Annotated in this window: 52 protein-coding genes and 1 pseudogene (2 of these 53 running past the window's edge); 31 read left to right on the top strand and 22 right to left on the bottom strand. The window is 33.8% G+C overall.

All coding sequences use genetic code 11. The features are described from left to right. The 4 genes from citG to A9G13_RS10620 all read left to right on the top strand — a co-directional run. A protein-coding gene (citG, locus tag A9G13_RS10635; RefSeq protein WP_065557576.1) for a triphosphoribosyl-dephospho-CoA synthase CitG crosses the window boundary here: on the top strand, nt 1-308 show its 3' portion. 580 nt of this gene lie to the left of the window's left edge; the window shows 308 of its 888 coding nt (coding positions 581-888); its start codon lies off the left edge, out of view; it ends in the stop codon at nt 306-308. 365 nt (nt 309-673) lie between these two features. Next, complete coding sequence (locus tag A9G13_RS10630; protein ID WP_065557575.1) at nt 674-2,539, top strand: beta-glucoside-specific PTS transporter subunit IIABC; 1,866 nt, start codon at nt 674-676, stop codon at nt 2,537-2,539. Nucleotides 2,540-2,549: 10 nt separating this feature from the next. Beyond that, the gene (locus tag A9G13_RS10625; RefSeq protein ID WP_065557574.1) at nt 2,550-3,947 is read left to right on the top strand and encodes a glycoside hydrolase family 1 protein; all 1,398 of its coding nucleotides are present in this window, start codon (nt 2,550-2,552) and stop codon (nt 3,945-3,947) included. 86 nt (nt 3,948-4,033) lie between these two features. Continuing rightward, nucleotides 4,034-4,501, top strand: coding sequence for an AraC family transcriptional regulator (locus tag A9G13_RS10620; protein ID WP_081301243.1), 468 nt, complete (start codon nt 4,034-4,036; stop codon nt 4,499-4,501). A 62-nt stretch (nt 4,502-4,563) separates the two neighbouring features. Here A9G13_RS10620 and A9G13_RS10615 read toward each other — a convergent pair whose 3' ends face one another. Further along, nucleotides 4,564-5,256, bottom strand: a complete 693-nt coding sequence (locus tag A9G13_RS10615; protein ID WP_065557572.1) for a response regulator — start codon at nt 5,254-5,256, stop codon at nt 4,564-4,566. Nucleotides 5,257-5,271: 15 nt separating this feature from the next. Next, entirely contained in the window at nt 5,272-6,861 is a 1,590-nt protein-coding gene (locus A9G13_RS10610; protein WP_065557571.1) for an ATP-binding protein, read from the bottom strand. 278 nt (nt 6,862-7,139) lie between these two features. Here A9G13_RS10610 and A9G13_RS10605 point away from each other — a divergent pair. The 7 genes and pseudogenes from A9G13_RS10605 to citX all read left to right on the top strand — a co-directional run. Continuing rightward, a pseudogene (locus tag A9G13_RS10605) lies at nt 7,140-8,432 on the top strand (2-hydroxycarboxylate transporter family protein); the annotation flags it as partial. Nucleotides 8,433-8,527: 95 nt separating this feature from the next. Further along, nucleotides 8,528-9,373, top strand: a complete 846-nt coding sequence (locus A9G13_RS10600) for a fumarylacetoacetate hydrolase family protein (RefSeq protein ID WP_065557570.1) — start codon at nt 8,528-8,530, stop codon at nt 9,371-9,373. A 4-nt stretch (nt 9,374-9,377) separates the two neighbouring features. After that, nucleotides 9,378-10,412, top strand: coding sequence for a [citrate (pro-3S)-lyase] ligase (gene citC, locus A9G13_RS10595; protein ID WP_065557569.1), 1,035 nt, complete (start codon nt 9,378-9,380; stop codon nt 10,410-10,412). A gap of 22 nt (nt 10,413-10,434) precedes the next feature. Then, the gene (gene citD / locus A9G13_RS10590; protein WP_065557568.1) at nt 10,435-10,725 is read left to right on the top strand and encodes a citrate lyase acyl carrier protein; all 291 of its coding nucleotides are present in this window, start codon (nt 10,435-10,437) and stop codon (nt 10,723-10,725) included. Beyond that, nucleotides 10,722-11,609, top strand: coding sequence for a citrate (pro-3S)-lyase subunit beta (gene citE, locus A9G13_RS10585; protein WP_065557567.1), 888 nt, complete (start codon nt 10,722-10,724; stop codon nt 11,607-11,609). Before citD ends, citE begins: the two co-directional genes overlap by 4 nt. Nucleotides 11,610-11,621: 12 nt before the next feature. Then, nucleotides 11,622-13,151 carry a citrate lyase subunit alpha gene (gene citF / locus A9G13_RS10580; RefSeq protein WP_176701970.1) on the top strand — a complete coding sequence of 510 codons (1,530 nt, stop codon included), beginning with the start codon at nt 11,622-11,624 and terminating at the stop codon, nt 13,149-13,151. A 40-nt stretch (nt 13,152-13,191) separates the two neighbouring features. After that, nucleotides 13,192-13,761 (top strand): citrate lyase holo-[acyl-carrier protein] synthase, encoded by a 570-nt coding sequence (gene citX / locus A9G13_RS10575; RefSeq protein ID WP_081301241.1) that lies wholly within the window; start codon nt 13,192-13,194, stop codon nt 13,759-13,761. An 83-nt stretch (nt 13,762-13,844) separates the two neighbouring features. Here the strand turns inward: citX and metB are convergent, their stop codons facing one another. Then, nucleotides 13,845-15,011, bottom strand: a complete 1,167-nt coding sequence (metB, locus tag A9G13_RS10570) for a cystathionine gamma-synthase (RefSeq protein ID WP_065557566.1) — start codon at nt 15,009-15,011, stop codon at nt 13,845-13,847. 175 nt (nt 15,012-15,186) lie between these two features. Between metB and metJ the strand changes: the two genes are divergently transcribed. Next, nucleotides 15,187-15,504 carry a met regulon transcriptional regulator MetJ gene (gene metJ / locus A9G13_RS10565; protein WP_065557565.1) on the top strand — a complete coding sequence of 106 codons (318 nt, stop codon included), beginning with the start codon at nt 15,187-15,189 and terminating at the stop codon, nt 15,502-15,504. Between the two features lie 92 nt (nt 15,505-15,596). Here metJ and rpmE read toward each other — a convergent pair whose 3' ends face one another. From rpmE to A9G13_RS10540, 5 genes are all read right to left on the bottom strand, one after another. Continuing rightward, complete coding sequence (gene rpmE, locus A9G13_RS10560) at nt 15,597-15,812, bottom strand: 50S ribosomal protein L31 (RefSeq protein ID WP_065557564.1); 216 nt, start codon at nt 15,810-15,812, stop codon at nt 15,597-15,599. 144 nt (nt 15,813-15,956) lie between these two features. Continuing rightward, nucleotides 15,957-17,009, bottom strand: coding sequence for an outer membrane-stress sensor serine endopeptidase DegS (degS, locus tag A9G13_RS10555; protein ID WP_065557563.1), 1,053 nt, complete (start codon nt 17,007-17,009; stop codon nt 15,957-15,959). Between the two features lie 108 nt (nt 17,010-17,117). After that, entirely contained in the window at nt 17,118-18,494 is a 1,377-nt protein-coding gene (locus tag A9G13_RS10550) for a Do family serine endopeptidase (RefSeq protein ID WP_304363231.1), read from the bottom strand. Nucleotides 18,495-18,576: 82 nt separating this feature from the next. Next, the gene (locus A9G13_RS10545) at nt 18,577-18,981 is read right to left on the bottom strand and encodes a YhcB family protein (RefSeq protein ID WP_081301240.1); all 405 of its coding nucleotides are present in this window, start codon (nt 18,979-18,981) and stop codon (nt 18,577-18,579) included. 62 nt (nt 18,982-19,043) lie between these two features. Further along, nucleotides 19,044-19,505 carry a DUF721 domain-containing protein gene (locus A9G13_RS10540; protein ID WP_065557562.1) on the bottom strand — a complete coding sequence of 154 codons (462 nt, stop codon included), beginning with the start codon at nt 19,503-19,505 and terminating at the stop codon, nt 19,044-19,046. A 485-nt stretch (nt 19,506-19,990) separates the two neighbouring features. On the opposite strand from A9G13_RS10540, the gene A9G13_RS10535 reads away from it, so the two are divergent. Next, on the top strand, nt 19,991-20,752 hold the full coding sequence (locus A9G13_RS10535) for a GntR family transcriptional regulator (RefSeq protein WP_065557561.1): 762 nt from the start codon (nt 19,991-19,993) through the stop codon (nt 20,750-20,752). A gap of 69 nt (nt 20,753-20,821) precedes the next feature. After that, complete coding sequence (gene uxuA / locus A9G13_RS10530) at nt 20,822-22,000, top strand: mannonate dehydratase (RefSeq protein ID WP_065557560.1); 1,179 nt, start codon at nt 20,822-20,824, stop codon at nt 21,998-22,000. A gap of 101 nt (nt 22,001-22,101) precedes the next feature. Here the strand turns inward: uxuA and pth are convergent, their stop codons facing one another. After that, nucleotides 22,102-22,686 carry an aminoacyl-tRNA hydrolase gene (gene pth / locus A9G13_RS10525; RefSeq protein ID WP_065557559.1) on the bottom strand — a complete coding sequence of 195 codons (585 nt, stop codon included), beginning with the start codon at nt 22,684-22,686 and terminating at the stop codon, nt 22,102-22,104. An 83-nt stretch (nt 22,687-22,769) separates the two neighbouring features. Beyond that, complete coding sequence (locus A9G13_RS10520) at nt 22,770-23,717, bottom strand: ribose-phosphate pyrophosphokinase (RefSeq protein WP_141670917.1); 948 nt, start codon at nt 23,715-23,717, stop codon at nt 22,770-22,772. Between the two features lie 255 nt (nt 23,718-23,972). On the opposite strand from A9G13_RS10520, the gene trmB reads away from it, so the two are divergent. The 6 genes from trmB to relA all read left to right on the top strand — a co-directional run bounded on the left by trmB (nt 23,973) and on the right by relA (nt 31,863). Further along, entirely contained in the window at nt 23,973-24,674 is a 702-nt protein-coding gene (gene trmB / locus A9G13_RS10515; protein ID WP_442902809.1) for a tRNA (guanosine(46)-N7)-methyltransferase TrmB, read from the top strand. 154 nt (nt 24,675-24,828) lie between these two features. Further along, complete coding sequence (locus A9G13_RS10510) at nt 24,829-25,989, top strand: histidine-type phosphatase (protein ID WP_065557557.1); 1,161 nt, start codon at nt 24,829-24,831, stop codon at nt 25,987-25,989. A 414-nt stretch (nt 25,990-26,403) separates the two neighbouring features. Further along, nucleotides 26,404-27,420, top strand: a complete 1,017-nt coding sequence (gene galE, locus A9G13_RS10505; protein ID WP_065557556.1) for a UDP-glucose 4-epimerase GalE — start codon at nt 26,404-26,406, stop codon at nt 27,418-27,420. 343 nt (nt 27,421-27,763) lie between these two features. Continuing rightward, complete coding sequence (gene coaD, locus A9G13_RS10500; protein WP_065557555.1) at nt 27,764-28,252, top strand: pantetheine-phosphate adenylyltransferase; 489 nt, start codon at nt 27,764-27,766, stop codon at nt 28,250-28,252. A 14-nt stretch (nt 28,253-28,266) separates the two neighbouring features. After that, a complete protein-coding gene (gene rlmD / locus A9G13_RS10495; protein WP_065557554.1) occupies nt 28,267-29,601 on the top strand; it encodes a 23S rRNA (uracil(1939)-C(5))-methyltransferase RlmD in 1,335 nt (444 codons plus the stop codon). 6 nt (nt 29,602-29,607) lie between these two features. Further along, entirely contained in the window at nt 29,608-31,863 is a 2,256-nt protein-coding gene (gene relA, locus A9G13_RS10490) for a GTP diphosphokinase (protein ID WP_065557553.1), read from the top strand. A gap of 44 nt (nt 31,864-31,907) precedes the next feature. On the opposite strand, the gene folA is transcribed toward relA, so the two are convergent. Then, a complete protein-coding gene (folA, locus tag A9G13_RS10485) occupies nt 31,908-32,402 on the bottom strand; it encodes a type 3 dihydrofolate reductase (RefSeq protein ID WP_065557552.1) in 495 nt (164 codons plus the stop codon). Nucleotides 32,403-32,412: 10 nt separating this feature from the next. Continuing rightward, nucleotides 32,413-33,477 carry an MJ1255/VC2487 family glycosyltransferase gene (locus A9G13_RS10480; RefSeq protein WP_065557551.1) on the bottom strand — a complete coding sequence of 355 codons (1,065 nt, stop codon included), beginning with the start codon at nt 33,475-33,477 and terminating at the stop codon, nt 32,413-32,415. A gap of 324 nt (nt 33,478-33,801) precedes the next feature. Here A9G13_RS10480 and A9G13_RS10475 point away from each other — a divergent pair, with 324 nt between their 5' ends. The 3 genes from A9G13_RS10475 (at nt 33,802) to mutT (ending at nt 37,476) form a co-directional block, all read left to right on the top strand. Further along, nucleotides 33,802-34,155 carry a hypothetical protein gene (locus A9G13_RS10475; protein ID WP_065557550.1) on the top strand — a complete coding sequence of 118 codons (354 nt, stop codon included), beginning with the start codon at nt 33,802-33,804 and terminating at the stop codon, nt 34,153-34,155. Between the two features lie 72 nt (nt 34,156-34,227). After that, nucleotides 34,228-36,957, top strand: coding sequence for a preprotein translocase subunit SecA (gene secA, locus A9G13_RS10470; protein ID WP_065557549.1), 2,730 nt, complete (start codon nt 34,228-34,230; stop codon nt 36,955-36,957). Between the two features lie 114 nt (nt 36,958-37,071). After that, on the top strand, nt 37,072-37,476 hold the full coding sequence (gene mutT / locus A9G13_RS10465) for an 8-oxo-dGTP diphosphatase MutT (RefSeq protein WP_065557548.1): 405 nt from the start codon (nt 37,072-37,074) through the stop codon (nt 37,474-37,476). A gap of 41 nt (nt 37,477-37,517) precedes the next feature. Here the strand turns inward: mutT and A9G13_RS10460 are convergent, their stop codons facing one another. From A9G13_RS10460 to A9G13_RS10440, 5 genes are read right to left on the bottom strand one after another with little or no spacing between them, the layout of a single operon-like run. Then, nucleotides 37,518-37,907: an EamA family transporter gene (locus A9G13_RS10460; protein ID WP_065557547.1), complete on the bottom strand. Its 390-nt coding sequence runs from the start codon at nt 37,905-37,907 to the stop codon at nt 37,518-37,520. Then, on the bottom strand, nt 37,907-38,263 hold the full coding sequence (locus A9G13_RS10455; protein ID WP_065557546.1) for an EamA family transporter: 357 nt from the start codon (nt 38,261-38,263) through the stop codon (nt 37,907-37,909). The genes A9G13_RS10460 and A9G13_RS10455 overlap by 1 nt, the downstream gene beginning before the upstream one ends. Next, nucleotides 38,251-38,688 carry a zinc uptake transcriptional repressor Zur gene (gene zur / locus A9G13_RS10450; protein ID WP_141670916.1) on the bottom strand — a complete coding sequence of 146 codons (438 nt, stop codon included), beginning with the start codon at nt 38,686-38,688 and terminating at the stop codon, nt 38,251-38,253. The genes A9G13_RS10455 and zur overlap by 13 nt, the downstream gene beginning before the upstream one ends. A gap of 20 nt (nt 38,689-38,708) precedes the next feature. Beyond that, nucleotides 38,709-38,981, bottom strand: coding sequence for an RnfH family protein (locus A9G13_RS10445; protein WP_065557545.1), 273 nt, complete (start codon nt 38,979-38,981; stop codon nt 38,709-38,711). A gap of 1 nt (nt 38,982) precedes the next feature. Beyond that, nucleotides 38,983-39,444: a type II toxin-antitoxin system RatA family toxin gene (locus A9G13_RS10440; RefSeq protein ID WP_081301238.1), complete on the bottom strand. Its 462-nt coding sequence runs from the start codon at nt 39,442-39,444 to the stop codon at nt 38,983-38,985. Between the two features lie 33 nt (nt 39,445-39,477). Between A9G13_RS10440 and smpB the strand changes: the two genes are divergently transcribed. Then, nucleotides 39,478-39,963: an SsrA-binding protein SmpB gene (smpB, locus tag A9G13_RS10435; protein WP_065557544.1), complete on the top strand. Its 486-nt coding sequence runs from the start codon at nt 39,478-39,480 to the stop codon at nt 39,961-39,963. 88 nt (nt 39,964-40,051) lie between these two features. Here the strand turns inward: smpB and A9G13_RS10430 are convergent, their stop codons facing one another. From A9G13_RS10430 to A9G13_RS10415, 4 genes are all read right to left on the bottom strand, one after another. After that, a complete protein-coding gene (locus tag A9G13_RS10430; protein ID WP_065557543.1) occupies nt 40,052-41,551 on the bottom strand; it encodes a UxaA family hydrolase in 1,500 nt (499 codons plus the stop codon). A 13-nt stretch (nt 41,552-41,564) separates the two neighbouring features. Beyond that, complete coding sequence (locus A9G13_RS10425) at nt 41,565-43,028, bottom strand: tagaturonate reductase (RefSeq protein ID WP_065557542.1); 1,464 nt, start codon at nt 43,026-43,028, stop codon at nt 41,565-41,567. A gap of 50 nt (nt 43,029-43,078) precedes the next feature. Continuing rightward, nucleotides 43,079-44,491, bottom strand: coding sequence for a glucuronate isomerase (gene uxaC / locus A9G13_RS10420; protein WP_065557541.1), 1,413 nt, complete (start codon nt 44,489-44,491; stop codon nt 43,079-43,081). A 68-nt stretch (nt 44,492-44,559) separates the two neighbouring features. Then, entirely contained in the window at nt 44,560-45,825 is a 1,266-nt protein-coding gene (locus A9G13_RS10415; RefSeq protein WP_065557540.1) for an MFS transporter, read from the bottom strand. Between the two features lie 236 nt (nt 45,826-46,061). Here A9G13_RS10415 and exuR point away from each other — a divergent pair, with 236 nt between their 5' ends. Beyond that, on the top strand, nt 46,062-46,841 hold the full coding sequence (exuR, locus tag A9G13_RS10410; protein WP_065557539.1) for a transcriptional regulator ExuR: 780 nt from the start codon (nt 46,062-46,064) through the stop codon (nt 46,839-46,841). A gap of 142 nt (nt 46,842-46,983) precedes the next feature. Here exuR and lolA read toward each other — a convergent pair whose 3' ends face one another. Further along, nucleotides 46,984-47,577, bottom strand: a complete 594-nt coding sequence (lolA, locus tag A9G13_RS10405) for an outer membrane lipoprotein chaperone LolA (protein ID WP_065557538.1) — start codon at nt 47,575-47,577, stop codon at nt 46,984-46,986. Between the two features lie 183 nt (nt 47,578-47,760). Between lolA and A9G13_RS10400 the strand changes: the two genes are divergently transcribed. The 6 genes from A9G13_RS10400 to A9G13_RS10375 all read left to right on the top strand — a co-directional run. After that, nucleotides 47,761-49,101: a replication-associated recombination protein A gene (locus tag A9G13_RS10400; protein ID WP_065557537.1), complete on the top strand. Its 1,341-nt coding sequence runs from the start codon at nt 47,761-47,763 to the stop codon at nt 49,099-49,101. A gap of 278 nt (nt 49,102-49,379) precedes the next feature. Continuing rightward, complete coding sequence (gene nrdA, locus A9G13_RS10395; RefSeq protein ID WP_065557536.1) at nt 49,380-51,665, top strand: class 1a ribonucleoside-diphosphate reductase subunit alpha; 2,286 nt, start codon at nt 49,380-49,382, stop codon at nt 51,663-51,665. Nucleotides 51,666-51,806: 141 nt separating this feature from the next. Then, entirely contained in the window at nt 51,807-52,937 is a 1,131-nt protein-coding gene (gene nrdB, locus A9G13_RS10390; RefSeq protein ID WP_065557649.1) for a class Ia ribonucleoside-diphosphate reductase subunit beta, read from the top strand. Nucleotides 52,938-53,172: 235 nt separating this feature from the next. Next, on the top strand, nt 53,173-53,868 hold the full coding sequence (locus tag A9G13_RS10385; protein WP_065557535.1) for a hypothetical protein: 696 nt from the start codon (nt 53,173-53,175) through the stop codon (nt 53,866-53,868). Nucleotides 53,869-54,070: 202 nt separating this feature from the next. Further along, nucleotides 54,071-56,731, top strand: coding sequence for a bifunctional uridylyltransferase/uridylyl-removing protein GlnD (glnD, locus tag A9G13_RS10380; protein ID WP_065557534.1), 2,661 nt, complete (start codon nt 54,071-54,073; stop codon nt 56,729-56,731). A gap of 21 nt (nt 56,732-56,752) precedes the next feature. Beyond that, nucleotides 56,753-57,671: the 5' portion of an AEC family transporter gene (locus A9G13_RS10375; RefSeq protein WP_065557533.1), read on the top strand. The gene runs 5 nt beyond the window's last position; only the first 919 of its 924 coding nucleotides appear in the window; it begins with the start codon at nt 56,753-56,755; the stop codon falls past the right edge of the window.

Raw genomic sequence — 57,671 nt, 5'->3', positions numbered from 1 at the left:
GAACAATATCCTTACCTATTTTTAATAGAATGCAACAAGATGGCTATAATGAAGAAATAAGCCTATTACAAGCAATGTTATATTTACTTGCTTATAATCAAGATACTAATTTAGTCTCTAGAGGGGGGATTGACGGTTTAAATTTTGTGCAACAACAAGCTCAAAAACTAATTAGTCAAAATGGCATGATCCATCCTAATGGTTGTCAATGCTTATACGAACTGGATAAGCAATTAATAAACTTAAATTTAAGCCCTGGTGGTTCTGCTGATTTAATTGCCATTACTTGGTTTTTATCTCAATATTAATCATTAATATCCCAATTTAATACTCGAATTAATTCAGAATGTATCTCTAATTCTTAACTATCTAAATTAACTAAATAAAAATAAAGTATATTTTCCTACCACAATTATTAATTTATCATCTGACTTTTATGTACGTTTCAGTAACAAAATACCTAATTAAATTATTTAACAAAAAATTAAACCAAACTTGTCTACTTTTTTAAACTATGTTAGCTTGAAATCACTTGACAAAATAATAACGAATTAATGTCACTGGAAAAATAGATTAAATAGGCATGATGATGATTATTGTTAAATTAACAATATAGTTGTATATGTTTGAACTTTAAAAAAATAAATCACCTTATAAGTAATAGGAGATAATAATGGATTATCCAAACATTGCTCAACAAATTTTACTATTAGTTGGTGGTAAAGAAAATGTAGTCAGTTTAACGCATTGCTTTACTCGATTAAGATTTCAATTGAATGACATAAATAAGGCTAATCGTGAAAAGTTATTACAGACTGAAGGAGTGATTTCTGTCGTTGAAAGCAGTGGTCAATATCAAGTAGTTCTTGGCAATCAAGTAACTAAAATTTATGATGCCATTATACCACTTATTGGAGAATTAGCTCCCAGTGAACAATCAGCTCCTAAAGTTTCTATTGGTGTGAAAATTCTTAATGCTTTTGCAGCTATTTTCACTCCGATTATACCTGCAATAGCCGCTTCAGGGATGTTAAAAGGAATTTTAGCTATTGCGGTTATGATTGGTAATTACTATTATCAGATCGATATTAAAACTTTTAATACCTATACAATTCTACATGCAGCATCCGATGCCGTATTCTATTTTATGCCAATAATTTTAGGTTATACCGCCGCAAAAGTTTTTAAAGCACATGAGTTTATTTCAATGATAATTGGTGCAACGTTATGTTACCCTTCAATAGTTAATTTAATGACCAGTAAAAATGAAGTCACCTTTTTTGCCATAGAATTAACTAAGGCGAGTTATACATCTAGTGTCATACCAATCATTATAGCTGTATTAATATTAAGTTATGTGCAAAGATTTTTAGATAAAGTTATCCCTGATGTATTAAAAATCATCATGGTACCAACCTTCTCTTTATTGATTATGATACCTGCAACATTGTTGGTATTTGGACCAATTGGAATTTATATTGGCGAATTTATAAACTGGGTTTATTACTACATCATGAACATTAGCCCAATTCTATTAGGTGCGTTTATTGGTGGAGTATGGTGTATATTAGTTATATTTGGTGCTCATCGCGCTATTGTGCCAATTGGAATCAATGATGTAGCGCAAACTGGTCGACAAAATTTACTAGCTTTTGCTGGTGCAGCTAATTTTTCACAAGCAGGTGCAGCATTAGGAGTATTTTTTAAAACCAAAAATAAAAATCTTAAAACTGTTGCCGCCTCAGCCACTATCACTGCTCTTTTTGGCATTACTGAACCTGCAATTTATGGTGCTAATTTAAGATTAAAAAAACCAATGATATGTGCAGTAATTTGTGGTGCTATCGCTGGTGGATTAATGGGTTGGGGTGGTTCATATGGTAACGCTTTTGCCAATCAAGGTGTTTTAACAATACCTGTTTATGCTGAAGCGGGGACAAAAGCCTTTTTATGTTATTTGATTGGTATCGCTTTCGCCTTTTTTGGTTCATGTATAATGACAATTATTGTCGGTTTTAATGATATTCCAAATGATGAAAAACAAACAAACACTACCAAAGTAAATAATAATAGCTTATTAACTACTGATAGTGTTATTTTCTCACCAATCAAAGGGAAAGTGCTCCCTTTGAATCAAGTTAAAGATGAAGTGTTTGCCTCTGGTGCTATGGGTAAAGGTGTAGCTATTTATCCTGAAAAGGGCGAAGTCATAGCTCCGCAAGACTGTACAGTGACTGTACTCTACCCTACTTTACATGCTATTGGTTTAAAATTGGATAATGGCTTAGAACTTTTAATTCATATTGGTATTGATACAGTTAAGCTGCAAGGAAAATATTTTCAATCTTATGTACAAGTAGGCCAACATATCCAAAAAGGAACTAAAATTGTTTCATTTGATATTGACAAAATAGAACAACAAGAACTTGATTTAACCACATCAATTATAGTCGTTAATTCTCAGTTATATAAAAATATTGAAAGTAGTAACCAAGTTAAAGTTGATTATGATAACAAACTATTAGTTATTCAAGTTTAGGAATTTATATATGAAAAAGTTTTCCAAAGATTTTTGGTGGGGGGCATCTTCTTCAGCATTTCAGATAGAAGGCGGATGGGATGCTGATGGTAAAGGTATGACTGTTGCCGATTATAACTCATTTCAACGTTCGGCAATACAAGCTGATAGCAAAGTGACTAGTGATTTTTATCATCATGTTGAAAGTGATATAGCATTATTTAAAGAACTTGGACTAAAAACATATCGATTTTCGATTTCGTGGGCTCGCATTATTCCTGATGGGGATGGTGAAATAAATCAAGCAGGAATAAATTTTTATAATCGTGTAATTAATGAGCTTATTAAACAAGACATAATCCCTTTTATTACCCTTTATCATTTTGATTTACCCTTTGCATTAGCAGAAAAATATAATGGTTGGCAAGATCGACGAGCAGTCGATGCATTCAGGCGTTATGCTCAAATTTGCTATAAAGCTTTTGGCGATAGAGTTAAACACTGGCAAATCAATAATGAACAAAATCTTATGATTCGCGTTAATGAAAGAATGAACATGTACCATGTTGCACCAGAAGATGCTGAAAAAGTTAGAGCACAAATGGATTATCATATGTTTGTCGCTCATGCATTAGCAACTAAAGATTGCCATGAGTTAATCCCAAACAGTAAAGTTGGTCCCGCTGTTTCATCAACCATGACCTACCCTGCCAGTAATAAACCGATGGACGTTTGGGCCGCAAAAATGAATGATAATTTCAAAACAAATTATGCCCTTGAAATGTATTGTTATGGTGATTATCCGGGCTATTATAAAAACTACTTACAACGTTGTGGCATTTACCCTATCACTCAAGTAGAAGATGCAAAAATCTTAAAACAAGCTAAACCAGACTTCATTGCAGTAAACTACTATCGTACATTAGTGGCAAGCTACTTACCTGAAGATAATGAGCATCCGTTTGGCTCCAAAGAAAAAGATATTGATTTTGACCTTTATGGTTACTTCAAAATAGAGAAGAATCCACATCTAGTCGCCTCAACTTATGGAGCTCAAATTGATCCTATGGGATTACGTTTAGTGCTCAACGAATATTATCGACAATATCGTTTACCTCTCATTATTACTGAAAATGGACTAGGGACACCGGACGAATTAACTGCTGATAACCAAGTTCATGATGACTATCGTATTGAGTACATTAAAGCACATATCGAAGCTTGCCATGATGCCATTGAAGATGGAGTTGAACTATTTGGCTATTGCCCATGGTCTGTTATTGATTTATTAAGTTCTCATCAAGGATTTAAGAAACGTTATGGTTTTGTTTATATTGATCGCGATGACCATAACTTAAAAAGTTTAAAACGAATCAAAAAGGATAGTTTTTTTTGGTACCAAAACATCATTAAAAATAATGGCATTTAATGATGCTTTCAATTATGGGGCTTTACTTACCATTAGCCTCATAAGATAAAATTTATCTATTTAATCAATGAGATTTTGTCAGACTTATGATGAATGTAGAAATTGTAAAATTCCCAGAAACACATATAGCTGTACTAGAACACTTTGGTTCACCATTACTGGAATATAAAACAGTTGATAAATTAGTTAAATGGCGACAAGAAAATAATCTTTTAGATAATGAAAAATATCGAAGCTATGGCATTCATTATACTAATCCATTTATTACACCTATTGAACACCATCATATCGATTTTGCTATTTCTATTGATCAACCAATAGCAAAGAATTCTTATGGTATTATCAATAAGAAAATTCCACTACTTCGTTGTGCAAAATGCCGAGATATTGGTTCTCGAAATAACAACAAAGCCATTATTTATTTACTAGAAGAATGGTTGCCATATAGTGGGGAAAAAATCGGTAATTTTCCGCCAATCTTTCATTATGTAAATGTTGGTATTAATATTTCTCCTAAACAAATGATAACTGATGTTTATTTACCTTTAAAATAATATAATCTTATAAATTAATTATAATGATTTAATAATTAGCTTGTTTTCCATATTTAATACAATTATTTACCTAGTCGTTTATAAAGTCTTTCGGGACGACCGATTTTTCCGTGATTAAGTTCTACTGTCAATAATTTAGTTTGTACACAATATTCTAAATAGCGTCTCGCTGTTGTTTTACTGATCTGCGCTTTTTCAACAATTTCATCAACGGTTTGTGGTTTATCTGTTTGCATAAAAAGATCTTTAACTTTTTGTAAAGTAATTTCTTCAATACCTTTTGACGGACGATTAACATCAACAAAGTCCTTAGTCTGTAAATTGAAAAGTTCGTCTATCCGCCGTTGGTTCACATGTTTTTGTAAGCTTTGACGATATAAAAAAAGTTCAAAGCGTTCTAGCGAATGTTTTAATCGTTGAAAAGATACCGGTTTAATCAAATAATCAAAAGCCCCGAAACGAATGGCTTTACTACAAGTATCCATATCGCTAGCTGCAGTGATAAAAATTACATAACAAGCAAGGTTATTATTAATAATATATTCAAAAAGCTCAATTCCTCTACCATCGGGTAGATAGTTATCAAGTAGAATTAATTTTGGTTTAAGTTTTTCTACCATTATTTTGGCTTCAGCCAAATTTGAGGCGATACCAATAACTTCAACTTTCGTATCTCTTTGAATAAATTCGGCGTTTAGTTCAGCTAATATAGGCTCATCTTCAACAATAAGCACTTTAATGCTATCTTCTTTCATACTTTTACCTCTTTATTATTTGGGTATAAAAACAGAAAAGATTGTGCCGTAAGGTTCATTATCTTCAAATGTAATATAACCGTTCGCCTTTGTTACATAGGTTGATACCAAATGTAAACCTATACCGTGTTCTTTTGTTTCTTGTGATGTTACGCCTGGTTCAAATATCGAATCCCGAATACTCTCATCTACCCCACATCCTTGATCACTTACCTCTAATACAATTTCATCAGTAGCATCATTGAGATATAAATAGATTGTTTTGTTACCAAGAGTATTTTTTAAACAAGCATTAAAAGCATTATCCAACAAATTACCTAAAATTGACATAAATTCAGTCTCAGTAATTGCTGCTGGTATACTGTTTAATTGACAGGCAGGGTCAAATATAAGCTGCAAACCAATTTCATGTGCTTTCGAATATTTCCCGATTAGTAACCCGCAAACTGCTGCCACTTTAAAATGTTCGGTAATGAAATCTAGATTTTGTTGATTATCGGCGGAATGTAATGTAATAAAAGCTTGTGCATCATCATAGCGTTTCATATAAATTAAACCTGATAATGTTGCCATCCAGTTTAGATGTTCATGCCTTAATGCTCGCAAATTATCAACATATTGCGTGACTTGAGTTAATTGCATGCTTAATAAATTAATATCATCATAATTGCGAAATGTAATTACCCAACCTTGAATTTGTTCATCAATAATAATTCTTATGCGATTAGCAATAACAATGATGTTATTAAAATAACAAATATGGTCGTGTATATCCTCCGTTTGGTTATCACATCCATAGAGAAAATCCGTTGATTTAATAAAATCACATAAATCATGGTGTAATAATTTATGGTCACTAATTTTAATATCTAACATTCTTCTAGCTGATTGATTTATATTGATAATTTTATAATCAAGATCGATCGCAATAATACCTTCAAAAATTGACTCCATGATAGATTTTTGACTTTTAACCAATAACGCAATTTCTTTAGGTTCCAAATTAAACATCTGTTTTTTAATAGCTTTCGCAAAAAGCAACGAAAAAATAAATAATCCAGCAAATAATAAAGAACAAAATGAAATAAAAGGAATAAATTGTTGTTTATGTAACTCATAAATATCGTCAATCATATATCCTACAGAAACAATTCCTATCACCCTGCCCTGATCTAAAATAGGTGCTTTACCTCGTAAAGCTAAACCAAGTGAACCTTTACTGATAGTAATACTACTATTTCCGCTAAGTACTTCCTGATTATCACCTCCAATCATAGGGGAGTATAAAGGGCTATTGGCGGTATGATATAAACGGTACGCACTAGCGTCACCAATCACTATGTAACTTGCATCACTTTGTTTAAAAATTCCAGATACTAACTCTGCTATTTTATTAGTATCTCTTTCTTCAACATATTTTATTAAACTAGGTATCACAGCCACTTCTTTTGCTTGAATTTGAGCTTTTTCACCTAGACTTCTATATAAAGCTGTTTCGGTTGCATTCCATATATAACTTTGTAAAAAAGCGATGCAGATTAATGAAAATATTAACAGCGATAAAAATAATTTTGTCGTAAATGATAATTGAATTTTTTTTTTCATTTTACCCTTGTTTTTCTATATAGAATATGCGTTAGAGTTTATCACGCCATTAAAAAACATATATCCTTTAAAACCATAAAAACCTCAGTGAAACTATGATTCATATCACAATTTTTGTATTAATATTTTGTCACCATAAGCGCCATTCAAAACAATTTAATAATTTTGGAGATATAAAACACATGGTGGATTTAAGTTCAACAAACAAAACACAGGGTGACAAAGATAAAAATACTACCAATAGTATTAATCAAAATAACAAGTTTTGGCCATATGGTTGGTGGAAACTTATGGATGATTATAAAATAGGTGTAATACCTTTACCACTATTTATAATTGCTGGTATCATGATCTTTGCTGAAGTGTTAGTAACTGGTAAATTACCAAGTGAAATCGTGGTAATGGTAGTTACTTGTGCTTTCTTTGGTTTCCTATGTGGCGAAATTGGTAAAAGGTTACCAATCGTTGGTAAAATGGGTGCGGCGGCAATCTGTGCAACCTTTATTCCGTCTGCATTAGTATATTATGGTATTTTACCTAGCCCAATCGTACAAGCTACAACAAAATTCTATAAAGATACTCACATTCTTTATTTATATATTTGTTGTATTATCGTTGGTAGTATTATGAATATGGATAAGAAAACCCTTATTCAAGGATTCTTAAAAATATTTGTACCAATGGCTTGTGGTGAAATCGTTGGAATGTTAGTCGGTGTAGGCATGGGTTATATTTTAGGTTTATCACCATTCGAGACTTTCTTCTTCCTCGTATTACCAATTATGGCTGGAGGTGTCGGTGAAGGTGCTATTCCGCTATCTATAGGTTATGCTTCCATTCTTGGTATGGAACAAGGTGACGCCTTAGGTCGTGTACTTCCGATAGTAATGTTAGGTGGGTTAACCGGTATTATCTGTGGTGGTGTACTTAATCGTTTAGGTAAGGCCTATCCTCATCTAACTGGTAATGGTAGATTACTGCCTGCGTCCGAAGAAGATGAAAACAATAATAATAAAGCTACTAAAACTGAATCTATTATGGATGTGACTACATTCGCTTCTGGCGTACTTTTAGCTGCTTTACTTTATATGGTTGGTATGATTGGTCACAAATTAACAGGTATTCCTGCTCCAGTAGGGATGTTATTTGCTGCGGTAATAGTTAAGTTAGCCTCAGGTGTATCACCTAAAGTATTAAGTGGCTCACAAGTCGTATATAAATTTTTCCAAACTTCAGTAACTTACCCAATATTATTCGCAGTAGGTGTAGCAATCACTCCTTGGGAAAAAATTGTTGCGGCATTTACTATTGTAAATCTAATAGTAATTGTTTGTACTGTAGTGAGTTTAGTTACTACAGGATTCTTTGTTGCTAAAAAACTAGGTATGTATCCTATTGATGCTGCAGTAATTTCATGCTGTCAAAGTGGTCAAGGTGGAACTGGTGATGTGGCAATTTTAACTGCTGCAGAACGTATGGAACTTATGCCTTTTGCACAAATTGCAACCCGTATTGGTGGTGCAATTAATGTATCGGTTTCTTTATTGATCCTCGGAAATTTCTTAGTTTAATTAGTTATTTTTTAAGGCGATCTTAGTTCTTCACTAAGATTGCCAATTTTATTTTTACAATTGCAATTCAAATAACAAGCTTTTAAGGAGTTTTTATGAAGCTGGTCAGTTATCTTATCTCAGGAAAAGCTAGTTTTGGTCTATATACTAATCACGGTATTATTGATTTAGGTCTAAAGCTAGGTAATAAATATGTGGATTTAAAATCGCTTCTTGCAGATAAAGATGGGTTATCTATTGCCAAGACCTATTTAAATAAACCTAGTGATGTCAATGAACAACAAATCACGTTTTTACCAGTTATTCCAAATCCAAGTAAAATTCTATGTGTTGGAATGAATTATGCTGAAAAACGTGCCGAATTTAATGAAACCAGCTCTGCTCCAACATTATTTGTTCGTTTTCCTGATTCGCAAACAGGTCACAAAACCAATATTATAAAACCTGCAATAACTAATGAATTAGATTATGAAGGCGAATTAGCAATTATTATTGGTAAAGCGGGTTTCCGTATTGATGAAAAAGATGCTTTATCCTATGTTGCAGGATATAGTTGTTATATGGATGGTTCGATCCGTGACTGGCAATATACTTGGTTTACTGCGGGTAAAAACTGGCCGAATACGGGTGCTTTTGGTCCTTGTTTAACTACTACAGATGAAATTCCTGATCCAACTATTTTAACCCTAACCACGTATTTAAATGGGAAAGAAATGCAACACGATTCAATTAAAAATCTTGTTCATACAGTACCAGAATTAATTGCTTATATTAGTACATTTACACATTTATCTCCTGGTGATGTAATTCTTACGGGATCCCCTGGTGGTGTGGGTAAAAAACGCAATCCACCAGTATTTATGCAAGATGGCGATACTATAGAAGTTGAAATTTCCAATATTGGACGTTTAACTAACTTTGTGGTTGCAGAAAAAAGGTAGTTTTATGTACGATGTAGTTGATTATTTAGTTGTTGATATTTCTAAATCAGAAGCAGATCAAAAAGAAATTAAATATTTATTATCATTATCAAATCTTGATTTAGATCCACAAGTGACTATTTTTATAGTAGCTAAGGTGGATAACTGTATCATCGCTTGTGCAGGCATTGATCATAACATTATTAAATGTGTCGCCATTCATCCTGACTATAGAGGCAATCAACTAAATCTTACTTTAATTGATAAAGTCATAAAATATGCCAATGCAAATGGTAATTTTCATCTATTTTTATATACTAAACCTGAAAATACCGATTTTTTTAAAGGATGTGGTTTCTATCCAATTGTTGAGATAACTGATTTAGTTGTCTTAATGGAAAATAATCCCATCGGAATTAAACAATATTGTAAGCATTTGGGCACTGAACGAAAAGAAGGGACTAAGATTGGCAGTATTGTAATGAACGCCAATCCTTTTACTAAAGGTCATCAATATTTAATTCAATATGCAGCAAGTCAATGTGATTGGTTACACGTTTTCGTTGTTAATGAAAATGTGTCTTTATTTCCATTTGATGTTCGTCTACAGCTAGTCAAAGATGGATGTAAAGACTTCAATAATGTAACCGTACACACTGGTTCAGCATATATAATCTCAAAAGCAACATTCCCATCTTATTTTTTAAAAGATAAGGCCAAAATTGATTATGCTTATATGGGTATTGATTTGCTAATTTTTCGTAATTATATAGCTCCAGCTTTAAATATTACTCATCGATTTGTTGGCAGTGAACCTTATAGTGAAGTAACCAGAGCCTATAATGAGGCTATGCATTATTGGTTACAAGATAAAAAAATAAGTCAATTTCCAATTATTACCGTCGTAGAAATACAACGAATAACTGAGGGGAATTCAGTAATATCGGCATCACTAGTTAGGAAATTACTTGCAGCAAAACAATATGAACCAATTAAAAAATTAGTTCCACCTTCTACTTGGACATATTTATCTACTCATATGGTCGAATCAAACAATTAATTCGTTTTAAAAAGGTAAAAAAATGAAAATACAAAAAGAAGCCATGGCAGGAACTCTCGAATCAAGTGATTTGTTAGTCAAAGTCATACCCAATACGGGAATAGAAATTGTTATTAATAGTGATGTTAATAAACAATTTGGTGATCAAATACGCGCGGTTGTTGATCAAACATTAAACGATCTTAATGTAACTGACGGTTTAATTATTATTGATGACAAAGGCGCGCTTGATTGTGCTATTAAAGCACGTGTACAGTGTGCAGTTTTACGTGGTGCAAACGAAGAAAACTTAGATTGGAGTAAATTACTATGAAAAAATTACGTCGAAGTATGCTGTTTCTTCCTGGTGCCAACGCTGCGATGTTATCAACATCTTTCGTTTACAAACCCGATTCAATCATGTTTGACCTTGAAGATGCAGTTTCAATTAAAGAGAAAGATTCTGCTAGATTATTAGTCGCTCAAACGTTGCTTTTGCCTGTTTATAAAGAACATGGCATCGAAACTGTAGTTAGAATTAATGCGCTAAATACTCCTTTTGGCCTAAAAGATCTTGAAGCAGTTGTAAGAGCTGGCGTGGATGTTGTTCGTTTGCCTATGACTAATTCTGCTGATGATATTCATGAATTAGAAGCACATGTTGAAAGAATTGAAAAAGAGTGTGGGCGAGAAGTTGGGAGTACGAAATTAATGGCTGCAATTGAATCAGCTGTGGCAGTAGTTAATGCTGTTTCGATTGCTAAATCCTCTCCTCGCTTAATAGGCATTGCGTTAGCTGCATTTGACTACCTTGTAGATATGCAAACTGAACGTGGTGACGGTACTGAATTATTTTATGCTCGCTGCGCCGTTTTACACGCAGCTCGTGTGGCTAAAATTGATGCCTTTGATGTGGTTTACTCTAATGTTAATGATGATGAAGGCTTCTTAAAAGAAGTAAGTTTGATCAAAAAATTAGGTTATAACGGTAAATCACTGATTAATCCTAGACAAATAGAACTATTGCATAATGCTTATGCACCAACAGCTGCAGAAGTTGAACATGCGAAAAAAGTGGTTGAAGCCGCGGAAGAAGGGGAAAGAAATGGGCTAGGCGTTGTTTCTTTAAATGGCAAAATGATTGATGCTCCGATTATTGCTAGAGCTCAGAAAGTTATTGAGCTAGCCAAATATTCTGGCGTCCGTAAAGAAATTTGATAGGATTGAAAAATGACTACTTCTATAAACAAAAAAATTGATGACTTACTTAAACAGCATCCTGATCTCAAAAATATTACACCTTTTGTTGATGCCAATACTACAACTCCTTATTTAAAAGATGAATCAAAATATACCCGTAAATTATGTGCATCAATCGAACAAGCAATCGAAAAATGTGAATTACGCGATGGTATGACTATCTCTTTCCACCATGCATTTCGGGAAGGCGATAAAGTCATCAATAAAGTGGTGGAAATTATCAGCAAATTAGGAATTAAAAATCTAACATTGGCTTCTAGTTCATTATTGAGTTGCAACTCAGCGTTAATTTCTCATATTGAAGCTGGCGTGATCACAAAAATTTACACTTCAGGTTTAAGAGGAAAATTAGCTGATGCGGTTTCACATGGTTTAATGGATAATCCGGTACACATTCATTCTCATGGTGGGCGCGTAAAATTAATCCAAAGTGGTGAAATTAATATCGATATCGCCTTTTTAGCTGTTTCAACTGCTGATGAACAAGGTAATGCTAATGGTGTGTCTGGTAAATCACGATGTGGCGCATTAGGTTATGCGATGGTTGATGCTCAGTTTGCCAAAAAAGTAGTGTTACTTACTGAAGATATTGTTGATTATCCTAACTATCCAGCAAGTATCCGTCAGGATCAAGTTGACTACATTGTTAAGGTAGATGAAGTTGGCGATCCAACTAAAATAAGTGTAGGTGCTGCCCGTATTACCAGCAATCCACGTGAATTAATGATTGCTCGTTATGCTGCTGATGTAATTGAACATTCCGGATATTTCAAAGATGGATTCTCCATTCAAACTGGCTCAGGAGCCTCTTCGACTGCGGCTACGCGTTTTCTTGAAAATCGTATGCGTGCTAAAAATATTACAGCAGCCTTTGCTTTAGGTGGTATTACGGCAAGTATTGTTGATTTACATGAAAAAGGTTTGGTTAAACGTTTACTTGATACCCAAAGTTTTGATGGTACCGCAGGACAATCTTTAGCAAAAAATAAAGATCATATCGAAATTTCTACTAACTTTTATGCAAATCCGGCATCAAAGGGAGCTAGTTGTGATGAACTAGATATTGTTATCTTAAGTGCTTTAGAAGTTGACCTAGACTTTAACGTTAATGTATTAACTGGTTCTGATGGTGTTATGCGTGGTGCATCTGGTGGTCACTGTGATACTGCGGCTGGTGCCAACTTAACTATCATCGTGGCACCATTAATTCGAAGCCGTATACCAACAGTAATTAAAAAAGTCACTACTGTTGTAACTCCTGGTGAAAGCGTTGATGTTCTAGTTACTGATCATGGGATTGCTGTTAATCCAAATCGTCCAGAAATTGCTGAGCGCCTTAAAGCAGCTAATTTACCAGTAATGTCTATTGAGGAACTATACCAACGAGCTGTTGCCTTAACTGGTGAACCGCGTCCAATTGAATTTAATGATAAGATTGTTGGTATTGTACATTTCCGTGATGGATCCATTATTGACGTAGTCCGACAAGTTAAAGATTAACGTCTATAGTAACTGTAATAGCATAACATTTTATAATGTTATGCTATTATTTTATTTATATTTGAATAATATGTTAATAAAATTTAATGATGGTCAACAGATTGACTTAGCGCAAATGCTACTAGCAAAAGAAAAGCGAGTAGAAAATCAGAAATTGATGCTTACTCGTCATAATTATCCTCTTATCTCTTTAAGTATAGTTATTCCTGGACCAATTAAAGATAGCAGTGGCGCTAATTTCTTATTCAAAGAAGCAATCAAAGCATTACATGATTGTTTTGCAGAAAACACTATTTTAGTAATTGATGAGCAACATTATCACTCTATAGCCGGAGCAGAAGCTATTATGTCAGTGAAATGCTCTGCTAATAGATTAAAACAGTATTGTATAGATATTGAAGAAAATCATCCTTTAGGACGTTTATGGGATATTGATGTTATTGATCCAATTACCCAACAAAGTCTTTCTCGGTCTGAATTTAAACATCAATCTAGAAAATGCTTAATTTGCCATGATATGGCTAAAGTATGTAGCCGAGCCAGACGGCATTCATTAGACGAAATTTTTTCTACAATAGAAAAGAAAATTGGTGATTATCTCAACATATAAATTTAATTTCTCTAGATCATGACTTCATAGGATTGATGAAAATAATTTCACATATATCATCAACCCAAATACATAATAATTATTTAAATCATTGCTAGTGCTTGCTCTAAATCAGCAAGTAAATCATTAATATCTTCGAGCCCTACAGAAATTCGTAATAACTGATCTGAAATACCAGCTGTTTTTCTAGCTTCAGCAGTAATGCCAGAATGGGTCATAGTAGCTGGATGACAAATAAGGCTTTCAACTCCTCCCAATGATTGTGCTAAGGTAACAATATTTAGCGCTTTTAGGAATTTAGGTAACGCATCAGGTTTATTTATTAATTCAAAACTTAATAAGGAACCAAATCCTTTTTGCTGTTTTTTAGCAATGTTATGTCCAATATTTGTAGGTAAAGAAGGATGATATACTTTGGCGATTTTAGGATGATTAACCAAAAATTCAACTACTTTTTGTGCATTTATTTGCTGTAATGTTACTCGAGCGGCTAATGTACGTAATCCACGTAATAATAGGTAACTATCAAATGATGAGGTTGATGTTCCAATATTGTTTGCCCACCATAAAACGTCAGTAGCTAGTTTTTTATCCTTAAAGACTAATATTCCCGCCAGTAAATCCGAATGACCATTCAGAAATTTAGTACAAGAATGTGTGACAATATCTGCTCCTAGCTCTAAAGGTTTTTGTAGAATTGGGGTCATAAACGTATTATCCACTAATACCAAGGCCCCTGCTTCATGAGCTAGTTTAGCAATTTCTTGAATATCAACAACGCGCAATAATGGATTACTTGGTGATTCTATCAAGACTAATTTTGGTTTTAAAGCTAATGCTTCTTTTAATACTTCAAGATTTGATTGTTCAACAAATTTAGCTTTAAAGTAACCTCGCTGACTTAAACTATTAAAAAGACGATAGCTACCACCATAGCAATCATGTGGTGCAATAACTAAATCATTAGGAGTCAAAAGTGCTATGCTAATTAAATGAATTGCAGACATACCACAATTAGTTAGAATTGCATCTACACCACCTTCTAATTTAGCTACCGTTTCTTCAACTAAACGTCGGCTAGGATTAGTTTTTCTAGCATAATCAAACTGCCTTGGTACAGCAAATTCTTGATAACGGTAACAAGTAGAGGGCGTTATAACAGGTATAACACTACCATATTGCTCATCAGTATTTAAACCACCGCGAACCGCAATGGTTCCTTGACTTAGATCTTCAGGTTGAATAGCCATAATAACATTCCTAAATAATAATTATTGAATAAATAGCACTAGCTTATAAGAATAGCACATACAAATAAGACGTCAACATGTCTAGACGTCTAACTATCTTGATGTATAGATTGCAGCGTAATAAAAAAAACGCTAAAATTAACCACATTAGTTGTGATGTGATTTGGTAAACAATATGATGAAATGGAATGGTGAATATATAAGTCCTTATGCAGAGCATGGTAAAAAGAGTGAGCAAGTAAAAAAAATAACTGTATCAATCCCTTTGAAAGTACTAAAAATATTGACAGATGAACGTACTCGAAGACAAGTTAATAATTTGCGCCATGCAACGAATAGTGAATTATTGTGTGAAGCTTTTTTACATGCTTACACGGGGCAACCACTACCATGTGATGAAGATTTACAAAAAGATCATGAAGATGGTATTCCTAAACAAGCTCAAAAAATGATGCGCGATTTAGGTATAAATCCGGAATTATTAGAAGATTAGTTAATCACTATTCTGTGATTTAATTCTTGAAAAGTAAAAAGGCGCATACAGCGCCTTTTTAACTATAACAATCTACAATCAATTGGTAAATATTATTTTTTACCACCAACCATTGCAAAACGCTGTTTAAATTTATCTACACGTCCACCAGTCGCAACATCACGTTGTTTCCCTGTATAAAACGGATGACACTCACCGCACACGTCAAGATGAATATCGTGGCCAATGGTTGAATGAGTTTTAATAACATTACCACAAGAACAAGTTGCAGTAATTGCTGTATATTCTGGATGAATACCTTCTTTCATAAAAAACCTCTAAAGTTTGTACGTATCGCTATATAGATAGCAATATATTAAAGCAAAATCTATACACCATACGGATGTTAAAAAACATGATAAGCTTGCGGATTATACGCCTGATTAAATGTATAAGCAAGTAGAAGAACCTAGTTAAACCGGCAATAGACCTATAGTCACTTGCAATTCAATTTTTTCTCCATTGCGTAATACTACAATGGGGATAATTGTGCCTGGTTTCAACTCCGCAATTTGATCCATGGTTTCTACAATAGATTTTACGGGTTTGTTATCTACCATAACTAAGATATCATTAGCTTGTATACCTGCTTGTAAAGAAGGGCCTTCAGTGTTAGTCACTAAAATACCTAAAACTTCTGGTTTATCACTAGGGTTTTGCGTTGGTGCGAACTCCAACCCATCAATACCAATATAACCACGAATAACTTTACCATCTTGAATTAATTTGTTCATTATTTTTACAGCTAATGAAGTTGGAATAGCAAATCCTATACCTTCAGGAACTTCATTACCCATATTTTTGGCAAAAGTAAGTGTATTAATACCAACTAGCTCACCTTTAGTATTTACCAATGCACCACCAGAATTACCATGATTAATAGAAGCATCTGTTTGAATAAAGTTTTGCCTTCTGTATGGGCTTAATCCATCTCGTCCAGTTGCACTTATAATCCCTTGGGTAATAGTTTGCCCTATATTGTAAGGGTTACCTATTGCCAGAACAACATCACCAATTTTGGGTTCTCGATTAGTGTTAATATGAATAGTAGGAATATTGGTTGCCTCAATTTTAAGTACGGCAATATCAACAAGCTTATCAGAGCCAACGGATAAAGCTTCGAAAATCCTACCATCTTGCAAAGCAACGATGATTTGCTGCGCACCATCAATGACATGATAATTAGTAATAATGTAACCAGATTCACTCATAATCACGCCTGAACCTAAAGGTGTTATGGAATTATCTTGTGTTTGTTGAGGTATAGTATTGATAGAACGGCTATAAATATTAACAACTGCAGGCGCAGCAATTTTCACTGCATCAGAATAACTTAATGGATCATTATTAAAAATAGATACTGAAAAGCTAGATTGATTCCCATTACGTAAAGAAGGGAAAATAATTAATAATACCAGCGCTAAAACAGCACCAATCAATATTGGCCATAATATTTTTTTAAGCATTTTAAATAAAGATCATAATAAACAAGTTTACTTGATTCTATCATATCTATATACAGGTTAGAATTTTTGTTTTTGTCGATGCTTAAGCATCGACAAAACAATAAAAAATTAACGTAAAATCAGATAAATAAGACTATCACCACGTATAATATTCAAAGCAATTGCCGACGGATTACTATCAATAATTTTACGTAGATCGGCAATAGTACTCACCCGTTCTTTATTAACGCCGGTAATCAGATCACCTTCTTGTAAGCTTAAACGTGATGCTGGCGAATTTTTAGCTATTCTTTCAATTAAAACACCTTTAAGCCCCTTAACTTCACCATTACTTAAAGTTGCGCCATCAAGAGCTGCATGAAGTGATTTTGCTTCCGTCGTAGATTCATCACTATTTTTTAATTTAACATCAACTGATAATTGTTTACCATCACGAATTAATCCTAACTGTACAGTTCTACCTGCACCTGTTGTGGCAATTTTAGCACGCAATTCAGCAAAGCTATCCACTGGTTTACCATCTATTGAGATAATAACATCACCAGATTTTATACCTGCTGCTTTAGCGGCAGAATCATCCATAACTTCACTAACAAACGCTCCTTTTTGAACGTCTAAATCAAATGCTTTAGCTATATCGGAAGTTAACTCATTACCTTTTATGCCAAGAACCCCACGTTTAACTTCTCCATATTCAATAAGTTGTGAAGTTAAATTTTTAACCATATTACTTGGAATAGCAAAACCAATACCAACGTTACCACCACTTGGAGCTATAATAGCCGTATTAATTCCGACTAATTCGCCATTTAAATTAACTAAAGCCCCACCGGAATTACCTTGATTAATGGAAGCATCTGTTTGAATGAAATTTTCAAAGCCATCCATCGTCAAGCCACTACGTGCTAATGCAGAAATAATCCCAGAAGTAACGGTTTGACCTATACCAAATGGGTTACCAATAGCCACTGCATAATCACCGACACGTAATTTATCGGAATCAGCTAACTTAATTGCTATTAATTTTTTAGCATCATCAATTTTAAGTAATGCAATATCACTTTGTGGATCTTTGCCAATTAATTTAGCTTTGTATTCATGTCCATCATTAAGTACTACGGTAATTTTATCCGCATTATCAATAACATGATTATTAGTTACCACATATCCTTTATCAGCGTCTATGATTACTCCAGAACCTAATCCTGAAAACGATCTTGATTGACTATCAGGATAACCAAAAAATCGTCTAAACTCTTCTGGCATGTTATTTTGCATCTGCGCAGTACCTTCAACTTTTATACTTACCACTGAAGGTAACACCGTTTCTAACATGGGAGCCAAACTTGGTTGTTCAGTATTATTATTGTTTGTAGTTGCAGGAAATGCAGCATAAGTACTTGGCAAAGAGATTAAACTCATACCTAAACTTAACGCAATTAAGCTCAAAAATCTTCTAGGTTTTCTTAATGAATTATTCATCATACAACTCTCTCGTTCATGTTAAAGAATTTAATGTTTTAATAATGCTTCGCCAGATGAATCTGGAGAAAATAGACAATTATAATTAGGATTTATTTTCATCAGTTTTGAACAAACCAGATGGGTTATCGGAATAATCTTTAGGTTGTTTTTCAAGGGTAAGTTCTTTTGTAAGACTTAGATCATCATTAGCTTCAAGATCAATCACAGGTATATCATTACCTGAAATTAATTGTCCAGAATTTTCTGCCATATGTTGATAAAGTCGTCGAAAATCTTTGGCCATGTTATCTAATATTTCAGCACTATGCGAAAAATGTTTAACAATCATCTGTTTTTGAGCATTTAATTCTTCCTGTGTTTGCTCTAATTCTCGTTTAACTTTGGCATACTTACGCGCTTTGGGACTAATTATACTCATAAAAATTAATCCAATAATAAAACCAACTATTAACCCAATGATAAGATAAGTTATCATATCTTTATCCATATTTTACTCCTTGTAGTTATTCACTATATAATTCGATTAAATTATTTTTTTATTATTTTTACTTATTTTGCATGGTTAGCAAGTTTTATCAATTGTTTTTTTAGTTTATCGGGTGCATCTTCGGCTAAAGCATATAAAAAACTAGCACTTTCTGTTGTAATAAAGTTAAATGATTTAGATTTTTTTGATAAGTGATTAACAACTTCTAATGAATGAACTGTAATATCAGGATTAATTTGATATTGAATCGACGATAATGATGGTAATATTCTTTTACGTAACACCGAAATTATATTTTCTTGCTCATATTTCAACCTAGTTAACCAATTAGCTGAACTAACTTCAATAATTAAAATACCCTGTCTATAATTTGCCACTCTACATTGCTGATTTAATGCGTGAGGCAATAAATCATTAACTAGAATAGCTAATTTATATAGTGCAAATGTCCTTTCTTTAATTTGTGACAACGATGAATCTTGCGTCAAAAGTGTTGCTAATTTTTGTGGTTCATTCAGACGCATAAATTATGTCCTATTCTCAATTAAACTCCAAAATCACTTTTTGAAAAATACCTACTAATATTACACAATTTACCTCATTTATTACTAAATGTCTTATCAAAAGAATAAATTTACAATTTATTAAAAACTTTTTTAAAAAGGAAACTTAGTTATTTCTAATAGATAAAACAACAATAACTTCCTAACAATAAATATAACCATAGATTTTTTATAAATTAAGAATAAGCGAAAAAATAATTTGGTAAAACTAATAGATAGATAATTAACACGATTGGTATACCAATTTCTTAATATAAGAAAATTATTTTTAGACAATGCTATATAAGATTTAGATTATGTTCAATGCACATTAATAATGCCAATAAATGTGATTCACATCACATTTATTGGTTTATAAATATTAAAAATTTGACAACCTTTAGCTTCTATTTTTTAATACTTGTTATACCAATATAAATATTTTTAATATTATAAAAGGTTAAAACATGCATATACCTAGTCGCCTTTATCGAGAAATAGGTAATAAACTAAAATTATTATTGCGAAATGAGACTTATAAAATTGGAGATAAACTACCACCAGAAAGGGATCTGGCAGAAGCCTTTGATGTAAGTCGAACCGTAATACGTGAAGCCTTAATAATGTTAGAACTTGAAAATTTAGTAATAGCAAAAAAAGGTTCTGGTGTTTATGTAATTGGTTTACCTGTTGAAGTTTTATCTGAAAAAGATAAAAAAATTGAAGAAGACGATTTTGGCCCATTTGAATTATTACAAGCAAGACAATTAATTGAAAGCAATATTGCTGCTTTTGCAGCGTCACAAATAGTTAAGGCCGACATCGTCGAATTAAAAGCAATTTTACATCAAGAACGACAAATTTTAGAACAAGGTTTACTTGATGATTACAGTGCAGATGAAATGTTTCACATTACTATAGCTAAAGCTACAAAAAATTCAGTGCTTGAAGGTTTATTAGCTGATTTATGGCAAAAACGTTCAATTAGTAAAATGTGGGAGCAATTACATAGCCGTATTACTGATCATAGCTATCGCAAAAAATGGCTTTATGATCATGAAAAAATATTACAAGCATTACAATTTAAAGATGCTATGGCAGCACGTCGTGCTATGTGGCAGCATTTAGAAAACGTAAAACAAAAATTAATGGAAGTTTCAGATAGTGAGGATCCAAATTTTGATGGTTATTTATTTAATTCAATTCCAGATGCTATTGTCAATCAGTAAATAGCAAGATTAACACTATTTGTAAATTTTACTTTTTATAACTAAGTAGATTTTGTTAAGGAGACTTAGATGGAACAAACAATGCGTTGGTTTGGGCCAAGTGATCCAGTATCATTAGACGATATAAAACAAGCAGGCGCCACTGGAATCGTTACGGCTCTACATCATATACCAAATGGTGAAGTTTGGACAATTAAAGAAATTCAAAAAAGGAAAAAAATAATTGAAGATAAAGGTCTAACATGGTCTGTTGTCGAAAGTATTCCAGTACATGAAGAAATAAAAACTCATACAGGAAATGTTAAACAGCATATTGCCAATTATCAACAATCTATTCGTAATTTAGCTGCCTGTGGTATTGATACTATTTGTTATAATTTTATGCCAGTTTTAGATTGGACTCGTACTGATCTAGCTTATGAGTTACCAGATGGTTCCAAAGCATTACGTTTTGATCAAGTTGCTTTTGCAGCTTTTGATATTCATTTATTACAAAGACCAAATGCTGAAAAAGATTATTCTTCTGAAGATATTACCTCAGCTAAAAAATACTTTGATCAAATGACGCAAGCTGATAAAGATAAGCTTATAGCCAACATCATTGCTGGGTTACCTGGCGCTGAAGAAGGTTATTCTCTTGCACAATTTAGAGCACATCTTGCAACCTATGACGGTATTGATAAAGCCAAGTTACGCGAAAATTATGCTTATTTTTTAAAAGCAATAGTCCCCATTGCTGAAGAAGTCGGCGCTTTTCTAACTGTTCATCCAGATGATCCTCCGCGTCCAATTTTAGGTTTACCACGTATTGTTTCAACAATTGAAGATATGCAGTGGATTAAAGATACTGTTGACAGTATCCATAATGGTTTTTGTTTTTGTACTGGTTCTTATGGTGTTCGTAGTGATAATGATCTAACCATGATGGCAGAAAAATATGCTGATCGAGTGCATTTTATTCATTTACGGGCTACAGTACGAGAAGATAATCCATTATCTTTTCATGAAGGTGATCATCTCGCCGGAGATGTTGATATGTATAGTGTAATTAAAGTATTAGTAAATGAAGAGGAGCGCCGTAAAAAAGCTGGAATCAAACGATTAATTCCTGTTCGTCCAGATCATGGTCATCAAATGTTAGATGACTTAAAAAAGAAAACTAATCCTGGTTATTCGGCAATTGGTCGTTTACGTGGCTTAGCTGAGATTCGAGGCGTAGAATATGCAATTCGTAGAGCCTTTTTTTAAAATTTGTCATTAAAATAATTTTTAGCCAAAAAACGATTAAATAAATTAATCCACCTGTTAATAAGGTGGATTTTTTATTCATCACATAGACAAATAAATCATTATGCCTTAAAAGCATGTAATTGATTCATAGCTGCTTCAATACCTTGAGATAGCAAGATATCAGTGCAACTAATGGATTCATCTATTGCTTTATCAATTAATTCTTGTTCTGGCTTAGATGGTTTATTGAGAACATAGCCAACAACTTTATTTTTATCTCCTGGATGACCAATCCCTATTCTTAATCGGTAAAAATTAAGGTTATTACCTAATTTGCTAGCAATATCCTTTAATCCATTATGACCACCATGACTGCCACCAAATTTAAGTTTAGCTATACCTGGGTTGAGATCTAGTTCATCATGCGCCACTAATATTTCTTCAGGTTTAATTTGATAAAATGTTGCCATAGTTTGTACGGCTTTCCCACTCAAATTCATAAATGTGGTAGGTACCAATAAACGAACATCATGACCAGAAAGATTGATTCGGGAACTAAAGCCAAAAAATTTAGGTTCATTTTTTAATGGTTGATTATGTCGATCTGCAAGTAAATCGACAAACCAAGCCCCGGCGTTATGTCTGGTTGCTGCATATTCGTTACCAGGATTAGCTAATCCTACAATAAGTTTAATTGTTGTCATAATTCAATATTAACTTTTGACCAATTACTTTATAGTATTAAAATGCCCCAAAAATGGGGCATTTATATTAGTTTAAGGTAATGTTAGTAATGAAACATTGCCGAAATAGATTCTTCATTACTAATACGACGAATAGCTTCAGCAAGCATTCCTGATAAAGTTAACTGACGAACATTTTTTAATGTTTTCACTTCAGCTGAAAGTGGGATTGTGTCACAAACTATTACTTCATCAATTGCAGAGTTTTTAATATTACTAACTGCTTTACCTGAAAAAATTGGATGTGTGGCATAAGCAAAAACTCGTTTGGCACCACGTGCTTTTAAAGCATCTGCTCCCTTACAAAGAGTCCCAGCTGTATCAATCATGTCATCAACTAAAATACAATCTCGATCCGCAACATCACCAATGATATTCATTACTTCGGCTTCATTAGCGCGTTGGCGGCGTTTATCAATTATCGCCATATCAGTATCATTAAGTAATTTAGCAATTGCACGCGCACGCACCACACCACCAATATCAGGAGATACCACAATAGGCCGTTCAAAATCACGTTGCAACATATCTTCTAAGATAACAGGGCTACCAAATACATTATCGACTGGTACATCAAAAAAACCTTGGATCTGTTCAGCATGTAGATCAACTGTTAATACCCGATCTACGCCAACTGTTGATAAAAAATCAGCAACAACTTTAGCGGTAATAGGTACCCGAGCAGAACGCACTCGACGATCTTGCCTTGCATAACCAAAATAAGGAATAACAGCAGTAATACGCCCTGCAGATGCTCGACGCATTGCATCGATCATAACCAGTAATTCCATTAAATTATCATTAGTTGGGGCACAAGTTGATTGAATTATAAAAACATCTTCACCACGGACATTTTCATTTATTTGGACATTAACTTCTCCATCACTAAAACGACCAACAATAATGTCTCCAAGAGAAGTGTAGAGACGATTAGCTATACGCTTTGCTAGTTCGGGTGTGGCATTACCAGCAAAAAGCTTCATATCAGGCACGAGAAATCCTCAAGCATGTTATTATGATTACTTATTTGTAATCGGTTAAACCGGAGTGTTAATTATATAATCATTTATAGATCATCCTCAACTATTAATATAAAGATTTATGATAATTATTGTATTAATATCATAATAATCAATTAATAATAGTAAATAATATGTTTTTTGATGAACCTAGAAAATCTAGGTAAAATAACTAATAATTATGAAAGATAAAACTCGATAAACTATATGAAGCAAGTAGATAACGTAATGAATGAACAATTAAACAACCATAATCAAAAAGTAAAATCAAATAGACCTATTCGTAGTTTCGTGTTACGCCAAGGTCGTTTAACTAAAGGGCAAGAGCATGCATTAACTAATTTATGGCCTATTTATGGTATTGAATATGATTCAAATTCACCTATTATGTTTGACCAAGATTGTTCAGTAATATTAGAAATTGGGTTTGGCATGGGAGCTTCATTAATTACAATGGCAAAAAATGCACCCAATAAAAATTTTATAGGGATAGAAGTGCATAAACCTGGTATCGGCGCTTGTTTAATGGCAATTAATGATAATAAGTTGTCTAATTTAAAAGTTATGTGCCACGATGCCGTTGAAATATTCGAAAATATGATTCCTAATCATTCATTGGATAAAGTACAAATTTTCTTTCCTGACCCTTGGCATAAAGCCAGACATAATAAACGACGAATTATTCAACCTAAATTTGTAGAGCTCATTTGGCAAAAATTAAAATTAGGTGGGGTGTTACATTTAGCTACAGATTGGCAAAATTATGCTGAACATATGCTTGAAGTATTAACTCAAGCAAAAGGCTATGCAAATCTATCAACTACTGGAGATTATGTTCCTCGTCCGGAAGATAGACCTATTACTAAGTTCGAAAAACGTGGGCAAAACTTGGGGCACGGAGTTTGGGATTTACAATTTATAAAAGTCTAGTTTTTGTGACAGACAATATGATGAACCAATATTGTTATCGACAATAATACAAACGCCAAAGTGGGTAAAAAAAATAATAAAATCGTTAAAATAATTATGAAAACCACGATTTTATTTTGGCATAATTATACAAATAAGGTTAGATCCTAAAATTATGAATAATAATTACCAATTGAATAAAGTTGTTATATTTAGCCGCCATGGTATTCGCACACCATTACTTAATACGCTTGAATTTCTTAATCAGGCCACTCCTTCTACATGGCCGACTTGGGATCACCCTTTTGGTTATTTAACTACTCGTGGAGGGACATTAGAATCTTATTTTGGGCACTATTTTTCATTGTGGTTAGAAAAACACAACATCAAACTTCCTGCAGATAACTCCCAATTGTTTGTCTATGCCAATAGTTTGCAAAGAACTGTTGCCACAGCACAATTTTTTATAACTGGTGCATATGCAGGTCAAGATATTGTTGTTCAGCATAAGTATCCAATAGAAAAAATGGATCCTATTTTCGATCCAAGTTTACGCAATGATGCTAACGAATTTAAACAACAGGTATTAACTGATTTTGATAAGGCAGATGAAGCTGAATTAATTTATAAAAATTTAGCACCATCCTTTGACTTATTAGCCGATATTTTAGATTATAAACATTCAGAGTTATATGCTAAATATCAGTGTAAATTGGCTGATATTCCATATGAGTTGCATTTCAAAAAGAATGAAGAACCCGCTTTACTCGGACCTTTAGCTATAGGTGCCTCAGCTACTGACGCATTTTTACTACAATATTATTCTGCGTTTCCCAAAGAACAAATTGCTTGGGGAAAAATTAATAGTCTTAAACAATGGCAACAAATCATTAATATCCGTAACCAATATATCAATTTATTGTGCCAGACTAAAACATTAGCCAAACACGCTTCTGCTCTATTAATTAATATGATTAGCAATTTAATGCAACGTGATCATAATCAAGTAAATCTACTAGTTGGCCACGATAGTAACATAGCTTCACTACTTAGTACCTTAAACTTCAAGAACTATCAACTTCCAGAACAATTTGAAACGACTCCAATAGGCGGTAAAGTTGTATTTCAACGTTTTCTACACCGAACGTCGGGACAATATTTTTTCAAAGCAGAGTATGTATACCAAAGCTTTACACAACTCCATTTAGGACAGGCAATAGACTTTAACAATCCACCAAAACATTTTCAACTTGAGCTAGAAAATGCAATAACCAATAGTGATGGTTTTTATAACTGGCATGATTTTGAAAAACGTTTGCACTTTAATCAATTATAAAAAGGTTTGTTCCAACTATTATTTCTGCTGATATCTAATATAAAGACTGAGGAAATAATTATGTTCAAAACTTTATCAGTACAGATTTTTTATCAAGAATGAATTACCATCTGTATGGTAATTACTTTATATATAATAATTTCTGCAGTTTTAATTACGCTTTTGGTTTTTTCATTTAACGTCGTTAAAGAGTCTAAGTTACACTAAAGGTGTAATCCTTCAAGAAATTTAGAAGGTTCAATATTAATTTTTCTTTTGCAAAAAGATAAAATACCATAAACTATATTTATGTTTATCTATTTTGCATTATGCATAGTTTTATTTTAGATTTATGTATCTTTTTATAAAAGATTATTAACAATTAAGCAATAAATAATAATTACGAAAATAATTATTCTAGATTAAGGTTTTATTATGAAAATACTAGTAACAGGCGGTTGTGGTTATATTGGAAGTCATACTTGTGTGCAATTAATTAAATCAGGCTATACACCTATTGTCATTGATAATTTATTCAATAGTAAAGCTTCAGTTTTAGATAGAATACAACAACTAACAGGTTATTCAATTGATTTTTATCAGGGTGATGTATGTGACGAAAACCTGCTAGCCAAAATTTTTTCTGAGCATGACATCCAAGCAGTTATTCATTTTGCTGGTCTCAAAGCAGTTGGCGAATCAGTTTATAAGCCCCTTGAATATTATGAAAACAATGTCTACGGCAGTATTGTACTTATGAAAGCTATGCGATCAGCTGGCGTTAAACAATTAGTTTTTAGCTCATCGGCAACCGTCTATGGAGAGCTGGCACCAGTTCCTTATATTGAAACCTTACCTCAAGGATTACCAACTAGCCCTTATGGCAAAAGTAAATTAATGGTAGAACAATGTATGATGGATTTAGCTATTGCCGAACCTAATTGGTCGTTGACATTACTTCGATATTTTAATCCAGTTGGTGCTCATCCTAGTGGCTTAATGGGCGAGGATCCGCTTGGCATTCCTAATAATTTAATGCCTTACATTACCCAAGTTGCAGTTGGTAAACGTGAGTCGCTGGCTGTATTTGGTAATGACTACCCTACTCCTGATGGTACCTGTGTGCGCGACTTCATTCATGTTGTTGATTTAGCTGATGGCCATATTGCTGCACTTAAAGCAGATCAAAATAAAACCGGTATACATATTTATAATTTAGGTTCAGGTGTTGGTCACAGTGTTTTAGAGCTTATTAGAGCATTCGAAACAGCATCTGGGAAACCACTCAATTGGCATTTTGCACCAAGACGGGATGGTGATTTACCCGCATTTTGGGCCGATGCTAATAAAGCCGAGCAAATTTTAGGATGGAAAACTAAATTAACACTTGATGATATGGTAAAAGATTCTTGGAACTGGCAAGTAAATAATCCTCAAGGTTATCCTGATTAAGATTATGGTAACCACGTTTTTTAATCAATTTTAAAGCAAACTAATTAGGTAGTAACTTAAAGTTTAAAAAATAAGATAGCAGTGGTATACAGCGATATGACTGATGCCACTACTATTCTTTTGTAGCTAACTTTAAATTAATTCCCCTCTGACTTATAAAATACATAACTATTATCAATAAATATTTATAGAGTTAATTTAATCTAAAAAATTGTAAAGATGTTTCAGGAGAAGTTAATGTTTAAGTATAAAGTTAAATTGAATTTTAATTAGCTTAAACTAACAATTCTTAGCAAAATTCTGTATGATATAAAGCATCTTGGATACAAGGATAATATAATAAATGAAAAGCAATATATTAACTGCTATTTTCCCTGGTACGTTTGATCCTATTACTAATGGGCATCTCGATCTGATTACGCGAGCTTCACAACTTTTTCCTCGCTTAATTATAGCTATAGCAGAAAATCCAAGTAAAAAAACATTATTTACCTTAGACGAACGCGTTAATTTTGCTTCTACTTCAGTCGAGCACTTACTAAATGTTGAAGTTATTGGTTTTGATAATTTAATGGCAGATTTTGCCCAAACACATAATGCTACCGTCATTGTACGCGGTGTAAGAACCACCCATGATTTTGAGTATGAAAGACAACTTGCTGAAATGAACCGTTCTTTAAAACCTGATTTAGATACTATATTTTTAATGCCATCAATTGCTATGGGGTTTATTTCATCAACTATTGTTAAAGATGTTGCCTATCATGGTGGTGATATTTCTAATTTAGTTCCTATCCATGTCAAAACAGAATTATTAAAGCGATTAACTTAAATTTAGTAATTAATATGGTTAATTTTTACACTCCTCAAAAAAGAAAACTAGCTCCTCAGCAATTGACGGTATCCATTTCGAACCTTGATACCTTTGGGCATGGAGTTGCTCATCATAAAGGTAAAACAATTTTTGTTAAATCAGCTTTGCCAAATGAAATTGTTGATATTCAATTGACCGAGGATAAAAAAAATTATGCAAAAGCTAAAGTAATTAAATATCATAACCTAAGTAAGGATCGTGTCACTCCACAATGTGGTTATTATCAGAAATGCGGTGGTTGTGAATTACAACATATTTCACCACATCTACAGCACCAAGCTAAATATGATTCACTCATTAAACTGTTACAAAAAGAAAGTGGTGCATCTTTACAGCACATTATTAAACATTCCCCTCAGATTATTGCAGATCAACCTTATCATTATCGCCGTCGTGCACGACTTGCTATTAATATTATTAAAGGGGAATTGTATATAGGTTTTCGCCAAGCTGAATCAAATCAAATAATTAATATAGAACATTGCCCAGTTTTAGTTACACAATTGGATAAATTACTGGCACCATTACAACATTGTTTACGAAAAGTTAAACAGATAAATGCACTTGGACATGTTGAATTAATTAGTGTTGATAGTGGAATTATTTTAGTTGTAAGGCACACCAAGCCACTCAGTGAAACGGATACTAATCTATTAAAACAGTTTGCAGAAGATCACAACTTATCCTTGTATTTACATGGTAACGATTTGGTGCATATTAGTGGTGGAACTGAACATTACTATCTTATTAACCATTTAAAATTAACTTTTAGTCCACTGGATTTTATACAAGTAAATAGTAAAATTAATCAGAAAATGATCGTTCAAGCACTTGACTGGTTAGCTTTAAAATCCACTGATAAAGTATTGGATTTATTCTGTGGTATGGGTAATTTTTCATTACCTATGGCTACATTATGCAAATCGGTTACTGGAATTGAAGGTGTTAACGCACTAGTTGAAAAAGCTAAATTTAACACCATATTAAATAATAATAACCTTTGTGCTAACACTAATTTTTTAACTTGTAATTTGGATGATTGTCAGCAATTCTCGCGATGGAATTATACAACTTTTAATAAAGCGTTATTAGATCCAGCCAGATCTGGTGCTTTAAATGTGATAACTGAAATTGTTAAAATTAAACCATCAAGAATTGTTTATATTTCGTGCAATCCTGCCACTCTAGCTAGAGATAGCAAATTATTGATTACAGCAGGGTATCAAATTGCTAAAGTGGCTATTTTAGATATGTTTCCACAAACGAAGCACATTGAATCAATGTTATTGTTAACCAAATCAGGGTAATAAATTATGGTATCAATTAGGGGCGCTCACCAACATAGTGACGAGCATTACTCACTTGCTCAATTTGATGTCGAACAATGGGCAAAGGATGAATTATTACTAACTAATCCTGATTCTTATAAAAAATTTAAAGATATATGGGATTTCTGTTTTGAGAATAGCGCTGGTGCTTCTGAACAGACTCACTGTTTTGAAAATGCAGTAGAAATGGTTGAAATTTTATCTACCCTTAATATGGATGTAAATAGTCTATGTGCTGCATTATTATTTCCATTTCTTGATGCCAAAATTATTCGTCGTGAAGATCTTCCTGAAGATTTGGATCGTGAAGTTATCCATATCATTTCTAGTATTATTAGAATGAAAGAAATCCGCCAACTTCGAGCTATTCGTAATGGTCATGCAACAACAGAACAGATCGATAGTATCCGTCGAATGCTACTAGCAATGGTAAATGATTTTCGTAGTGTAGTGATTAAATTAGCTGAACGCATTACTTATCTACGCGGTTTAATGAACGCATCTAAAGAAGAACAAGTTTTAGCGGCTAAGGAGTGTTTTAATATTTACGCTCCACTTGCTAATCGTTTAGGTATTGGTCAATTAAAATGGGAATTAGAAGATTTTTGTTTCCGATACTTACATCCAGATGAATACCGATTTATTGCCAATAAATTACATGAAAAGAGAATAGATCGTGAGTTATATATTGATGAATTTGTTGAAAATCTTCAAGAAATGATGAATAAAGATCATATTCGAGCCGAAGTTTATGGTCGCCCTAAACACATTTATAGTATATGGCGAAAAATGGAACGTAAACATCTGCAATTTGAAGATCTTTATGACATTCGTGCTGTACGCATTATTTGCGACCGGATTGAAGATTGTTATAATGCTTTAGGTATTGTTCATAGCCATTACCAACATATTGCCAAAGAATTTGATGATTATGTGGCGAATCCCAAACCAAATGGTTATCAATCGATTCATACTGTAGTTTATGGGCCTCAAAATAAAACTATTGAAATTCAAATTCGTACGGAACAGATGCATAACGATGCTGAGTTAGGTATCGCTGCCCATTGGAAGTACAAAGAAGGCAGTACTGACAAAATGACTGCTTATGACCAGCGTATTTCTTGGTTACGTAAATTATTAACTTGGCAACAAGAAATGTCGGAAAGTGGTGAAATTCAAGAAGCCGTACGTAGTCAAATTTTTGATGATCGTGTTTATGTATTCACTCCAAAAGGCGATGTAGTCGACTTACCGGCAGGATCTACCCCACTTGATTTCGCTTATCATATTCACAGTGATGTTGGCCACCGCTGTATTGGTGCAAAAGTCGGCGGCCGTATTGTGCCTTTTACTTATATTTTAAAAACTGGTGATCAAGTTGAAGTTATTACCCAAAAACAGCCTAATCCTAGCCGAGATTGGTTGAACCCTAATACTGGATTTATTAATAGTAGCCGAGCGCGAGCTAAAATCCAAGCTTGGTTCAAAAAACAAGATCGAGATAAAAATATTGCCGCTGGTGAGCAAATTTTAATTGGAGAACTGGAACCACTAAATATTAGTTTAAAAAGCGTCGAGAAAATTTTAATTAATAAATATAATGCGCATTCGTTTGATGAAGTTTTAGCTGGTATTGGTAGTGGAGATGTCAGAATTAATCAGTTAATCAATTTCTTGAATGCACAATTCAATAAACCAACAGCAGCAGAAGAAGATGAAGCAGCATTAAAACAAATTACCCAAAAATCGGGGAACCAAACCAAAAATACCCCTAAAACAAATAATAAGAAAAATGATGAAATTATTATTGAAGGCGTGGGTAATTTAATGTACACCATTGCTAACTGTTGTCGACCAATTCCCGGTGATCCTATTATAGGATTTATTACTCAAGGTCGAGGGATCTCAATCCATAGAGCGGATTGTGAACAGTTACAAGAACTAAAGAACCACGCTCCAGAACGTATAATTAAAGCTATATGGAGTGGCAATAGCCAAGCAAGTTATACCATGATAACCCGTGTTGTGGCTAACGACCGCAGTGGTTTATTGAGGGACATCACCACCATATTAGCTAACGAAAAAGTTAATGTACTGAGTTTATCGAGCCGAAGTGATACAAAACAACAATTAGCTACCATAGATATGGATATGGAAATATTCGATCAAGACTCGCTTAATCGTGTACTAAACAAGATTAAACAATTACCAGATGTTATTGAAGCTAAACGTCTAGGGTAGACAGTAATTCATATTGCCACAAATAGTGGCAAGTTTAATTATGTTTATTTTCTATGTAAAATTTGAAATTGATAAGGATAAGGATTTTTATCATCAGGCTGATGATCCTCTTGATGAATCACATGCCATTGTTCAGGAGCATAATTGGGGAAATATGTATCTCCTTGTAAGTCAGCATCAATATGTGTTAAATAAAGGCGATTTACTCTTGGTAACACCTGATTATAAATATTACCACCACCAATAATAAAGCTTTCTTCAACTTTTTGCTTACTAGCTAATTGTATGGCTGCATCAATCGATTTTACCCAACTAAGATTGGGTAAAAGAGCCATACCCTCTCGTGCACTAATAACAATATTATGCCGATTTGGCAAAGGCTTCCCTATAGACTCAAAAGTTTTTCGTCCCATAATTACTGGTTTATTAAGTGTATTTTTTTTAAACCAAGCTAAATCAGCTGGTAAATGCCATGGCATTTGATTATTTAAGCCAATTACCCGATTATGTGCCATTGCCACAATAATACTTAATGTCATTTTACTTCCTTTACACATAACCTAAAGATTTAATTCGCTGTTGTACATGTTTTGGAAACACTGTTTGCGCCCATAGCCGTTCACTCAAAGATAGTAATGATTCTTTTTGGCCCGAAACAATCCAATTAGCCAGTTCTGTTGCTACATCAGGATAAATTACAGGTTCTGGAGAAGGTAAATCAAGCCAATATTTAAGCTTGATACTATTCAAATTTTCCATCACCGTTGCTAGTTCCAAGGTTTGCAAGCACTGTGCATTATAAATCTGTTCAAATTGTCCAGAAACTGGTTTAGTAAGGATTTTTTTACCTAATATCAAGGCTTCTGAGATTAAAGCAAATCCAGTATTAGTAATAATACCAGAACAATTAATTAACGCATTGGTAAAATTATCGCGTCCAAGTGGTTGTAAAATTATATTACAATCCTGCGATGTTTGTTTCACTTCTGGATGAAAACAAACAAACTGGTAATTTGCAAAATTTTTTAAAAACGCAGTAATTTCATCTAATCCTTCAAATGGCAAATAAACTACAATATTACCATCTTCTTTGGGTGGTTGTTGAAAAGAATCGATCATCGGTGGAATTAATTTATGTCCAAAATGGAACCAATGTAGACCAACTGGTTTAGTAACAGGAGCATAATACTTCATAATAACATTAGCGATCATACCATATTCTTTTGGCTTCAAATATTGACAAACAACCTGATTACTAATACCTAAACAATCACGATGTTGATAATGCGCGGCCCAAGCGCTAACGGGCTCAAAATCACTAATAATACAATCATATTTTGATAAATCTAGTTCACGAACATCTTTAATTAATCGAAATGCTCGAATACGTTGAACTGTTTTACGGAAGTTAATTTTCCCATTTATAGTTGCAAAGGTAACACCACGGAAGGTTTTATAATTACCAAAAGCTTCCATATCAAAATAATCTTTTGGATCTCGACCACTTAAAATATAATCAACATCAGCCCCAGCCTTTTTTAAGGCCTTGGCTAGTGTTCTACAACGACTGACATGACCATTTCCGGTACCTTGTACACCAAAAAGAATTTTCATAGCACATTATCAGTAAATTAAAATTATATGAATATAATAGCAGAACACCTCATATTTATGATACTTATTTTAATTAGAAAGAGTAGATAATTATAAGTTTTATAAATTTTCAACCGTCATCTTTATTCTTTAAGAACTTTAAGAACTTTTGTAAGTTTTATGTTCAAATTCTAATTAAATTAATATAAATAATGAAATTAATATTTGCAAAAAGAAGATATGAACAAAATTATAACTATTCTATAACATTAATTCGAAATTCGGGGTCTTATTGATTCAATAATTGTTTTTCATTTTGGCAAAAAATGCTAACATAGTGCTATTATGATCGTGATAGATTATTGGCAAAAACTCAGTAAGCGTTTTATTATCAAAACTGCATTATCGCACTTATTATTAGGTGTAATTGCTACTGGCTTTAGTTTATGCTCTCAAGATGGTTTACCGGCAGAAGCTTCAGTACCCCAAGTTGGAATTATTGCAATTACTGCAATAGTACCTGAACACCAATCCGTTATACCTAAACAATCACAAACACTATCTCGATTACAAAAACAGTATGTCAGAATAAAAGACTTATCACTGAATTACAGCAATATATCACCTAGCAAAATTATTCGTCTATCTCCTTATAATGGCATAAGAGCTGGTCCTCAAACTATTGCCCAATGCGTGTAGCGCATAATTAAATTAATTTGTCTTATAAGGCTCTAGCCTTAAATTCCTTTTGAAAGAATTAAGAGAAAATATATGTTGTTAAAACTATTAACCAAAGTATTTGGTAGCCGTAATGAACGCGTTTTAAAAATGATGCGTAAACGTGTTGAAAAAATTAATGCTCTTGAACCAGCAATGGAAGCATTAACTGATGATGAACTTAAAGCAAAAACAGCTGAGTTTAAAGAAAAATTAGCTGCAGGTACTAAACTTGACGATATCTTAGAAGAAGCATTTGCTGTTGTTCGTGAAGCAAGTAAACGCGTATTCGGTATGCGTCATTTTGATGTGCAATTAATTGGTGGTATGGTCTTAAATGAACGTTGTATTGCGGAAATGCGTACAGGTGAAGGTAAAACCTTGACTGCAACTTTACCAGCTTATTTAAATGCTCTAACAGGTAAAGGGGTACATGTGGTTACCGTCAATGACTACTTAGCTCAGCGCGATGCCGAAAACAATCGTCCTTTATTCGAATTTTTAGGGTTATCTGTTGGGGTGAATTTACCCAATATGCCACCACAGGTGAAACGCGATGCATATAATGCTGATATCACTTATGGTACTAATAATGAATATGGTTTTGATTATTTACGTGACAATATGGTATTTAATAAAGAGTCTCGCGTACAACGACCATTGCATTATGCCTTAGTCGATGAAGTTGACTCCATTTTAATCGATGAAGCCAGAACACCACTAATAATCTCCGGTCAAGCTGAAGACAGTTCTGATCGCTATATTAGCGTCGATAAAATTATTCCACATTTAATACGACAAGAAAAAGAAGATTCTGACCAATTTCAAGGAGATGGAGACTTCTCTGTTGATGAAAAAACCCGTCAAGTTAATTTAACTGAACGAGGTTTAGTTAAAGTAGAAGAATTACTTATTAAACAAGGAATTATGAAAGGTGATGAATCACTTTATGCCCCTAGTAATATCGTATTAATGCACCATGTTAATGCGGCGCTCCGTGCGCACCATTTATTCCATCGAGATGTTGATTATATTGTAAAAGATAATGAAGTAATCATCGTTGATGAACATACCGGACGAACTATGGAAGGACGTCGTTGGTCTGATGGCTTACACCAAGCGGTAGAAGCTAAAGAACATGTTAAAATTCAAAATGAAAATCAAACCCTTGCTTCAATTACTTTCCAAAACTATTTCCGTCTGTATGAAAAGTTAGCTGGTATGACCGGTACTGCTGATACTGAAGCTTTCGAATTTAATCAAATTTATGGTTTAGATACCATTGTAATTCCAACTAATCGTCCTATGATTCGTAAAGATAATGCGGATCTAGTATATATGACGGAAAAAGAAAAGATTAACGCTATTGTCGCTGATGTCCAAGATTGTTTAAAACGAGGGCAACCAGTCTTAGTTGGGACTGCTTCAATTGAGAAATCAGAACTGGTTTCCAGCGCATTCCAAAAAGTGGGTATTAAACATAATGTTCTTAATGCTAAATTCCATGCACAAGAAGCTGAAATTATTGCTAATGCCGGTAGTAAAGGTGCAGTAACCATTGCTACTAATATGGCTGGCCGTGGTACCGATATTATGCTCGGTGGTAACTGGCAAAATGATATAGCTAAACTCGAAAATCCTACCCCTGAAGACATTGAAAAAGCCAAACAAGCATGGCAAGTTAGGCATGAAGAAGTTGTTGCTTTAGGTGGTTTATATATTTTAGGTACCGAACGCCACGAATCACGTCGTATTGATAATCAGTTACGTGGTCGTGCTGGTCGTCAAGGGGATCCCGGAGCTTCACGTTTTTATTTATCACTAGAAGATCCATTAATGCGAATTTTTGCTTCAGAACGTGTTGGTAGTATGATGCGTAAACTAGGTATGAAGGATGGGGAAGCCATAGAACATCCATGGGTCACCAAAGCCATAGCCAATGCTCAGAAAAAGGTTGAAAGTCGTAACTTTGATATTCGTAAACAATTACTAGAGTTTGACGATGTAGCTAACGATCAGCGTAAAGCAATTTATCGACAACGAAATGAGCTATTAGATAATTCAGACATTAAAGAAACCATCGATTCTATTCGTGGTGATGTTTTCAATGCACTTATCGATCAGTATATTCCACCACAATCAATTGAAGAAATGTGGGATGTCCCTGGGCTGGAAATTGCACTTAAAACTGATTTTGCTCTCGACTTGCCTATAGCAAAATGGTTAGATGAAGAACAAAATCTACACGAAGAAACATTACGAGAACGTATTTTACAAATCGCTCAAGATACCTATCTTGAAAAAGTAAATACTGCTGGTTCAGAAGCATTTAGAAATTTTGAAAAAACTGTCATGCTACAAACACTAGATAGTTTATGGAAAGAACATTTAGCCGCAATGGATTATTTACGTCAGGGTATTCATTTACGTGGTTATGCACAAAAAGATCCAAAACAAGAGTACAAACGCGAATCATTTAACATGTTTGCTGGCATGTTAGAATCACTTAAATATGATGTGATTGGTATCCTGAGTCGGGTAAGAATACGTTCTCAAGAAGAAGTAGACGAAGCTGAACGCCAACGCCAAGCGGAAATGGAAAAATTAGCAGCACGCCAGCAAGCTAATCACGAATCTATGTCTGGAATGAATGGTGAAAGTGAACAACAAGCATCAGGACCAGCACAACCAATGGTTCGTGCTCAAGCTAAGGTTGGCCGCAATGATCCATGCCCTTGTGGATCAGGTAAAAAATATAAACATTGTCATGGAGCTGTTCACTAACGAAAAAATTTAGTATTATCAAATAAGGTTAAAATGTACAAACGCCGATCAATATCGGCGTATAAATTAAACACAGCAACTCTATTTTGATATGACTATTAAACAGAAAGGATTATGAGAAAACATACTGAAATTGCTGTAGGTATTATTCGTTCACAAAATTGTCAAATTTTCATAACCCAAAGGGGAGAAGATTCCCATCTTGCTGGCTTTTGGGAGTTTCCTGGTGGCAAAGTGGAACCGGGAGAAACACCTTTTCAAACCCTACAACGCGAAATTGCAGAAGAAGTCGATATCCATATCCACGTTGCCCAATTTTTAAAACAATTTGAACACAGATATGACGATCGTGATATCACTATTCACGCTTATCTAGTTGAAGAATGGGATGGTGTGCCATTTGCTAAAGAAGGACAACCTAGTCGTTGGATTGATCAAGAAGATCTTAATGCTGATGAATTTCCCGATGCCAATCGTCCAATTATCGAAATGTTAAAAAATCTTGATAAACAGATTTAGCTGAAAATTATTGTCAAAATGTTTCAGGAAAACCATATGTTTCAATACAAACATTTTTTATGAAGCCGTTGTTCAGCTAGTGCCAGAAAAATAATACCGATAATGATAAACAATGCACCAAGTAAACGCATCCAAGTTATTTGATCATTAAAAGCGATAATAGAAACCAACATTACCGTGACAACTTGTAGATGAGAGGCGGCAAAAGCAGGACCAACTGGAGCTTTTTTCAGCAAAACCATCCAAGTAATAAATGCTCCAGAATAACCTAAAATGACCAAATATGCCCAATAATGACTAAAAATACGTATTAACCAGTCAATACTAAATTCAAATGGTAAAGCAGATAACGCCGTTAATTTAAAACTGGTTTGTCCAAAGGTATCAAAAAAAAGTAATAAGATAAAACCAATTAAATAAAATTTTTTCATTAAGTAAGCCCTACTAATACCACACCGAATGTAATGAACAAGATACCTAGAAGACGAAATGGTGTAATTTGTTCTTTAAATAAAAAACGCCCAGCTAACATCACAGTTATCATATTAAAAGAACCCAATAAAATACCTTGGGACAATGGCACATAACTCAAAAAAGCTAACCAAAAAATAAAACCAATAAAATAAACACCAAAACCTAACCACAACCAGTAATTACCAAACAATCTTTTCCAATAATTAATACCTTGCTTATGCTTAGAGGTGATGGCCGCATATTTAAAAGCGATTTGCCCAACGGTATCACAGGTAATATTAATCAACCAAAGGAGGATAATTATGACTGACACTGCTGACAAAATCCGTGGATTTCTAGCACACTATGTTTAATTAAAAAGATGTTTTGTTGTGCTAATTGTTTTAGTTGCTGTTCAATATCGGTGGAATGTTTTTCAATAATCTGTTGACACTTATCACAAATAAATAGAATGGAAATATGCTCAGGATTATTGAAATGCGGGCAAATAATATAACTATTAGAAGATTCAACTTTATGGATAAAACCTTGTTCAAGTAAAAACTCAAGGGCTCGATAAATTGTTGGCGGTTTTGCTTGTGGCTCACTAACTTTTAATAGATCCAAAAGATCATATGCACTCATTGCTTTATTGGCTGTTAACATAATATCTAAAACAGTTCGTCGTTGAGTAGTCAATTTGATATTACGTTGTTTACATAATGTTTCAATCTTTTCAATTAGCAGAGTTTGCATCATCTTTCCCTTGCCTTAAGTAATTATCTTTTTTGAGCTGCCTTCCTGCGTCTAATCTCTTTAGGGTCATTAATTAAAGGCCGATAAATCTCGATACGATCACCATTTTTAACTAACTCGTTAAGATCACAACGTTTACCATAAATGCCAATTAAATGATCATCTAATTTAATTTGACACAATGATAAGATATTGGATTTTCTAATAGCTTGCAAGACATTACTTTGCTCTTGAACTTCACAATTAATTATAGTCTGACTATTGGGCAACGCATACACAACTTGAATATTTATCATATTAATATATCTGCCTTGCACGCTGTGAAAATGCATTAACCATATTAGCCATCACTTCTTTAAAAATTGGTGTAAAAGCAATATCTAACAACTTATTTTTAAATTCAAACTCTAAATCAAAACTAATTTTACTTCTGGTTTCACCTAATGCAATAAATTGCCATTTACCCGTTAAATGCTTAAATGGGCCTTCAAGCAATTGCATATCAATTGAATTAGGTTCATTAATGCGATTAAGAGTTGTAAATGATTTTTTGAAACCTAACTTCTCAACTTCAATAAAAGCGGTAACAAGATTATCTTGTTTGCTAACAATACCAGTTGCGATACAATCTGGTACAAATTCTGGATAGTGAGCAATATCATTCACCAACTCAAACATTTGCTGAATAGAATAAGGCTCAATAACCTCGTGAAAAATATGCGCCATAGCTATAAAATTAAAAAATAAAATTAGTGGCATATAGTATCACGTAACTCTATAATAACGCACATTATGACTAAGAAAAAATCACATAAGCCGAGTTCGGCAACTATTGCATTAAATAAACGCGCACGCCATGAGTACTTTATTGAAGAGGAAATTGAGGCGGGATTATCTCTGCAAGGTTGGGAAGTAAAATCCCTACGCGCAGGTAAAGCCAATATTAGTGATAGCTACGTATTACTTAAAGATGGTGAAGCCTGGCTGTTTGGTGCCACGATAACACCTCTTTCTGTCGCTTCAACACATGTCATTTGTGAACCAATGCGCAACCGTAAATTACTTTTAAACCAACGTGAATTAAATTCATTATTTGGGCAGATTAATCGCCAAGGCTATACAGTAGTCGCTCTTTCATTATATTGGAAAAATGCATGGGCAAAAGTTAAAATAGGCTTAGCCAAAGGTAAAAAAGAGTTTGATAAGCGTACAGATATTAAAGAACGTCAATGGCAAGTAGATAAAGCACGTATTATGAAAAATGCTAATCGTGGATAATTGCTATCTTATATTAATAAAAGATGTAATTATGCATTAAGCCCTAAGAACTTAATGCATAATTTATTAGTAAATGAATAGATGATTTTTAAAGAGTTACACCACTTTTTAAAATAGCTAAATCTCTGAAATTATTTTTTTCATTACAGGTTTGTTGCCCATTTGCAATGAGAGTAATCTTATCAATAAATTCAACTAATAAAGTTTTCATTGAAACACCTTGGATAAGTTTTCCTGCATTAAAGTCAATCCAGTTAGTTTTTTTGTCAGCTAATTGGGTATTAGTCGCTATCTTAACCGTTGGAACCACTCCTCCATAAGGAGTCCCTCTTCCAGTAGTAAATAATACCATATGGCAGCCGGCTGCCGATAAAGCCCCTGTAGCAACTGCATCATTACCAGGAGCACTAAGAAGATTAAGACCATGTTTAGTTATTCTTTCACCATATTTCAGTACATCAATTACTTCACTACCACCTGCCTTTTGGGTACACCCTAGCGACTTTTCCTCTAACGTAGTGATACCTCCAGCCTTATTACCCGGAGAAGGATTTTCATAAATAGGTTGATTATTTGAAATAAAATATTGTTTAAAATCATTAATCATGTGCACTGTTTTATCAAAAGTAGACTCATCAATACAGTGTGACATTAGAATATTTTCTGCACCGAACATTTCTGGAACTTCGGTTAACACACTTGTACCACCATGAGCAATAACATAATCCGAAAACAAGCCTAACATTGGATTGGCAGTGATCCCAGAAAAACCATCTGATCCACCACATTCTAAACCGAATTTTAATTCACATAAGCGCCCTACTTCTCGTTTATCATGTTTCATGATCGCATAAAGTTCTCTTAATTGAACTAAAGCTGATTCGACTTCATCTGTTTCTTGTTGGGCAATAAGAAACCTGACACGAGATTCGTCATAATCCCCTAAATCTTTCTTAAAATCAGAAACTTGGTTATTTTCACATCCTAAACCAATAACTAACACAGCGCCCGCATTAGGGTGCTTAACTAAGTCTTGTAAGATTATTTTAGTATTTTTATGATCCTGTCCTAATTGAGAACAACCATAAGGATGTTCTAAAACAGTAATACCATCAATTTCTAATTGATTATTTAATTCGTTACAAAAACGTTTAACAATTTGTTGAGCAATTCCATTGATACAGGTAACTGTTGGTATTATCCAAAGCTCATTTCGAATACCTACATCACCATTTTTACGTCGATAAATATGCACTTCTTTGTCAGGTATTTCATGCAGTGAGTCATCCTTGGATAATTTAGGTTGATATTGATAATCATTAATATCACTTAAATTTGTTTTTAAATTATGTGAATGAATGTGTTCACCTGCCTTAATAAAACAAGTGGCATGCCCGATCGGTAAACCATATTTAATGATATTTTCGTTCTGATTGATATCATTAAGGGCAAATTTATGCCCTTGTTTAATAGGTTGTTGTAAATCAATGGTATGCCCATCGATCACAACACCTGGTTCATGCGCTTCCAAATCCGATAATGCAACACCTACATTATCTTTATTATTTATTTTAATAAATTTGATCATTGTATTGCTCATTTTATTTATTACTAATAATGCATTGTTCGATTGCTCTCCGCATACCTTTTTCGGTAATAACAGATAAATATTGAGTTAATGTTTCAGCTAATTGAGGAATACTTAATAAGTCATGTTCCCAATGTTTGTTATCACTTAATACATTATGTACCAAATCTGCTAATGTTCCTTTACCTTCAGCAATATTAGCCCAACCTGTACTAAATAACTCTAACCAAACAGCATCATCTTGTAATGGATAATTTTGATTATCCCTAATACCACGGTAAAAAGCCATTAAAGCTGCAAACGAGAACACTAAGTGTTGAGGTAGAACATCGTTCTCTTTTTGATATGCAATTAATTGTGGCAAAATACGGGTTTTAAATTTGGTCATACTATTTAGCGCAATAGATAACAGTTGATGTTCAATAAATGGATTTTTGAAACGACTAATAACAGATTCAGCAAAATCGACTAATTCCTGATGAGGTAAATCTAAAACAGGAATAATCTCATCAAAAATAGTATCTTTAATATATGCTAAAATTTGCGGATCATTCATTGATTCACCAACAGTATTAATACCAGATAAATAAGCGACTGGCACTAATGCAGTATGAGCACCATTTAAGATGGCAACTTTTCTTTCTTTATACGGTTTTATATCATCTACAATCTTAATATTGATATTGCATTTATCTAAACATAGTTTTTTAGCTAACCATTGTGGACCTTGGATAACAAACAAATAAAAATATTCAGCTGTATCAATAAAATTATCTTTATAACCTAGCTCCGCTTCTAATTCAGCAATTTGAGCTTTTGGATAACCCGGTACAATTCTATCGACTAATGTTGAACAGAATAAATTATCATTTTCAAGCCAATGAATAAACTGTTCCGACAATTTCCATTGATGTGCATATTTAAGGACTAATTTTTTTAGTGCAACACCATTGTAATCAATTAATTCACAAGGAATAATAATTAACCCACTTTCTTTACTGCCAGAAAAATGAACAAATCTTTCGTATAAAAAAGCTGTTAATTTAGCTGGATAACTGGTTGCCGGGCGATCTGTTAATTTATCATCAGCAACATAACTAATACCAGCTTCGGTAGTATTAGAAAAGATAAACTGGATATTAGGATCTTTTGCTAATTCAAGATATTCATCGTACTGAGTATAAACATTTATCTCATTATTGACAGAACGAATTATTCTAAATTCTTTTACGGCCTTATCATTTTCATTCAAACCTCGAATAAGTGTGGTATATAGTCCATCCTGAATATTCAGAGGTTTAGGAAAATCGGTATTTAAAGGGCGAACAATAGTTACACCGGCACCAAGGCCGGCTTTCTCATTTAAGATATCTAGTTGCCAATCTAAAAAAGCACGTAAAAAGTTGCCTTCACCAAATTGAACTACGCGGGTTGTATATTGCGCCCCTGGAAAATCAACTCTATTTAATGTTTTCATTTAAGTAACTCTTTTTTAAAATTAACTAATTTTTAATACGTTAAACTTTTTTAGCTTAATTCAATACCAAAATAGTTTTTGGCATTATCAAAACTAATATTTTTAACCATTTGGCCTAGTAACTGAATATCTCGAGGTGCTTCCCCATCTTCAACCCAACGACCTATCATTCGGCACAAAATACGTCTAAAGTATTCATGACGTGTATATGAAAGGAAACTACGGCTATCAGTTAACATTCCAACGAAACGGCTTAATAATCCAAGTTGCGCAAGTTGAGTCATTTGACGAATCATGCCATCTTTCTGATCATTAAACCACCATCCTGAACCAAACTGCATTTTACCTTGAACCCCTTCACCTTGATAATTACCTATCATGGTGCCAAGTATTTCGTTATCTGATGGATTTAAACAATAAAGGATTGTTTTAGGTAAAGCATTTTCTTTTGCTTGAGCATCTAACAACCGTGAAAGTGGTTGAGCAATAGGGGAATCGTTAATTGAATCAAAACCAACATCTGGCCCCATTAACTTAAACATTCTTGAATTATTATTACGCAAAGCCCCAATATGATATTGTTGAACCCAAGAACGTTTGTTGTATTCACTACCAAGGAAAACAAGCACTGCTGTTTTAAATTGAGCTTCTTCTTTAGCTGTTAATAAAGAACCAGATAAGCGTTTCGCCAAAATTGTATCTAATTCTTTTTCAGTTGCTTCTTCATAAACTACGGTATCTAAAGCATGATCAGAAACCTTACATCCATGTTGAGCAAAGTAATCCATACGTTTTGACAATGCCTGACAAACATCTTGAAACTTTGTAATATTTATATCAGCAGCTGCCGATAATTTTTTCATATAATCAATAAAGAATTCAGAACCGATATTAAATGCTTTATCTGGTCGCCAACTTGGTAAAACTTTTATATCAAATGAAGGATCATTTGCTACAGTTTTATGATGAATTAAGTTATCAATAGGATCATCTGTGGTACCTACCATTTTTACATTCATTTTTTTCATAATACTACGCGCTGAAAATTCTTTAGTTGCTAACATAGCATTACATTTATTCCAAATAGTTTCCGCTGTAGCTGGTGAAAGTAAAATATTATCGATTCCAAATGGTCGACGTAACTCTAAATGAGTCCAATGATAGAGCGGATTACCAATAGTATAAGGTACTGTTTCGGCCCAAGCCTTAAATTTTTCGAAATCATCAACATCATTGCCAGTACAGTATTTTTCAGCAACACCATTGGTTCGCATTGCACGCCATTTATAGTGATCACCCTTTAACCAAATATCATACAAATTTTTAAATTGGTAATCTTGAGCGATTTGTTCAGGTGGTAAATGGCAGTGATAATCAAATATTGGCTGCTCAGCTGCATAATCATGATAAAGTTGACGAGAGAATTCAGTATCTAATAAAAAGTCTTCAGTTAAAAAACTCATATTATCCTCCATAATTAGTGTCCAATGATTTGATTGTACATATTGATAATATGTACAATCCGATTAATTTATTCTTGGTTGGTTGATGGGACTTTCAAGATTGTCCATACAGCTAATGCAGCTAATAGATCTAAACAAGTTAATATTACAAATAATGGAGTAAATCCAACAGTATCAGCAAGCGCACCAACAATTAAAGCAAAGATAGTACTTGCTAACCATGCTGCCATACCAGTAAAACCGTTAGCTGTTGCTACTTCATTACGACCAAACACATCTGATGACAATGTAATTAGTGCTCCAGATAAAGTTTGGTGTGCAAAACCACCAATACAGAATAGGAATATTGCAACATAAGGACTAGAGAATAAACCAATTAGACCTGGTCCAATCATCAATATTGAACCTACAGTTACTACCATTTTTCTAGAATTAACCAAACTTACTTTAAAATGTTTTTGGAAGAAAGGTGACATGTATCCACCAAGCACACAACCAACATCAGCAAATAACATTGGCATCCAAGCAAATATAGCTATTTGTTTTAAATCAAAACCATAGGCTGTAAACATAAATAGAGGGATCCAAGCATTGAATGTTCCCCAAGCCGGTTCTGCAAGGAATCTTGGTAATGCAATACCCCAAAAGCGACGACTAGTTAGAATTTTGCTAGTAGGTAACTTTTCAGTATTAGATGCTTGGTGACCCGCTTCTTGACCAGATAAAATATATTTTCTTTCTTCTTCAGATAAATATTTTTGCTTAGTAGGATGTCTGTAAAGAAGGAACCAAAATGTTGCCCAAATCAGACTTAATAAACCACATAGGATAAAAGCCCATTCCCAGCTGTGGAACCAAATAGCCCAAGCAACCAAAGGTGGAGCGATCATAGCACCAACCGATGAACCTAAGTTGAACCATCCAACAGCTATTGATCTTTCTTTAGCTGGGAACCATTCACTAGTAGCTTTTAAGCCCGCTGGAATCATAGCTGCTTCTGTGGCACCTACTGCACCCCGAGCAAAAGCTAATCCAATCCAACTTCCAGAAAAAGCCGTTCCAATACAAAATAAAGACCAAAGTAAAGCAAAAACAGCATAACCAACTCTTGTTCCAAGTAAATCTAAAATATAACCAGCAACTGGTTGCATTACTGTGTAACAAGCAGAATATGCAGCAACAACATATGAATATTGCTGAGTTGTCATACCCATTACATCTTTAAGAACCGGTGCAGCGACAGATATTGAATTCCGAGTAAGATAGCCTAGAATAGTACCTACAGTAACTAAAGCTATCATATACCAACGTAAATTTTTGATTGTTTTGTACATATAATTGCTCCTCAAATTTATATACAACTTAATATTAACATGCATGACAACTAAAAAAGTTGACCTACATCACATTATTAAAAAATAACCATAATATAAGTCTGGTTATTTATTTACCAGTTAATATTGAATTATTGAGCAATTTGTTATAAAAAATGGAATAATATTATTTAACTCTAAGCAATTAGATGTTATTTTAAAGTGATATACAATCCTAGAAGTTATGAATACGAATTATGAACCAAGAACAAAATGAACACCAACGTCTATATCAAGTAATAGCTACCGAACTAAAAAATCGCATTAATAGTGGTATTTATCCGATAGGCAGTAAATTACCGTCTGAAAGGTTAATATGCGAAGAGCTTAAAGTTAGTCGTTCGGTAGTAAGAGAAGCGATTATTATGCTTGAAGTTGAAGGCTTTGCAGAAGCAAGAAAAGGTTCAGGTATTCACGTTATTGGGAATAATTTACAAACTAATATTATAACTTCTCATCAAGGTTTAAATTTTGCTACAACTGGACCGTTTGAACTTTTACAGGCTCGTCAACTAATAGAAAGTAATATTGCTGAGTTTGCCGCTACTCAAATCACTAAAGAAGATATTGTTAAATTATTGGAAATTCAACATAAAGCTAAAAAAGAAGATCACTTTAGAGATTCAGATTGGGATTTGAAATTTCATACCCAGATTGCCATGATAACCCGTAACACTGCTTTAACAACCATTGTACAAGAAACATGGCAACAAAGAACACTCAATCCATTATGGAAAAAACTTCATGAACACGTACCTCAAACAGATATTGATAGTTGGTGGAATGAACATGAAAAAATTCTTGAAGCATTAATCAATCGCGATCCTAAAGCAGCTAAATTAGCCATGTGGCAACACTTAGAAAATACAAAAAAAATGTTATTTGATGCTGCTAGTATTGATTTTGAAACTAAGCGCGATCATTACTTATTTTCAGATAATCCTGTAATAAGTATTGATGAAAATGAATATGAGTAATATAAATTACGCCACACTATTGTGACTGTGCTCCGTCTGTCATTCTGCTAAATTAACTAAATTAAAAAAATGAAATCTTAACTTATATTCTATTTTAAACTTGATACAAAAATTCTGATATTATCATAAACTTGTATGATAACTACCTTTGATCATCTATCGTCACGCCAACTGGAGGTACAAAATTGAATTTGCTTAATTCAACTTTACCCAATTGTTGGCGAGATAAATCATAAAAACTGCGTTGACCATCTTCTTCAATTATTGTGAAATTTGAAATCATTCCGGTTGGTAGAACAGAAATAATAAAATCTTGATTAGAACCATCAGTTGGTTTGAGTGTAAAAGAATCTTGCTTACGAGTTACCTGATATACATTCCAAATAGGATTATGACTATCAGTAATCAGTAACATTAAACGATTATCAACGGTTTTCTTTAAATCCATAACACTAACTTGTTCAACTGCTGGAGTATATACCCACATATTTTTGCCATCAGAAATAATCGAAGTTTCATCGGGTTCATTAATTGTCCAGTTAAAATAGTAAGGTCTAGTAACCCAAAGATCACCTTTACCTTGTTGAACGGGTTGATTATCGGCAGTTTTAACATCTTGAGTAAAGCGTGCATAAAATCCATCAATTTTATCTAGCCTTTGTTGTAACACTTCTTTATCACCTGCCAAAGCTGACATACTTAAAAATAACCCGACCAATAATAACAATTTTTTCATGGCAAATCCTTATATATCCATTTGTATTTTTTAAGCAAATTTTATGCGATTGCTTATAACCAATTTAGTATCAAAATATTACCGTTTTTCGTCTAACTGGGAAAGATATTTTCTTTTCTTTTTCACTTATCCAGTAACCAGTATATAATACTTTAAATTTCACCCAACTGGATAATCTACCTAATGCCGAGTATGTCCTTTGATTTTACAACTGATGAATTTAAACCTTTAGCAGCCAGAATGCGGCCGCGTAATTTATCAGAATATATTGGACAATCACAGTTATTAGGCAGCGGTAAACCTTTACCTAAAGCGATAACAGCCGGTCACCTACATTCAATGATTTTATGGGGGCCTCCAGGTACCGGTAAAACCACATTAGCGGAAATCATTGCTCATCATGCCAATGCTAAAGTTGAGCGTTTATCAGCCGTTACGTCTGGCATAAAAGATATTCGTGACGCCATAGAACGTGCAAAAATCAATCAACAAGCAGGTATTCGTACTATTTTATTTGTTGATGAAGTACATCGTTTCAATAAAAGTCAACAAGATGCCTTTTTACCTTATGTAGAAAATGGCACCGTTACATTTATTGGTGCTACCACAGAAAACCCATCGTTTGAATTAAATTCTGCACTATTATCACGAGCAAGAGTCTACTTGCTAAAATCATTAGCAAATCAAGATATAGAAAATATTTTACAACAAGCAATGGATGATCCTGAACGTGGTTATGGTAATCAACAAGTTGTGTTACTCGAAGAAACCAAAAAGCAGATAGCTGAGTTTGTAGGTGGTGATGCCAGAAAAGCCCTCAATACTCTTGAACTATTAGTTGACATGTCCGAAGGTAAGCAACTTACCCCTGAATTATTAAAAGAAGTCATTGGTGAACGCAGTGCCAGATTCGATAATCAAGGCGATCGTTTTTATGATTTAATTTCTGCGGTACACAAATCAATCCGAGGTTCTGCACCAGATGCAGCCCTTTATTGGTATGCAAGAATTATTTCTGCTGGTGGCGATCCATTATATGTAGCTCGTCGATTACTGGCAATCGCTTCCGAAGATGTAGGTAACGCTGATCCTAGAGCCATGCAAGTAGCATTAGCAGCTTGGGATTGTTTTACTCGAGTCGGGCCAGCAGAAGGCGAACGAGCTATCGCACAAGCCATAATTTATCTTGCATGTGCACCAAAAAGTAATGCCGTTTATCTTGCTTTCAAACAAGCAATGAATGATGCACAATCAAAACCTGATTATGATGTTCCTGAACATTTACGCAATGCCCCAACAAGTCTAATGAAAAATTTAGGTTATGGTGCTGAATACCGTTATGCGCATGACGAACCGAATGCTTTTGCTGCTGGTGAAAATTACTTTCCGCCAGAGCTTGCCGACTCTAAATATTACCATCCATCTTCTCGTGGTGCCGAAAAGGCCTATACCGACAAACTTCAATGGATAGAAGAACAAAACCGTAACAGTAAGATGCAACGCTACAAATCAAAACAAGAGTAATCGGTTATTACGATAAAATCTATTCATTGATAGGTAGATCTTTATATTTATGATCACCAATATCCCATTTTTACGGCTAAATTTTCACTAAATATAACGGCATACCTATAACATTGGTATATAAATTAATTCAAGTTTTTGCGGTTTAACTCCAATAACATCGCCACGCTCACATACTATATATTGTGTTAATTTGATTAATAGGCACTATATATTGTATTTTTGATTAATATCAATTATGATGGCTAACACAAAAAAAACATAACACTGGGTAAAAAATGAATAAATCAATGTTAGTTACAAAACGGGATGGCAAAAAGGAAGCAATCAATTTAGATAAAATCCATCGGGTCATTAATTGGGCAGCAGAGGGATTAGAGAATGTGTCAGTTTCGCAAGTTGAATTACGCTCACACATTCAATTCTATGATGGCATAAAAACATCAGACATTCATGAAACCATTATACGTGCTGCGGCGGACCTTATCTCACAAGATGCACCTGATTATCAATATTTAGCTGCCCGTTTAGCGATTTTTCATTTACGCAAAAAAGCCTATAACCAATTCACTCCCCCCCCACTTTATGAACAGGTAAAAAAACTAGTTGCAAATAAACGTTATGATAAACACTTACTGGAAGATTATACTCCAGAAGAGTTTGCACAAATGGACCAAATCATTGATCATTGGCGTGATATGACCTTTTCCTATGCTGCAGTAAAACAACTTGAAGGCAAATATTTAGTCCAAAACCGCGTAACCGGTGAAATTTATGAAAGTGCACAATTTTTATATATTTTAGTTGCGGCATGTCTATTCGCTAATTATCCGAAAGCAACGCGTATGAGTTACATTAAACGCTTTTATGACGCAGTCTCGACATTTAAAATCTCGCTACCAACTCCAATCATGGCTGGTGTTCGTACCCCAACTCGTCAATTTAGTTCATGTGTACTAATTGAATGTGATGATAGTTTAGATTCCATCAATGCTACTGCCAGCGCCATAGTTAAATATGTTTCGCAACGGGCCGGAATAGGAGTTAATGCCGGGAGAATTCGAGCTTTAGGCAGTTCAATCCGTGGTGGTGAAGCATTTCATACTGGTTGTATTCCGTTTTATAAATATTTCCAAACCGCGGTGAAATCATGTTCACAAGGTGGTGTTCGTGGTGGTGCGGCAACAGTTTTTTACCCACTTTGGCATTTAGAAGTCGAAAGTCTTCTTGTCTTGCGCAACAATCGTGGAGTTGAAGAAAACCGTGTTCGCCATTTAGATTACGGGGTACAAATCAATAAATTAATGTATCAACGGTTAATTAAAAATGAAAATATTACCTTATTTAGCCCATCTGATGTTCCCGGACTCTATGATGCATTTTTTGCTGATCAGGATAAATTTGAACAGCTCTATCAACAATATGAACAAGATGAAAATATCCGCAAACGCGAAGTTAAAGCGGTGGAACTCTTTGCATTGTTAATGCAAGAACGCGCATCAACTGGTCGCATTTATATTCAAAATGTTGATCACTGTAATACTCATAGCCCATTTAATGCACAATTAGCGCCGGTTCATCAATCCAATTTATGTATGGAAATTGCCTTACCAACCAAACCGCTTAATAATATTAATGACGAAAATGGTGAAATTGCCCTTTGTACTTTATCTGCTTTTAATCTCGGTAAAATTGAATCTCTTGATGATTTTGAAGACATTGCTGATTTAGCGGTTCGCGCTCTGGATTCACTACTTGATTATCAAGACTACCCTGTTCCAGCTGCTCGAAACGCTTCATTAAACCGCCGCACATTAGGTATTGGGGTGATTAATTATGCTTACTATTTAGCTAAACATGGCGTTAAGTACTCTGATGGCAGTGCCAATAATTTAACCCATCGTACCTTTGAAGCGATGCAATATTATTTGTTAAAAGCCTCGAATAATCTGGCGAAGGAAAAAGGTGCCTGCCCGTTATTTAATCAAACCACCTATTCTCAAGGTATTTTACCAATTGATACTTATAAAAAGGATTTAGATAGTATTACTAAAGAACCTTTGCATTATGATTGGGAATCACTACGTGAATCTATAAAAAATCATGGATTACGTAATTCAACATTATCGGCATTAATGCCATCTGAAACTTCTTCACAAATTTCAAATGCTACCAATGGTATTGAGCCACCGCGTGGTTTTGTGAGTGTTAAAGCATCCAAAGATGGTATTTTACGCCAAGTAGTACCGGATTATAAAAATCTGCAAAACTTCTATGAACTACTATGGCAGATTCCTAATAACACTGGTTATTTACATCTAGTAGGTATTATGCAGAAATTTATTGATCAATCTATTTCGGCCAATACCAATTATGATCCAACCAAATTTCCAAATGATAAAGTACCAATGAAACAATTATTAGCGGATTTATTGACAGCTTATAAATTTGGCGTAAAAACCCTTTATTATCATAACACTCGAGATGGTGCTGAAGATATTCAAGGTGACATTACCCATACTAGTAACGATGATGGCTGTGAAGGCGGAGCCTGCAAAATCTAACCGCTCGAAAAATAAGTAAGTATTACCTTAAAATCAGTTTTAAAGGGGAGTCGACCACTCCCCTACCATTCCTCCCTTTTTGCACTGTCGAAAGGTGGCGGTAAAAGTAACTAAAAATTTGTTAGGAGTTCTTTTATGAGTATGAATTACAGTACCTTTTCGCATGTGCATAATGACCAACTTAAAGAACCAATGTTTCTTGGTCAATCAGTAAATGTTGCCCGTTATGATCAACAAAAGTATGAAATGTTTGAAAAATTAATTGAAAAACAACTCTCCTTCTTTTGGCGTCCCGAAGAAGTTGATATTTCACAAGATCGTATTGATTATGCCAGCCTACCTGAACATGAAAAACATATTTTTATCAGTAACTTGAAATATCAAACTTTACTTGATTCAATTCAAGGCCGCAGTCCCAATGTTGCCTTATTGCCTTTAATTTCAATTCCGGAGCTAGAAACTTGGGTTGAAACTTGGTCATTTTCAGAAACCATTCATTCACGTTCATACACACATATCATTCGTAATATTGTTAACGACCCATCCGTTGTATTTGATGATATTGTAACCAATAAAGAAATTCAAAAACGTGCTGGTGATATTGCTGGTTATTATGATGATCTTATCAGCTATTCTAGCTATTATAATTTGCTTGGTGAAGGCAAACACACCATCAATAACAGAACTATTACTATTGATTTACGTGAACTAAAAAAGAAACTCTATCTTTGTTTAATGAGTGTTAACGCCCTTGAAGCCATTCGTTTTTATGTTAGTTTTGCTTGCTCATTTGCTTTTGCTGAACGTGAACTAATGGAAGGCAATGCTAAAATTATCAAACTTATTGCTCGTGATGAAGCCTTACATTTAACTGGCACTCAATTTATGATTAACACCTTACGCAGTGGTGAAGACGATCCTGAAATGCTCGAAATTGCCAAAGAGTGTGAACAAGAGTGTTATGATCTATTTTTACAAGCCGCCAATCAAGAAAAAGATTGGGCAGAATATTTATTCGCTGGTGGTTCCATGATCGGTTTGAATAAAGATATCTTATGCCAATATGTTGAATATATTACTAATATCCGTATGCAAGCTGTTGGGCTCAAATTACCATATGAGGTAAAATCCAACCCAATTCCATGGATTAATAACTGGTTAGTTTCCGATAATGTTCAAGTTGCACCACAAGAAGCTGAAATGAGTTCTTACTTAGTCGGGCAAATCGACTCCGAAATTAATGAAGATGATTTAAGTGATTTCAAACTGTAATTTTATACTGAAACGTATACCTCTCAGGAAACATCTTTACAAAAGGAACATACTAATGTTCCTTTTTTGTTATTAATGATTAGCTCTACACTAATTCAAGTTATTAACTCGATTAATATCACTTTACATCATCAATATAAATTTATTATTTCAATTAAAGTTTAGAAGTTTATCTTGATATATTTTCGAATTAACTTAATATTTCATAAATATATCTATAATGTAAGGAAATCAAATGAAAAAGTTATTAATTGCAACATTATCGCTTATTTTACTTGGATGTGTTAGTGACATTAAATATAACTATATGCCTGAAGTGACACAAAAAAGTTATCCAGAGCTTAATACCATCACTACAACTTATATTGGTGATGACATGATAAACCAAGGCAAAGTCAAATTAATGGACGCAATCTCTTTTACTACCACTACTGAAATTACCAGACCTTTTCATGCATATATCATTGAGCCGGGTGACTATCCTAAACTTGGTGAAAACAAAACCCATTTATTTTTTGCTACTAAAAGTGAAAATAGTAATGCTATTGTAAAAACATTCACTTCATCACCAGAACCTATTGGTATTAGAATAAGAAAAGACAATGCCAAAAATGAAGTATGTATTTCATTCAGTATGGGATCTGACTTTTGTAACGACAATATACAATACAAAGTAAAGAAAATTTTGGTAGCAAGTCGAGATGAATTCCAACAAACATTAATTTATAACGGTAAAATTGGTAATAAAATTAACATAGGATACCGAGAATTTAATAATGATTTGACTCATCCTGCTTTTTCAAATAATGCAGAATATGATTTATCTAGCTCAAAAGTAATAAGATATAAAGGTGCGGTAATAGAAATACTGGAAGCTACCAATCAGTATATTAAATATAAAGTAATTAGTAATTTTAATACACCTAAATAATTAATGTAATTAAGTGGTTTCAAATTGTAATTTTATACTGAAACGTATACCTCTCAGGAAACATCTTTACAAAAGGAACATACTAATGTTCCTTTTTTGTTATTAAGACAATCATTAACTAATGTAAATTAGTTTCTGGTAACTTGACAGTAATTTAAAATCGCGTAACGATATAGCTATTGAATTTGCTTAATTTAATACTATGGCTATGCATGAAACTCATTTGTGTTACCCTGTTTCTCCCCTAGATTTCAGTGATGAACAGATAAATATTAACTATCTCAAGCAGCAGCTTGATGAGTTTCAACAATGGTCGATAAGCCAATTTAAACTCAATACCGATATTGATGTATTAGTTCATTTGCGCAGTGCCTTTATCGATAAGCTATTACAGCGTTTATGGCGTTATTATCAAATTCCTGAGCAAATTTCTTCACTATTTAAACAAAACCGTATTGCTTTAATTGCCGTAGGTGGATATGGGCGTGCCGAGCTTCATCCTTTGTCTGACATTGATATTTTAATTTTAAGTGATAAGCCGCTGACTGAAATACTGGAAAAACAAGTTGCTGATTTAGTTCGTTTACTTTGGGATCTCCATTTAGATATTGGTCACAGTGTCAGAACATTAACAACCTGCCTACAAGAAGCTAAAAACGATATCACTATAATGACTAACTTGATTGAATCAAGAATAATTGCAGGCAGCGAATCATTATTAAATGAACTTCGTAAACAAATTTTTAGCGATAAGATTTGGCCTTCCCCTGCTTTTTATCAAGCAAAAGTTAAAGAACAAGAAGAACGCCATAAACAATATCATAGCACCACCTATAATCTGGAACCTGATTTGAAAAATAGCCCGGGTGGTTTACGGGACATGCAAATCATTCAATGGATAGCTATTCGCCATTTTGGTGGTGAATTTCTACATAAGATTGCCCACTTTGATTATTTAACACCTGAAGATATTGAAGAATTTAAAACTTGCCGTAAATTTTTATGGCGCATCCGTTTCGCACTACATAGCGTGATTAGTCGTTATGATAATCGGCTACTGTTTGATCGCCAGCTGAGCATTGCTAATATGTTGGGTTATACCGGTACCGGCAACGTTCCGGTTGAAAAAATGATGCATGACTATTATCGGGTCGCGCATAATATTACCGAGCTCAATCAAATGTTATTACAACTGTTTGATGAATCAATACTGGAACTAAATCCACCAAATAAACCTTATGATATTGATGAACATTTCCAAGTGAGGGAAAAACTAATAGATGTAAAAGATGATAATCTGTTCAAGCAAAATCCAGTCATGATGATGCAGCTCTTTTATACTATTTTATTAAATCCGCAAGTAATTGGTCTTTATTCTAATACCATTAGACAACTGCGCTCTGCAAGACGGCAACTACCACAGTTACTATGTGAAGATCCCCAAGCCAGACAGCTGTTTATGCAAATTATCAAGCATCCGGATGCGATTAAAAAAGCACTTTTACCTATGCATCAATATGGAATATTAACTTCTTACATTCCTGGTTGGAGGCACATTGCCGGCATGATGCAGTTTGATTTATTCCACATTTATACGGTTGATGAACACACTATTCGACTATTACTTGAACTTGATAATCTAAAAAATACCAGCGATAAACCCAAACACCCCAATAGCACTGAAGTCTATAGTAAATTACCTAAACCAGAATTATTAATTATTACCGGTTTATTTCATGACATTGGTAAAGGCCGACACGGCGATCATTCTGAAATCGGTGCTCATTTAGTTAAAGGTTTTTGTCAATTACATCAATTGGATGCTAAAGATACGGATTTAATTGTCTGGTTAGTTCGATCACATTTACTCATGTCAGTAACCGCTCAAAGCCGTGATTTGCAAGACCCAGATGTGATTAGGGAATTTATCCAACAGGTAAAAAGCAAACGTCGTTTACAGTATTTACTGTGTTTAACTGTTGCCGATGTTTGCGCCACCAATGAAACGCTATGGAATAGTTGGAAACAAAGTTTAATGCGTGAACTCTATTTTACCGCTGAACGTTCCTTTGATTCTGGTATTCATCAAATTCCAGAACAACGAAGTGTTGCTCGCCAACATAAACAACAAGCATTAGAAATTTTATTACAACAAAACTATGCAGAATCACAGATCAAAAACTTTTGGCAAGATTATCGAGTTGACTATTTTCTACGTTATACCACGGAACAAATCGTTTGGCATGCACAAAATCTTTTGCAGCATGATTTAACCCAAACCTTAGTAATCATCAATCCTAATCCTCATCATGGTGGCACTGAGATATTTATCTATTCACCAGATAGACCGTATTTATTTGCCACGGTTTGTAATGTGCTCAATATGCATAATTTAAATATCCATGATGCCCTGATTATCACTAATAAAAACCGATTCGCGCTAGATACTTTTATTGTCCTGGAACCAAATGGACAAACATTACAACTCGATCGCCACCAAGGTATTATAAAAGCAGTGGAAAAAGCGCTACAAAGCTCAGTTTATAAAGGTGTAACTATTAAACCGCCCAAACAACGGTTACGATCTTTTTCCGTACCTACCCAAGTAAACTTCTTATCTTCTTTTAACGAAAGTCAAACTTATATGGAATTGATTGCCCTCGACCGCCCGGGTTTACTTGCTCGCGTTGGCGAAATCTTTGCTAATCTAGATTTATCATTAAGTAGTGCTAAAATAGCCACTATCGGTGAACATATCGAAGATCTGTTTATATTAACGGATAAACACAATAATGCACTAGATGATAATACTTGCAACAAACTTCGACAATCAATAGTTCTTGCTATTGATTCTATGAATTAAATAAATTAAAGAATATAAATTATGCAATTTTTTATTATTTTGTTTCCTATTTTTTGTATTTTTATTGTTGGTTTTATTGCCCAAAAAACCTTAAAGTTTGATGTTGCTAATCTTTCTAAAATGTCACTTTATGTATTATCACCGTTTTTGGCTTTTAAAACATTTTATACACATACTCTAACCATCGACTACCTCTTCTATATTTTTTATATTTTTGGGCTGTGTTTTGCATTAATTATTATTGTGTCTATTTGGTCGATTATCATGAAATATTCAAGTAAAGAGCGCTGTGCCATGATCTTAAGTTCTTGCTTTATGAATAATGGTAATTATGGCACTCCGGTATTGTTAGTATTCTTTGGTAGTATGGGCTTTAATTTAGGGGTAATTATGATGGTATTACAACAGTTTGTAATGAGTACTGTTGGCATCTATTACGCCGCTAAAGGTAGTCGACATAATGACATTGTTAGCCAAAAAGATGTACTGAACAAAGTAATCCGCATGCCGGTCGCTTATGGGGCTTTTCTAGGCATTATTTTTCAGTTGTGCCATATCCCCTTATCAAAATCAATTATGACTTCAATTGGCATGATTGGTGATGCTTCGATTGTTGTGATTATGATTATTTTAGGGATGCAATTGGCTAAAATACAAATTAAACATCTCGATTACCCGAAAATCTCGTTTTCATTATTAGCGCGAATGGTACTTTCACCAATTGTGGCCATGTGTATGGTTTATTTTATGCCGATTGCTCCAGTCTATAAACAAATTTTAATTGTATTGGCGGCAATGCCAACGGCGGCTAACACTACTCTTATGTCAGTACAATTTGATACTTATCCGGAGTTGGTCTCAAGTGCCACTTTGCTTAGCACAATCTTAAGCTTAATAACATTACCAATTGTGTTATGGTTAGTCGGCGCACCAATACCAT

This window comes from Gilliamella sp. wkB178, assembly GCF_001690705.1.
In the GTDB taxonomy this organism is placed as follows: Bacteria; Pseudomonadota; Gammaproteobacteria; order Enterobacterales; family Orbaceae; genus Gilliamella; species Gilliamella apicola_K.
Note: the sequence above shows the minus strand (reverse complement) of the source record. Positions and strands in the feature narration are given on the sequence as shown.

Coding starts and splice junctions, on each gene's coding strand:
- A9G13_RS10630 (WP_065557575.1), top strand. CDS start 674: ATGGATTATCCAAACATTGCTCAACAAATTTTACTATTAGTTGGTGGT.
- A9G13_RS10625 (WP_065557574.1), top strand. CDS start 2,550: ATGAAAAAGTTTTCCAAAGATTTTTGGTGGGGGGCATCTTCTTCAGCA.
- A9G13_RS10620 (WP_081301243.1), top strand. CDS start 4,034: ATGATGAATGTAGAAATTGTAAAATTCCCAGAAACACATATAGCTGTA.
- A9G13_RS10615 (WP_065557572.1), bottom strand. CDS start 5,256: ATGAAAGAAGATAGCATTAAAGTGCTTATTGTTGAAGATGAGCCTATA.
- A9G13_RS10610 (WP_065557571.1), bottom strand. CDS start 6,861: ATGAAAAAAAAAATTCAATTATCATTTACGACAAAATTATTTTTATCG.
- A9G13_RS10600 (WP_065557570.1), top strand. CDS start 8,528: ATGAAGCTGGTCAGTTATCTTATCTCAGGAAAAGCTAGTTTTGGTCTA.
- citC (WP_065557569.1), top strand. CDS start 9,378: ATGTACGATGTAGTTGATTATTTAGTTGTTGATATTTCTAAATCAGAA.
- citD (WP_065557568.1), top strand. CDS start 10,435: ATGAAAATACAAAAAGAAGCCATGGCAGGAACTCTCGAATCAAGTGAT.
- citE (WP_065557567.1), top strand. CDS start 10,722: ATGAAAAAATTACGTCGAAGTATGCTGTTTCTTCCTGGTGCCAACGCT.
- citF (WP_176701970.1), top strand. CDS start 11,622: ATGACTACTTCTATAAACAAAAAAATTGATGACTTACTTAAACAGCAT.
- citX (WP_081301241.1), top strand. CDS start 13,192: ATGCTATTATTTTATTTATATTTGAATAATATGTTAATAAAATTTAAT.
- metB (WP_065557566.1), bottom strand. CDS start 15,011: ATGGCTATTCAACCTGAAGATCTAAGTCAAGGAACCATTGCGGTTCGC.
- metJ (WP_065557565.1), top strand. CDS start 15,187: ATGATGAAATGGAATGGTGAATATATAAGTCCTTATGCAGAGCATGGT.
- rpmE (WP_065557564.1), bottom strand. CDS start 15,812: ATGAAAGAAGGTATTCATCCAGAATATACAGCAATTACTGCAACTTGT.
- degS (WP_065557563.1), bottom strand. CDS start 17,009: ATGCTTAAAAAAATATTATGGCCAATATTGATTGGTGCTGTTTTAGCG.
- A9G13_RS10550 (WP_304363231.1), bottom strand. CDS start 18,494: ATGATGAATAATTCATTAAGAAAACCTAGAAGATTTTTGAGCTTAATT.
- A9G13_RS10545 (WP_081301240.1), bottom strand. CDS start 18,981: ATGGATAAAGATATGATAACTTATCTTATCATTGGGTTAATAGTTGGT.
- A9G13_RS10540 (WP_065557562.1), bottom strand. CDS start 19,505: ATGCGTCTGAATGAACCACAAAAATTAGCAACACTTTTGACGCAAGAT.
- A9G13_RS10535 (WP_065557561.1), top strand. CDS start 19,991: ATGCATATACCTAGTCGCCTTTATCGAGAAATAGGTAATAAACTAAAA.
- uxuA (WP_065557560.1), top strand. CDS start 20,822: ATGGAACAAACAATGCGTTGGTTTGGGCCAAGTGATCCAGTATCATTA.
- pth (WP_065557559.1), bottom strand. CDS start 22,686: ATGACAACAATTAAACTTATTGTAGGATTAGCTAATCCTGGTAACGAA.
- trmB (WP_442902809.1), top strand. CDS start 23,973: ATGAATGAACAATTAAACAACCATAATCAAAAAGTAAAATCAAATAGA.
- A9G13_RS10510 (WP_065557557.1), top strand. CDS start 24,829: ATGAATAATAATTACCAATTGAATAAAGTTGTTATATTTAGCCGCCAT.
- galE (WP_065557556.1), top strand. CDS start 26,404: ATGAAAATACTAGTAACAGGCGGTTGTGGTTATATTGGAAGTCATACT.
- coaD (WP_065557555.1), top strand. CDS start 27,764: ATGAAAAGCAATATATTAACTGCTATTTTCCCTGGTACGTTTGATCCT.
- rlmD (WP_065557554.1), top strand. CDS start 28,267: ATGGTTAATTTTTACACTCCTCAAAAAAGAAAACTAGCTCCTCAGCAA.
- relA (WP_065557553.1), top strand. CDS start 29,608: ATGGTATCAATTAGGGGCGCTCACCAACATAGTGACGAGCATTACTCA.
- folA (WP_065557552.1), bottom strand. CDS start 32,402: ATGACATTAAGTATTATTGTGGCAATGGCACATAATCGGGTAATTGGC.
- A9G13_RS10480 (WP_065557551.1), bottom strand. CDS start 33,477: ATGAAAATTCTTTTTGGTGTACAAGGTACCGGAAATGGTCATGTCAGT.
- A9G13_RS10475 (WP_065557550.1), top strand. CDS start 33,802: ATGATCGTGATAGATTATTGGCAAAAACTCAGTAAGCGTTTTATTATC.
- secA (WP_065557549.1), top strand. CDS start 34,228: ATGTTGTTAAAACTATTAACCAAAGTATTTGGTAGCCGTAATGAACGC.
- mutT (WP_065557548.1), top strand. CDS start 37,072: ATGAGAAAACATACTGAAATTGCTGTAGGTATTATTCGTTCACAAAAT.
- A9G13_RS10460 (WP_065557547.1), bottom strand. CDS start 37,907: ATGAAAAAATTTTATTTAATTGGTTTTATCTTATTACTTTTTTTTGAT.
- zur (WP_141670916.1), bottom strand. CDS start 38,688: ATGATGCAAACTCTGCTAATTGAAAAGATTGAAACATTATGTAAACAA.
- A9G13_RS10445 (WP_065557545.1), bottom strand. CDS start 38,981: ATGATAAATATTCAAGTTGTGTATGCGTTGCCCAATAGTCAGACTATA.
- A9G13_RS10440 (WP_081301238.1), bottom strand. CDS start 39,444: ATGCCACTAATTTTATTTTTTAATTTTATAGCTATGGCGCATATTTTT.
- smpB (WP_065557544.1), top strand. CDS start 39,478: ATGACTAAGAAAAAATCACATAAGCCGAGTTCGGCAACTATTGCATTA.
- A9G13_RS10430 (WP_065557543.1), bottom strand. CDS start 41,551: ATGATCAAATTTATTAAAATAAATAATAAAGATAATGTAGGTGTTGCA.
- A9G13_RS10425 (WP_065557542.1), bottom strand. CDS start 43,028: ATGAAAACATTAAATAGAGTTGATTTTCCAGGGGCGCAATATACAACC.
- uxaC (WP_065557541.1), bottom strand. CDS start 44,491: ATGAGTTTTTTAACTGAAGACTTTTTATTAGATACTGAATTCTCTCGT.
- A9G13_RS10415 (WP_065557540.1), bottom strand. CDS start 45,825: ATGTACAAAACAATCAAAAATTTACGTTGGTATATGATAGCTTTAGTT.
- exuR (WP_065557539.1), top strand. CDS start 46,062: ATGAACCAAGAACAAAATGAACACCAACGTCTATATCAAGTAATAGCT.
- lolA (WP_065557538.1), bottom strand. CDS start 47,577: ATGAAAAAATTGTTATTATTGGTCGGGTTATTTTTAAGTATGTCAGCT.
- A9G13_RS10400 (WP_065557537.1), top strand. CDS start 47,761: ATGCCGAGTATGTCCTTTGATTTTACAACTGATGAATTTAAACCTTTA.
- nrdA (WP_065557536.1), top strand. CDS start 49,380: ATGAATAAATCAATGTTAGTTACAAAACGGGATGGCAAAAAGGAAGCA.
- nrdB (WP_065557649.1), top strand. CDS start 51,807: ATGAATTACAGTACCTTTTCGCATGTGCATAATGACCAACTTAAAGAA.
- A9G13_RS10385 (WP_065557535.1), top strand. CDS start 53,173: ATGAAAAAGTTATTAATTGCAACATTATCGCTTATTTTACTTGGATGT.
- glnD (WP_065557534.1), top strand. CDS start 54,071: ATGGCTATGCATGAAACTCATTTGTGTTACCCTGTTTCTCCCCTAGAT.